General features: G+C 41.1%; 56 protein-coding genes, 1 other RNA gene and 1 other annotated feature (3 of these 58 only partly in view). Of the genes, 25 read left to right on the forward strand and 32 right to left on the reverse strand.

Features of this window, described 5'->3' with window-relative positions:
* Positions 1–23, reverse strand: the beginning of a protein-coding gene (locus F907_RS05845) for a MaoC family dehydratase (RefSeq protein ID WP_016652672.1). Its footprint begins 832 nt before the window's first position; 23 of the gene's 855 nt are visible here — the first part of the coding sequence; it begins with the start codon at positions 21–23; its stop codon lies off the left edge, out of view.
* A 143-nt stretch (positions 24–166) separates the two neighbouring features.
* Positions 167–1,558, reverse strand: a complete 1,392-nt coding sequence (locus F907_RS05840; protein WP_005271270.1) for a 3-oxoacyl-ACP reductase — start codon at positions 1,556–1,558, stop codon at positions 167–169.
* A gap of 223 nt (positions 1,559–1,781) precedes the next feature.
* Between F907_RS05840 and F907_RS05835 the strand changes: the two genes are divergently transcribed.
* A complete protein-coding gene (locus tag F907_RS05835; RefSeq protein ID WP_016652673.1) occupies positions 1,782–3,317 on the forward strand; it encodes an acetyl-CoA C-acetyltransferase in 1,536 nt (511 codons plus the stop codon).
* 85 nt (positions 3,318–3,402) lie between these two features.
* Here F907_RS05835 and F907_RS05830 read toward each other — a convergent pair whose 3' ends face one another.
* From F907_RS05830 to F907_RS05815, 4 genes are all read right to left on the reverse strand, one after another.
* Complete coding sequence (locus tag F907_RS05830) at positions 3,403–3,756, reverse strand: hypothetical protein (RefSeq protein WP_016652674.1); 354 nt, start codon at positions 3,754–3,756, stop codon at positions 3,403–3,405.
* A 114-nt stretch (positions 3,757–3,870) separates the two neighbouring features.
* Entirely contained in the window at positions 3,871–4,659 is a 789-nt protein-coding gene (locus F907_RS05825) for a glutathione S-transferase N-terminal domain-containing protein (RefSeq protein ID WP_016652675.1), read from the reverse strand.
* 12 nt (positions 4,660–4,671) lie between these two features.
* Positions 4,672–5,184 (reverse strand): ribonuclease E activity regulator RraA, encoded by a 513-nt coding sequence (gene rraA / locus F907_RS05820; RefSeq protein WP_016652676.1) that lies wholly within the window; start codon positions 5,182–5,184, stop codon positions 4,672–4,674.
* 12 nt (positions 5,185–5,196) lie between these two features.
* Entirely contained in the window at positions 5,197–5,862 is a 666-nt protein-coding gene (locus F907_RS05815; protein ID WP_016652677.1) for a Rossmann-fold NAD(P)-binding domain-containing protein, read from the reverse strand.
* A 213-nt stretch (positions 5,863–6,075) separates the two neighbouring features.
* Between F907_RS05815 and rpsT the strand changes: the two genes are divergently transcribed.
* On the forward strand, positions 6,076–6,342 hold the full coding sequence (rpsT, locus tag F907_RS05810) for a 30S ribosomal protein S20 (RefSeq protein WP_004652997.1): 267 nt from the start codon (positions 6,076–6,078) through the stop codon (positions 6,340–6,342).
* A gap of 47 nt (positions 6,343–6,389) precedes the next feature.
* Here rpsT and F907_RS05805 read toward each other — a convergent pair whose 3' ends face one another.
* The 4 genes from F907_RS05805 to F907_RS05790 form a co-directional block, all read right to left on the reverse strand.
* Complete coding sequence (locus tag F907_RS05805) at positions 6,390–7,658, reverse strand: hypothetical protein (protein ID WP_016652678.1); 1,269 nt, start codon at positions 7,656–7,658, stop codon at positions 6,390–6,392.
* 180 nt (positions 7,659–7,838) lie between these two features.
* Positions 7,839–10,841, reverse strand: coding sequence for a M66 family metalloprotease (locus F907_RS05800; protein ID WP_016652679.1), 3,003 nt, complete (start codon positions 10,839–10,841; stop codon positions 7,839–7,841).
* A 670-nt stretch (positions 10,842–11,511) separates the two neighbouring features.
* A complete protein-coding gene (locus F907_RS05795) occupies positions 11,512–12,243 on the reverse strand; it encodes a histidine phosphatase family protein (RefSeq protein ID WP_005271293.1) in 732 nt (243 codons plus the stop codon).
* Positions 12,244–12,294: 51 nt separating this feature from the next.
* Positions 12,295–13,152 (reverse strand): 3'(2'),5'-bisphosphate nucleotidase CysQ family protein, encoded by an 858-nt coding sequence (locus F907_RS05790; RefSeq protein ID WP_016652680.1) that lies wholly within the window; start codon positions 13,150–13,152, stop codon positions 12,295–12,297.
* Positions 13,153–13,163: 11 nt separating this feature from the next.
* On the opposite strand from F907_RS05790, the gene F907_RS05785 reads away from it, so the two are divergent.
* The 4 genes from F907_RS05785 (at position 13,164) to F907_RS05770 (ending at position 16,030) form a co-directional block, all read left to right on the forward strand.
* Positions 13,164–13,865: an HAD-IA family hydrolase gene (locus F907_RS05785; protein ID WP_016652681.1), complete on the forward strand. Its 702-nt coding sequence runs from the start codon at positions 13,164–13,166 to the stop codon at positions 13,863–13,865.
* Positions 13,849–14,277: an RNA-binding S4 domain-containing protein gene (locus tag F907_RS05780; protein ID WP_016652682.1), complete on the forward strand. Its 429-nt coding sequence runs from the start codon at positions 13,849–13,851 to the stop codon at positions 14,275–14,277. The genes F907_RS05785 and F907_RS05780 overlap by 17 nt, the downstream gene beginning before the upstream one ends.
* A gap of 170 nt (positions 14,278–14,447) precedes the next feature.
* Positions 14,448–15,494, forward strand: a complete 1,047-nt coding sequence (gene recA, locus F907_RS05775) for a recombinase RecA (RefSeq protein WP_005271305.1) — start codon at positions 14,448–14,450, stop codon at positions 15,492–15,494.
* Positions 15,495–15,541: 47 nt separating this feature from the next.
* Positions 15,542–16,030 carry a regulatory protein RecX gene (locus F907_RS05770; RefSeq protein ID WP_016652683.1) on the forward strand — a complete coding sequence of 163 codons (489 nt, stop codon included), beginning with the start codon at positions 15,542–15,544 and terminating at the stop codon, positions 16,028–16,030.
* Positions 16,031–16,040: 10 nt separating this feature from the next.
* Here F907_RS05770 and ffs read toward each other — a convergent pair.
* An RNA gene (gene ffs, locus F907_RS18535) (signal recognition particle sRNA small type) lies at positions 16,041–16,137 on the reverse strand.
* 323 nt (positions 16,138–16,460) lie between these two features.
* On the opposite strand from ffs, the gene F907_RS05765 reads away from it, so the two are divergent.
* The gene (locus F907_RS05765; RefSeq protein WP_016652684.1) at positions 16,461–17,318 is read left to right on the forward strand and encodes a YbgF trimerization domain-containing protein; all 858 of its coding nucleotides are present in this window, start codon (positions 16,461–16,463) and stop codon (positions 17,316–17,318) included.
* A gap of 63 nt (positions 17,319–17,381) precedes the next feature.
* On the opposite strand, the gene F907_RS05760 is transcribed toward F907_RS05765, so the two are convergent.
* The 3 genes from F907_RS05760 to F907_RS05750 all read right to left on the reverse strand — a co-directional run bounded on the left by F907_RS05760 (position 17,382) and on the right by F907_RS05750 (position 20,289).
* On the reverse strand, positions 17,382–19,253 hold the full coding sequence (locus F907_RS05760) for a SurA N-terminal domain-containing protein (RefSeq protein ID WP_016652685.1): 1,872 nt from the start codon (positions 19,251–19,253) through the stop codon (positions 17,382–17,384).
* 139 nt (positions 19,254–19,392) lie between these two features.
* Positions 19,393–19,665: an HU family DNA-binding protein gene (locus F907_RS05755; protein ID WP_004639426.1), complete on the reverse strand. Its 273-nt coding sequence runs from the start codon at positions 19,663–19,665 to the stop codon at positions 19,393–19,395.
* 168 nt (positions 19,666–19,833) lie between these two features.
* Positions 19,834–20,289, reverse strand: a complete 456-nt coding sequence (locus tag F907_RS05750) for a phasin family protein (protein ID WP_005240858.1) — start codon at positions 20,287–20,289, stop codon at positions 19,834–19,836.
* A 210-nt stretch (positions 20,290–20,499) separates the two neighbouring features.
* Here F907_RS05750 and F907_RS05745 point away from each other — a divergent pair, with 210 nt between their 5' ends.
* The 8 genes from F907_RS05745 (at position 20,500) to fdx (ending at position 26,632) form a co-directional block, all read left to right on the forward strand.
* Positions 20,500–21,147, forward strand: a complete 648-nt coding sequence (locus F907_RS05745) for a hypothetical protein (protein ID WP_005271315.1) — start codon at positions 20,500–20,502, stop codon at positions 21,145–21,147.
* Positions 21,148–21,254: 107 nt separating this feature from the next.
* Positions 21,255–21,728, forward strand: a complete 474-nt coding sequence (locus tag F907_RS05740; protein WP_004771673.1) for an Rrf2 family transcriptional regulator — start codon at positions 21,255–21,257, stop codon at positions 21,726–21,728.
* A 1-nt stretch (position 21,729) separates the two neighbouring features.
* The gene (locus F907_RS05735; protein WP_005240848.1) at positions 21,730–22,947 is read left to right on the forward strand and encodes an IscS subfamily cysteine desulfurase; all 1,218 of its coding nucleotides are present in this window, start codon (positions 21,730–21,732) and stop codon (positions 22,945–22,947) included.
* Between the two features lie 92 nt (positions 22,948–23,039).
* Positions 23,040–23,426, forward strand: a complete 387-nt coding sequence (gene iscU, locus F907_RS05730; RefSeq protein ID WP_004652980.1) for a Fe-S cluster assembly scaffold IscU — start codon at positions 23,040–23,042, stop codon at positions 23,424–23,426.
* Between the two features lie 29 nt (positions 23,427–23,455).
* Positions 23,456–23,776: an iron-sulfur cluster assembly protein IscA gene (gene iscA, locus F907_RS05725; RefSeq protein ID WP_004661460.1), complete on the forward strand. Its 321-nt coding sequence runs from the start codon at positions 23,456–23,458 to the stop codon at positions 23,774–23,776.
* Positions 23,777–23,859: 83 nt separating this feature from the next.
* Positions 23,860–24,378: a Fe-S protein assembly co-chaperone HscB gene (hscB, locus tag F907_RS05720; protein ID WP_005240844.1), complete on the forward strand. Its 519-nt coding sequence runs from the start codon at positions 23,860–23,862 to the stop codon at positions 24,376–24,378.
* A gap of 38 nt (positions 24,379–24,416) precedes the next feature.
* On the forward strand, positions 24,417–26,276 hold the full coding sequence (hscA, locus tag F907_RS05715) for a Fe-S protein assembly chaperone HscA (protein WP_016652686.1): 1,860 nt from the start codon (positions 24,417–24,419) through the stop codon (positions 26,274–26,276).
* Between the two features lie 17 nt (positions 26,277–26,293).
* Complete coding sequence (gene fdx / locus F907_RS05710; RefSeq protein WP_004652975.1) at positions 26,294–26,632, forward strand: ISC system 2Fe-2S type ferredoxin; 339 nt, start codon at positions 26,294–26,296, stop codon at positions 26,630–26,632.
* A 65-nt stretch (positions 26,633–26,697) separates the two neighbouring features.
* Here fdx and F907_RS05705 read toward each other — a convergent pair whose 3' ends face one another.
* Complete coding sequence (locus tag F907_RS05705; RefSeq protein WP_016652687.1) at positions 26,698–27,582, reverse strand: NAD(P)/FAD-dependent oxidoreductase; 885 nt, start codon at positions 27,580–27,582, stop codon at positions 26,698–26,700.
* Positions 27,583–27,690: 108 nt separating this feature from the next.
* On the opposite strand from F907_RS05705, the gene F907_RS05700 reads away from it, so the two are divergent.
* Complete coding sequence (locus F907_RS05700) at positions 27,691–28,131, forward strand: Rrf2 family transcriptional regulator (protein ID WP_016652688.1); 441 nt, start codon at positions 27,691–27,693, stop codon at positions 28,129–28,131.
* Between the two features lie 23 nt (positions 28,132–28,154).
* Here F907_RS05700 and F907_RS05695 read toward each other — a convergent pair whose 3' ends face one another.
* The 6 genes from F907_RS05695 to aceI form a co-directional block, all read right to left on the reverse strand.
* Positions 28,155–29,591: an adenylate/guanylate cyclase domain-containing protein gene (locus F907_RS05695; RefSeq protein WP_005271324.1), complete on the reverse strand. Its 1,437-nt coding sequence runs from the start codon at positions 29,589–29,591 to the stop codon at positions 28,155–28,157.
* A 52-nt stretch (positions 29,592–29,643) separates the two neighbouring features.
* Entirely contained in the window at positions 29,644–30,078 is a 435-nt protein-coding gene (locus tag F907_RS05690) for an HIT domain-containing protein (RefSeq protein WP_004652971.1), read from the reverse strand.
* A 198-nt stretch (positions 30,079–30,276) separates the two neighbouring features.
* Entirely contained in the window at positions 30,277–33,735 is a 3,459-nt protein-coding gene (gene mfd / locus F907_RS05685) for a transcription-repair coupling factor (RefSeq protein WP_032862140.1), read from the reverse strand.
* A gap of 138 nt (positions 33,736–33,873) precedes the next feature.
* Positions 33,874–34,377, reverse strand: a complete 504-nt coding sequence (locus F907_RS05680) for a hypothetical protein (RefSeq protein WP_016652690.1) — start codon at positions 34,375–34,377, stop codon at positions 33,874–33,876.
* 165 nt (positions 34,378–34,542) lie between these two features.
* Entirely contained in the window at positions 34,543–34,938 is a 396-nt protein-coding gene (locus F907_RS05675; RefSeq protein WP_016652691.1) for a tautomerase family protein, read from the reverse strand.
* A 192-nt stretch (positions 34,939–35,130) separates the two neighbouring features.
* On the reverse strand, positions 35,131–35,559 hold the full coding sequence (gene aceI, locus F907_RS05670) for a chlorhexidine efflux PACE transporter AceI (protein WP_005271335.1): 429 nt from the start codon (positions 35,557–35,559) through the stop codon (positions 35,131–35,133).
* 87 nt (positions 35,560–35,646) lie between these two features.
* On the opposite strand from aceI, the gene aceR reads away from it, so the two are divergent.
* The 4 genes from aceR to F907_RS05650 all read left to right on the forward strand — a co-directional run bounded on the left by aceR (position 35,647) and on the right by F907_RS05650 (position 39,642).
* A complete protein-coding gene (gene aceR / locus F907_RS05665; protein ID WP_016652692.1) occupies positions 35,647–36,540 on the forward strand; it encodes an HTH-type transcriptional regulator AceR in 894 nt (297 codons plus the stop codon).
* A 109-nt stretch (positions 36,541–36,649) separates the two neighbouring features.
* Positions 36,650–37,639: a transaldolase gene (gene tal, locus F907_RS05660; RefSeq protein ID WP_016652693.1), complete on the forward strand. Its 990-nt coding sequence runs from the start codon at positions 36,650–36,652 to the stop codon at positions 37,637–37,639.
* A 72-nt stretch (positions 37,640–37,711) separates the two neighbouring features.
* A complete protein-coding gene (gene leuE / locus F907_RS05655) occupies positions 37,712–38,362 on the forward strand; it encodes a leucine efflux protein LeuE (protein ID WP_016652694.1) in 651 nt (216 codons plus the stop codon).
* Between the two features lie 107 nt (positions 38,363–38,469).
* Positions 38,470–39,642, forward strand: a complete 1,173-nt coding sequence (locus F907_RS05650; protein ID WP_016652695.1) for a benzoate/H(+) symporter BenE family transporter — start codon at positions 38,470–38,472, stop codon at positions 39,640–39,642.
* A 248-nt stretch (positions 39,643–39,890) separates the two neighbouring features.
* Here F907_RS05650 and F907_RS05645 read toward each other — a convergent pair whose 3' ends face one another.
* From F907_RS05645 to pepN, 7 genes are all read right to left on the reverse strand, one after another.
* Entirely contained in the window at positions 39,891–41,723 is a 1,833-nt protein-coding gene (locus F907_RS05645) for a monovalent cation:proton antiporter-2 (CPA2) family protein (protein WP_016652696.1), read from the reverse strand.
* A 139-nt stretch (positions 41,724–41,862) separates the two neighbouring features.
* Entirely contained in the window at positions 41,863–42,582 is a 720-nt protein-coding gene (locus F907_RS05640; protein ID WP_005271345.1) for an MgtC/SapB family protein, read from the reverse strand.
* A 15-nt stretch (positions 42,583–42,597) separates the two neighbouring features.
* Entirely contained in the window at positions 42,598–45,354 is a 2,757-nt protein-coding gene (gene mgtA / locus F907_RS05635; RefSeq protein ID WP_032862144.1) for a magnesium-translocating P-type ATPase, read from the reverse strand.
* A 105-nt stretch (positions 45,355–45,459) separates the two neighbouring features.
* On the reverse strand, positions 45,460–46,164 hold the full coding sequence (locus F907_RS05630) for a hypothetical protein (RefSeq protein ID WP_016652698.1): 705 nt from the start codon (positions 46,162–46,164) through the stop codon (positions 45,460–45,462).
* Positions 46,165–46,496: 332 nt separating this feature from the next.
* A complete protein-coding gene (locus tag F907_RS05625; RefSeq protein ID WP_016652699.1) occupies positions 46,497–46,934 on the reverse strand; it encodes an RDD family protein in 438 nt (145 codons plus the stop codon).
* A gap of 63 nt (positions 46,935–46,997) precedes the next feature.
* Positions 46,998–47,684, reverse strand: a complete 687-nt coding sequence (locus F907_RS05620) for a dienelactone hydrolase family protein (RefSeq protein WP_016652700.1) — start codon at positions 47,682–47,684, stop codon at positions 46,998–47,000.
* Positions 47,685–47,795: 111 nt separating this feature from the next.
* Positions 47,796–50,402 carry an aminopeptidase N gene (gene pepN / locus F907_RS05615; protein WP_016652701.1) on the reverse strand — a complete coding sequence of 869 codons (2,607 nt, stop codon included), beginning with the start codon at positions 50,400–50,402 and terminating at the stop codon, positions 47,796–47,798.
* Between the two features lie 339 nt (positions 50,403–50,741).
* Here pepN and F907_RS05610 point away from each other — a divergent pair, with 339 nt between their 5' ends.
* Positions 50,742–50,999, forward strand: coding sequence for a hypothetical protein (locus F907_RS05610; RefSeq protein ID WP_005053401.1), 258 nt, complete (start codon positions 50,742–50,744; stop codon positions 50,997–50,999).
* Positions 51,000–51,058: 59 nt separating this feature from the next.
* On the opposite strand, the gene F907_RS05605 is transcribed toward F907_RS05610, so the two are convergent.
* A complete protein-coding gene (locus F907_RS05605; RefSeq protein WP_005240817.1) occupies positions 51,059–51,532 on the reverse strand; it encodes a DUF2147 domain-containing protein in 474 nt (157 codons plus the stop codon).
* 262 nt (positions 51,533–51,794) lie between these two features.
* Here F907_RS05605 and F907_RS05595 point away from each other — a divergent pair.
* Positions 51,795–53,014 (forward strand): IS3-like element ISAba19 family transposase gene (locus F907_RS05595; RefSeq protein ID WP_087486619.1). Its coding sequence is split into 2 segments (ribosomal slippage): positions 51,795–52,071 and positions 52,071–53,014, totalling 1,221 coding nucleotides; the frame shifts between segments, so codons are not numbered across the junction.
* Positions 52,070–52,186, forward strand: a sequence feature (AL1L pseudoknot). Its footprint overlaps the gene before it by 117 nt.
* A gap of 46 nt (positions 53,015–53,060) precedes the next feature.
* On the opposite strand, the gene F907_RS05590 is transcribed toward F907_RS05595, so the two are convergent.
* The gene (locus F907_RS05590; protein WP_005240816.1) at positions 53,061–53,537 is read right to left on the reverse strand and encodes a DUF2147 domain-containing protein; all 477 of its coding nucleotides are present in this window, start codon (positions 53,535–53,537) and stop codon (positions 53,061–53,063) included.
* A gap of 374 nt (positions 53,538–53,911) precedes the next feature.
* Here F907_RS05590 and F907_RS05585 point away from each other — a divergent pair, with 374 nt between their 5' ends.
* A complete protein-coding gene (locus F907_RS05585) occupies positions 53,912–55,072 on the forward strand; it encodes a hypothetical protein (protein ID WP_005271361.1) in 1,161 nt (386 codons plus the stop codon).
* A gap of 24 nt (positions 55,073–55,096) precedes the next feature.
* Positions 55,097–55,912, forward strand: a complete 816-nt coding sequence (thiM, locus tag F907_RS05580; protein WP_016652702.1) for a hydroxyethylthiazole kinase — start codon at positions 55,097–55,099, stop codon at positions 55,910–55,912.
* Between the two features lie 109 nt (positions 55,913–56,021).
* On the opposite strand, the gene F907_RS05575 is transcribed toward thiM, so the two are convergent.
* Both F907_RS05575 and F907_RS05570 read right to left on the reverse strand, forming a co-directional pair.
* Complete coding sequence (locus tag F907_RS05575) at positions 56,022–57,197, reverse strand: cyanate transporter (RefSeq protein ID WP_016652703.1); 1,176 nt, start codon at positions 57,195–57,197, stop codon at positions 56,022–56,024.
* Between the two features lie 18 nt (positions 57,198–57,215).
* On the reverse strand, positions 57,216–57,671 hold the 3' portion of the coding sequence (locus tag F907_RS05570) for a nucleoside deaminase (protein WP_016652704.1). 6 nt of this gene lie beyond the right edge of the window; the window shows 456 of its 462 coding nt (coding positions 7–462); the start codon falls outside the window, past its right edge; its stop codon occupies positions 57,216–57,218.
* Positions 57,593–57,671: the start of an indolepyruvate ferredoxin oxidoreductase family protein gene (locus F907_RS05565; protein WP_265596787.1), read on the forward strand. Its footprint extends 2,750 nt past the window's final position; the window shows 79 of its 2,829 coding nt (coding positions 1–79); its start codon is at positions 57,593–57,595; its stop codon lies beyond the right edge, outside the window. The genes F907_RS05570 and F907_RS05565 overlap by 85 nt on opposite strands.

Genomic DNA, 57,671 nt, shown 5'->3' on the forward strand with positions numbered 1-57,671 from the left:
TGACTAAAATGACGTGTATTCATAATAAACCTTTTATATTTTAGGAATCCTCCCCCAACCCTCCTTTCATAAAGGAGGGAGCTTCCACAAATTATACAGGTTTTAATTTTTAGGAATTCCCCTCTTTTTAAAGAGGGGTTAGGGAAGATTTTATAGCTTGAAGTTCTTAGGCACCTAACAAGCTTTGACCGCAGACACGAACAACGTTACCCGTCACGCCTGTTGAACCTGTTGATGCATACCAAGCAATCGCTTCAGCGACATCTACAGGTAAACCACCTTGGTTCATTGAGTTCATACGACGACCCGCTTCACGAATCGCGAATGGAATTGCAGCAGTCATTTGCGTTTCAATGAAACCAGGTGCAACAGCATTGATGGTAATCCCATTCTTTAATGTCGGTGCAGTAAATTTCACCAAACCAATTACGCCCGCTTTAGACACAGCGTAGTTGGTTTGACCGAGGTTACCCGCAATACCACTGATTGATGATACACAAACGATACGGCCATTTGCATTTAAACCATCATGAGAAAGTAAGTAATCGTTAACACGCTCAATGGCAGACAAGTTAATATTGATCACCAGATCCCAAAGCTCTGGCTTCATATTTGCCAAAGTCTTGTCACGAGTAATCCCCGCATTATGCACGATTACATCTAAACCGCCTTGTTTTGCAGCAGCAGTTTTGATTTTTTCACCTGCATCAGCAGCAGTAATGTCGATTGCCAATACTGAACCACCAATTGAACCCGCAACACGCTCAAGATCAGCTTGTTGTTGTGGTACATCCAAGCAAATCACATGTGCACCATCACGTGCCAAAACATGTGCAATCGCTTCACCAATACCACGGCTCGCGCCAGTCACTAATGCAGTTTTACCTGCAAGTGGTTTTGCCCAGTCCAAATCAACCACATCTGCTTTAGAAACACGAATCACTTGACCAGAGACATAAGCTGAACGTGGTGAAATCAAGAAACGTAAAGTTGATTCAAGGTTTGCTTCCGCACCTTGATCGACATAGACCACCTGTGCAGTAATCCCCTTTTTAAATTCTTTACCAACAGACTTGATAAAACCTTCAAGCGCACGTTGTGCAATCGCTTGTTTGACTGTTTTTGCAGTTTCTGGTGTGGTACCAATCACGATCACACGACCTGAACTTGAAATCTGGCGAGCAATAGGATTAAAGAAATCGTATAACGCTTTTAACTGCTCTGAATCTTGAATACCAGAAGCATCAAATACAACCGCTTTAAATTTAGACTCTTTATCATCTGAATTCAGTGGGCGAAGGTTTAAACCCACTTTCGCAGCTGTTTGTTGTAATTCAACATTATTACCCACATAGCTATCTGCATGAATATTACTCAAAACCTGAGCAATCGCAGCAGAAATCGTGCTTGATGGTGCTGCGCCAAGCAATACTGCACCATTTACAACTGGTTGAGCACTTTCAAAACGATCTAGCGCAACTGGCGATGGTAAACCTAGATTTTTTACGACAAACTTACCTAATGGTGATTGTGTAAATGCTTGGTACTGATCAGTCATGGTTATTATCTCTCATACAAATGAATTTGTTACAAACACATGAATCATGTTGGGATATGGCATGAAATCAATGTCTGATTGACTCATAGCAAATCATACTTGAGTTCAGGTCTGGATGTCTTGACCTGAATGTGGTCTCAAGCGTCATTCTAGTCAATTCAGCAGTATTGGAAATATGGTATGTTTGTAGCAAGAATATCGCAATTATGCTTGGAAAAGCCTTATGAGCAAAACAACTCAAGAAAATCCAGCAGTCGAGACTTCAGCTCAAGAGACTGTGTCAAATACATCAAAAGCAGCTTCAACTTCACGTAAAACTGCAAGCGCAACTCCGAAAGCCGCAACGACGACACCAAAAACAACGCGTACTCGCTCTACCTCACGTAGTGCGGCTACGACAAAAAGCACTGCTTCTTCGACAACGACGAAAGCAGCTGCAGCTAAAACCACCAAACCTTCTGTTCAACAGGATAAAACCATGAGCCAAAACACTGTGCGCCGTGTTGCCATTATCGGCGGTAACCGTATTCCTTTCGCTCGCTCTAACGGCGCTTATTTCACAGCTTCTAACATCGATATGTTTACAGCTGCGTTAAACGGTTTGGTTGAGCGCTTCAACCTGCAAGGTCAACGCCTAGGTGAAGTGGTTGCTGGTGCAGTACTAAAACACAGCCGTGATTTCAACATGACACGTGAGTGCGTATTAAACACTCAACTTGCACCAGAAACCCCTGCATATGACATTCAACAAGCATGTGGTACGGGCTTACAAGCAGCATTCCTTGTCGCAAACAAAATTGCTTTAGGCCAAATCGAAGTGGGTATCGCAGGTGGCGTTGATACTACTTCTGACGCACCAATCGCTTTCGGTGACGGCTTACGTAAAGCCCTTCTGGAACTTAACATTGCGAAAACAGGTAAAGACCGTTTAAAAGCTTTAGCGAAAATCAATGTTAAAGATCTTATGGACGCACCTAAAAATGGTGAACCACGTACAGGTTTATCGATGGGTGACCATCAAGCAATTACTGCACTTGAGTGGGGTATTCCACGTGAAGAGCAAGATATTCTAGCTGCTTCTTCTCACCAAAAAATGGCAAAAGCATATGAAGAAGGCTTCTTCGATGACTTGATCACGCCATTCTTGGGTTTAAGCCGTGACAACAACTTACGTGCTGACTCTACAGCTGAGAAATTAGCGAAATTAAAACCCGTCTTTGGTAAAGGCGAAGCTGCAACCATGACTGCGGGTAACTCAACACCATTAACTGACGGTGCGTCATGTGTACTTTTAGCTTCTGAAGAATGGGCGAAAGCCAATGGTCATGAAGTCCTTGCTTACCTGACTTTCTCGGAAACTGCAGCAGTTGACTTCGTTGGCAAGAAAGAAGGCTTATTGATGGCACCTGCTTATGCAGTTCCACGTATGCTTGAGCGTGCTGGTCTTAAACTTCAAGATTTCGACTACTATGAAATCCACGAAGCATTTGCATCACAAGTTCTTTCTACATTGAAAGCTTGGGAAGATGAGAAATTCTGTAAAGAGCGTTTAGGTTTAGATGCGCCTTTAGGTTCAATTGATCGTAGTAAGTTAAACATTAAAGGTTCTTCTTTAGCTGCGGGTCACCCATTTGCTGCTACAGGTGGTCGTATCATTGCAACTGCTGCGAAAATCTTAAATGAAAAAGGTTCAGGTCGTATCCTCGTTTCGATCTGTGCTGCTGGTGGTCAAGGTGTAACAGCGATTATTGAAAAATAATTGTTCACCTACCCATAAAAAAGCTGAATCACTTGATTCAGCTTTTTTATTTAGAGCACATCGTTGACTTACACAGTAGCTGCATTCATCTCGCCCGTTTAAACTTCACATAATAATCATTTAAAACTTTAATCGCTTGCTTAAGTTCTTTCAAATTTTCTTCGGTATTCCCCAACCGCTCAACAAAACGTTGCGAATGCAATTCCAAATCAATCTTTTCATTAATTTGCGGTGTAATCCGAAATAGCTTCTCCAGATCATCAAATCGCTCTAATTTTCGGTTTGAGAAATATTCTAAACGAAAGCCTAACTCATTTAAGACCCTACCATTCAGAATGGCGCCTTGCTCAGCATCAAATACCAAAGCATGTTCTTTTAAAAACAATTGCTCAGGTGTTTCTTTGGAACTTTTAAAGAGATTGGTGAGTTGACTTAACATGGAGGGTAATCACATAGCTATTTTCGAGCCTATTAAACCGTTAAATCTTCGATGGAAGCAACCGCTGACTACACAAATAAAAAAAGCATCTTCTAAAAGATGCTTTCTCGCAATTTATTGCCCGTACTGCTTCTTGAGGTATTCCACAATTTTAGCCGACTCAAACATTTTTACGCCTGTGTTCGGATCAACCAAATATGGGACCTGAATATCGCGTCCCATCACTTCAACAATTTTTTCACGTTTGCCATTGGGCAACGGAATATATTTTCCAGGCTTCAAACGAAAAATTGCTGGCCCCATATCCTGCCAACGTTCTTTAGGGACATTATGCAGAATATATGGCAACTCCAACTCAGTCAGGACTTCACGAACCAAACGTGTATAAGGACTCGCCTCAAAGCTCCATAATTCCAATAACTGTGCTGGCGCAGGACGATCAATAATCTGCTGATTAATCCATACACCACGCGCTGCATTGGCAACGGTAGCCAACGTAGAGACATAAGGAAGTTTTGGATAATGACTAAACTTTTTCGGTGTTTGACCCGTTTTCCCATAATGTCTAAACAAGTGATGAATAATTTGTTGTGACTCATATAACTGGTCACCGGTATTTTCATCAATCAAGAATGGAAATTGGCGTTTTCCACCCTTTGCTTTGACGATTTGGCGGTACTTTTGACCACCTTTAGGACATGGATAAATTTCTACATCCAAATTTAACAAGGTGATGACTTCGCGGACACGGCGGCAAAATGGCGAACCTTCAAACTCATAGAGCTTAAGTGCTTTTGCTGGTTGATTGGGAAATGGTGTACCAGAAACACCTCTTCCACCCTCAATTACAGTTGCACACACAGATTGTAAAACCTTGAATTGATGGCTCACCATTTTCAACATAATGTTATCCTTTTAGCAGTCGACTAATTTTTCTTCTGCAATCACAATGCCATTATTATCTGCATAGATATAATCGCCAGAGTTGATTGTCACGCCACCAAAATACAATGTGATGTCTACCTCACCTATGCCTTTGCGATTACTTTTTTGTGGAATAGCAGCCAATGCATGTACGCCTAAATCGAGTTCTGCAATCGCATCAACATCACGGACACAACCATAAATTACGACACCGTTCCAGTGATGCTTAACCGCTGACTCAGCAATCAAATCCCCCATTAGTGCACAACGCATCGACGCACCACCATCAACAACCAACACTTTACCCGTACCATCGGTTGCCAATAGTTCTTTTACACGGGAATTGTCTTCAAAACATTTAACGGTCACAGCTTGTCCACCAAATGTCTTACGCGCACCATAACTTTTAAAGAATTTACCATCCAGAGAAGGTGTTACGACTTGTAACTTTTTTTCAGGATTATCATCTAACAAATCGCATGTTACGAAAGGGATTGTGGTCACTGAAATGCTCCTTTATTTAGTTTGTTGTATGCTTAAATTGTCATAGCATTTGAATGCTGCAGTTTGAGTTTGTGCTGCAATCAACATAGTATGCGCCAATTGCTCAGCGGTAACAGGTTTTAGTTTAAACGGTCTGGTCCATGCTTTTTCGACCAGCTTAAATGCGGTTTGCGCCAAGTCCTCAAGCAAGCGAACATCACTACGCTTACCAATTAAAAGTGAGGGTTGGAAAATTGATAGCTTATAAATTGACAGGTTTTTTAGGTAATTTTCCAATTCGCCTTTGACTTTATTATAGAAAACTGGCGAATTAGCGTTCGCTCCTAATGCACTCACCACCAATAAATGAATATTTTTATCCTGAACTAAATCTGCAAAATGAGCATTGATTTCATAGTCAATCGCATAAAAAGCATCTTTAGATCCCGCTTGTTTGATCGTACTTCCCAAGCAACTGAATGCATGCGTATACGTACTGACATCTTCATCATTCAATAGCAGAAAATCGTCTAGTATCAATTGTGTTACTTTGCTATAAGATTTTAATATTTCTGAACTTTTCCTAACTACCACTGTAATTGAACTAAAATCATCTGCTTGTTGCAACTCATCTACAAGGGCTTGACCCACCAAACCTGTTGCACCAATAACAATTGCATTTTTATCACCTATTTTCATTTTTATTTGTTCCAATCAATGACTAAGGCTAATGTAACGTTTTCTTGCACGTTTTTCACCTGTTAAATGTACTTAAAAGTATCACAAGACTTGACTTCGCGGCTTAGTTTCCTCAAAATATGGCACTTGTTTACGGGCTGGTGAATGTTGCTAATGTTTTATTGGTTTTAACTTCAGCCCGCCCAGACCAACTTATTTTCAAGGAGTGCACGAGTGGCAAACTCTGCTCAAGCTAAAAAACGTGCTCGTCAAAACGTTAAAGCACGTAAACACAACGCAAGCTTACGTTCTATGGTTCGTACTTACATCAAACGTACTGTAAATGCGATCGCTGCTGGTGATTATGCTACTGCTACAGAAGCTTATAAAACTGCTGTTCCAGTTATCGACCGTATGGCTGATAAAGGCATTATCCACAAAAACAAAGCTGCTCGTCATAAGAGCCGCTTGAACGCTCAAGTTAAAGCATTAGCTAACTAATTTGATGCATATAAAAAAGCCCGAAAATTCGGGCTTTTTTATTGTCTTTAATTTTTAATGTAAGGCTGCATCCCTGTTCCTGCCTCTGCCACGATCTTGAGCAACTTCTGACAAAACTTATAACTTTCCTCAAGTAAACCTAAATCACTAGCTCGTGCATGATTCTGTGTCAGCAAAGCCTTATGATGTTGATAACGCTCTTGCAAACATAGTCCGTCTTGGCTTAACGCAAACATCATTAATTCAAAACGAAAATCCAGATCAATTTTAATTCCTTCAGGCATATCTCCATACACCCAAGCCTGCAATACCTCTAATCGGCTTTGTCCCAAATTAGAAAAGATAAAATTGATATAATCATCCAGATTTTTAAAGAAATTCTGAATATCAGCCTGTGTCTCCCATCGACCTGTTAAGGCAAAACAAGATTCTGCATGATACTTCTGCCCTGTATTTTTATGCACATCCATTGAACGCAGCCTAAAAATTAGACGCTCTGGTAATTGTTCTTGCAACTGCTGAGGAATAAAGCGGTCGGTCAAGTCCATCGCAAAAGATAGCATCGGACTAACCGTTAATTTTCTAAGCACCATTTTCAGCTGATAAAAAACACCCATTTGTTTTTGCGTCAATAAAAAACAGCGATAGCCTGTATCCAAGGCCAATTCAGGACGACCGATATTCCCCCAATTTGAAATAAAATCATGAGCAACATTAAAAACATTAAGACTTAACTGTTGAGTATAGGATTGCTGTTCAAACCACTGACTAATCAATTGCTCAGCTTCAGGCATATTCTGTGGAGCTTGTAACTCACTGACAACCATGACTGGCTCAATTTCAACCAAAGGTTCAATTTGCTTAATGTACAAAGGCTCTAATAAATACGGTTGCAACATATTGGACACCGCATTTTCAGGAGATTGCAGCTCCCCTATGGCCCAAACATTATAATTCGGCTCATAGAAGCCGATGCCTGTTTCATGAACCGCCTCATAGAAAACCCGATATACCGCATCATTTTGAGCTTCACTTGCCAAAGTCTCCAACTGGATACTGGCACACAGCCCTTGAGCGAACTTATTCTTAATCTCTTGTACCCACTGCAGGGTCTGTTCAGAAAAATAGGATTGATATTGTGGATCACCAATCTTGTTGCTAAATAACTCTAACCACGCCTGCAAAGTTCTGCCATGGCTAGAGATATTGCGATATTGCTGATGCAACTCAAAAGCAACTTGATATGAATCATCTTCTGCGGGAACTTTACCTGTAAAAATTTCAGGCTCCCATAAATAAATTGTGTTTGATAACATCTTTTTATCCAATTATGTGTCAAGTTTCTCTTTTTATAGCCTTATCATGACGAAAAAAGACAGATTTTAAAAGTGCACTTTTATTATTTTTTTAACTTTATAAGAAATATATTCTGGATAAAAAAATATGAAGCTCCGAAGAACTTCATACTATTCATTTATGACACACAAATAAAAATATTAAGGGGCAACAGCCAAAATCTTGCTCGCAACGGGTAAATTCTTGGCAGACAAACCTGCAAGGATCAAACTGTTATTTGCTACAGGAATTGTCCATTTTTGATTCGCACCACTGGTACAACGATAGCGAATTAAGCGTGCACGGTTATTGGTTAAATAACCACCCTCCAAATCAAAGCACTGATTTGACTGCTTAATCGCTTGTGCAGTCACATCAATTTCCCAAACCTGACTACTCATGCCACTACAAGGCATAAGATTAATCACATTGCCCGTAGTTGTCGTTAAACATTGATCGATATATTGCTTGTTATGGATTTTGCCCAAGGCATCATAGACCCACTTTTCCGAATCATTACCAACACAACCCGTAGAACCGCTGATAAATGCATTGAGTTGTCCATTGGCCAAAGTTTCAGCTTTTAGGCAGTTGGTACGGTTCATTAGATTAGTACTCGAAGCAAAGTTCAAATCACCTTTAAGCGCTAGCTTTTCGACAAAGGCCTGAAATGCCGTTACTGCATCAGCATTTAAATGATCTAAATCTGAACGATACACATTGATCCAGCGATTTAAACGATACAGCTTAATTTGCTGTTGGGTATAACGCACCATTTCATTCTGAGCATCTGGAGATAGCTGATCTTTAAAACCTCGATATGAATCAAACAACAATTTAGATTCAGGCGAAAGGTTTACAACAGGCTTATCTTTATTATCAAGCAAAACCTGCTCTAGTTGAGGTAGCTCTATCGCTCTGAGTGCTGAGTATCCTGCTTCTTTACCAATTTCAACTGCAGGTGCTAAAGCAGTTGTGTTGACAGGAATCGACATGCTCGACAGTAATACCGCCGCTTGATTGGCTTTTTTACAATACAGATTAACTTGCTGTGGTGCCTCACTTTGTGCAAGGTTGACATGGAATTTATTGGCATTGCTATTGTTGTTCATTCGCTGTGGAGCCAAAGCAATATTTTGACTCGCACCTGCAAACTGCACATTCAACCAACAACTTGCCGTGACTGCATTCGGATTGGCTTGCGGCAGGTCAAATACATTACCCCAGTTGCCTTTGGCAGCAGGATAGACCAAGCCTGTTTGTGTTTCTGGATCATAGCCACCCAGAATGGTATATACAGGCACACCAAACATTCTTGGTTTCAAGTAATTACCATCGGCACGATTATACCAGACATTGCTTGAATTTGGCGTTTTAGGCTGAGCCACTTCCATACTACGGGTTGTTGCATTCCATTTTTTATAGCCTGTTGGCGAACTCGCATCCCAGACATAACGATCAAATGCTGGCTGAATTTTCAAATAGGTACTATAACCAGTGTAATGGGTATATTTAGAAATACTGCTTGCGGTTGCACCACCAGACATCGCATCCCAACCATAGGCATATTTATTCAGGAAGTTAGGGACTCCATTGGCACCATCGCCTAGATTGGTGGTAGTCCAATTAAGGTTACCACGCATTTTATTTCTAAACGCAATGTAACCCCACCCACTATCTGCATGATGCGCAGCCCAGAACATATTGTCACCCACAGCACCAGGATAATGCCCAAGCCCATAGTGATGCCCAATCTCATGGCTAAACTCATTACCCACAGAGTCAATCAAGGTCAGCATACCATTACCACCACTTAAGCCATGGGTTGCCTCACCATTGCTATATTTACCACGGGCATAATGCGCCACGACACTTTGGGTAATTTGTGGTTGTTCCTGACTGGCCATTGAAGCACTGGTAATACCCCAATTGGCTAGGTTAATCCCAACACCAAAGGTCGATTTAGCGGTGTTCTCACGCATATCACCACTATAGACATCACCCGTAGTTGCACTGACTGAATCATAAATGACACCACTTGCTACCATGACTTTATTCAGTTTCAAGTCATCATATTTAGCGACAATCATGCGTGCTGCAGGAATCGTTTGAAAATAATCCGTACCCGCCTTTGCAGGCTCGAGCAGCATATAATGACCTGTAGATTTCGGTGGGTCGGTCAATAGGCCTAGACGGATATTTTGCAACACCAATTCCCCCGGTGCGGCTAAATCAATATTGTCCGCAGTGAGGTCACCACTACGATTATTGACTGGATCAATCACCCGAAGATGCAGGCCTGGACGAATTTCATTCCATTTTAATGCAACCGTCCATGCTCGCTTTGAATAGCTCACTGGTGGGCGTCCATCAGTATTGGACTGATCAGAAGCTGCAATTCGTGATGGCTCTTTTAATTTAACCGTTCTGAGCAACTGATTATCCTGATAAATTTCAACTTGTAGTTTTTGCAGATCACCCATTTCTGCCAGAGGTGTCACCAACAACAAAGCATCTTTTTCTGTGGTTAAACGCGGCATTGAATCTTTTTCATTATTTTTAGGGTTCACTACATGGCTTTGTGCAAACTGCAACATTGCAGCAAAACTGCCATTTAAATCATTGCGTAGTAACCGTGGTAATCCAAGTTTATCGTAATCATAAAAACCTAATACCGCTTCATCGATAAGATCTTTACGAGGCTCAGGATACTTTTCTGCAACGGGTGGGACTGAAGGCGTCTCAGTATTTCCACTCCCGCCCTGATTGGGTATTTCGGTCGTGGTATTTCCTGAACCATTATTTGGCGTTTCTGGCGTGTTAGTACCAGAGCCATTATTTGGCGTCTCCGGTGTAATATTCCCCGAGCCATTATTACCTGTATTTGGTACTTCAGGCATGGTTGTACCTGCACCACTACTTCCACCACTCGGTAGCTCTGGAAGCGTATTTCCCGAGCCATTATTCGGTGTCTCAGATGTTCCGTCACCTGGTAGCTCATTGGTTCCATCACCTGGAATGAGGTTGCCATTTCCCGCAGTGGTTTGATCATTCTTTGGTGGTTCATTATGATTTGTCCCACTTGTACTATCAGCCCCACCACCACAAGCGACCATCATGATCGACAGCAAACAGACCGTTAAATGCTTAAGTTGTAATTGCATCACATTTCCCCAAGAAAAATTTGATAGATTATCGTTAATGATAAATTACGTTAAATAGTTAAAATTAATATAAATCATATAGTTATATATACTAACAATTTTATTACCATCAAGGGAAATTAATTTATAGTTAAAAACAAGAAATGCTAAGTTTATGGCACACGCAAATCCCCCCAGTTTATTCACACCTCTAAATTAAATATAAACCATCCAGCAAGCTTACCATCCCCTCATGAGCAAACTGCACGCTAAACAATTCATCAATTAAAGAGGATATTGATATTCAAAAAGGCGGCCGTTTAATTTTAAACAGTTCCTCTGTGCAAGGCATACAGGCCAATCAAGCAAAAGCGATTAGATCAATTCATTCAAGTGTGAGTGATGATGTACATATTGCAGATTCAGCGACCACATTCAGCTTAGATAAATCGATTATTTCTGGTGATATATACGGCTCAATCGCAATCACGCTGCAAGCTAACCTCAACAGTATCGAAGGACAGAAATTGGTAAAATTCGTTAATCAGGTTATTTTTAAATCAGCTATAGATTAAATCCAAATATAGCATTTGGATTCAAATTAACAGCGATTCAATGCTTTTTACTATTCGGGATCAAACTTGAGTTGTTTTTTATACTTAAAATAAAGTTGCCCGTCGTTTATTAACAGTTATCGATGCAAAAACTGTTTAACATCTAATATATTGAGTTCGCCACGCCAGATCCATTTCAACTGGCTTTCAACAAAATCCTCACCCTCAAACCAGACAAACAATCCTTCCATCATTGCGGGCCAATCTGTTTGCTCAATTTGATTTTTACCTGAAATCACAGCAAGGATTGCCGCAATAATCGTGTCATGGCTAACAGCCAAACTCAGACCATTCTGTTGTGTGGGATGCGTATGGTAAAGCAATTCAAGTACATCAAACACACCTGTAATCGGATGCTTCATGCCCGGTAATGCATTATTCACAAAACTATTAATAAACCCCAAAGCTCCCTGCTTGCGAAAATACGGGGCCGCTTGCTGTATGTCCAACACAAAACTACCAGGCTCAACCAATAAACGCTGTTCCACAATTTCAATACGATGGGTATTCACGGCTTTACGGGTCTGGTCAGCCCCTTCAATCATTAAGGCTGCAGTATCCACACAACGCTGAATTGGGCTTGAAATACAATGCTGGATTGCACGATCACTATGCTGGCTTAAATATTCACCCCAAGCATAGGCCAACTCTCGCCCCTGTTCAGTCAACTGTAGATCATAACCCGCCAAGCCCTGTCCATTCACCAACTCACGTAGGGAATGACGAGTAAATAACGTCACAGGTGTTGAAGCATCGGGTAATAAATCAATTGCTTCAAACATGCTTTTAGGCAATAAATGCAGGGCCATATTCACACACAAAATCAAATTTAATCCACTATACCATGTGCAAGATGACTCTCAATCTAAAATGCCAGAATGAGCCAAGGCCTGGTAAGCAATTTTTTTGCAATGTTGATCTCGATAAGCGATAAAGCCGCCATTCAAGACTGTTTCACGCTGGTTATACATAAAAGGTTTTTCGTCCAAGGTCATCAACCCACCACCGATACTTTCCAGTAAAGCCTGTCCTGAGCTGGTATCCCATTCAGAGGTCGGATGGAAACGAGGATAAATATCAATTTCCCCTTCCAGCATCATACAAAATTTATAAGCACTGCCCGCCTCACGCCGCTCTACCTGACGACTCTGTAAGATTGGCTCAATAAAATTTTTATACTTTGGATTTTTGCTGTTGTGACTCAAGCCAATTTGCAGTGGTGCTGCCAAGTCATGTTCTTCTAACTGATATTGCGCCCATTCTTGTCGGCTAAAGCTATATTTATAAGGTCGTTGCGAGGTGTAACCGATATACATCACCTGTTCGCACGGCACTGCAATAATCGCAAAAGTGGTTTTATGTTCTTCAATCAAACTGAGATTAATGGTGAATTCATCACGCTCATGGATAAATTCCTTAGTACCATCTAGCGGGTCCAACATCCAGCAGCGCTGCCATGCCGCACGTGCAGAATAATCGCTTTCTTCTGACAACACGGGTAATTGTGGTGTCACTGTTGCTAAATGCTTCAATAAAAAGTGATTTACTTTTAAATCGGCTTGCGTAACTGGGGAATCATCACTTTTTTCCTGAATATTAAATTCGCAACCCGCACAATAACTTTGGTATTCTTCCAGCAATATTTGACTAGCCTGCACCATAATTGGAACAAGTTGTGTAATTAACTGATCTTGTGGGGCAAGCGTTTTTATAAACATAGACCAACCTTATGTCATATTCAGATTTACAGCAGCCGATTGCCATGTTTGACATGGACGGCACATTACTCGATTTAGCCTTTGATGATTTGATTTGGAATCATTGTTTGCCTGAACGACATGCTCAAGTGCATCAATGCACACTTGCACAAAGCCAACAGACCTTATTTCAATTTTACCAACAACATAAGCATACACTATCTTGGTACTCTTCGGCGTACTGGACGGCTAAAGTAGGTGTTGATGTGTTGCAACTGCAATACGAGCATCGTGAAAAAATCCGTGCAAGAACTGGGTGCCATCAACTGTTACAACAGTTAAATGCGCAAGGCTATCGCTGTTGGCTACTCACCAATGCCGATCGTGCCAGCCTAAAACTCAAACTTGAAAATGTCGAACTAAGCCCTTACTTTGAACTTATGATCAGTAGCGAAGAACTTGGGCACGCCAAAGAAGAAATCGCATTTTGGCAAAAGTTACAACAACTTCATCCATTTGACCCAGCACAAGCGGTCTTTATTGACGATACAGTTGCTGTGCTCAAAAGTGCTGAAGATTTTGGGATCACTCAACTCTTTAGCATTTTACAGCCATCTAGCGGAAAATCCGCCAGAATGGCAACAGAGCTACCCTATCCCGCACTTGATCAATTAACCGAACTCGTTGATTATCTTGAAACCAATTTACAGGTAACAGATGCCAAAACAGCATGAACCAGACAGCATGGATGCCATGCGCATTGATAAATGGCTTTGGGCAGCACGTTTTTTTAAAACACGCTCGATTGCCAAGGCCGCCATTGAAGGTGGTAAAGTTCACCACAACAATGATCGGGTGAAAGTTTCCAGAGATGTCCGGATTGGAATGGAACTGACCATTCAACAAGGTTTCGAGAAAAAAACTGTAGTGGTCAAGGCACTTTCTGCCGTCCGGGGTGGTGCTCCGGCAGCCCAGTTACTTTATGAAGAAACAACAGAAAGTATTGAGCGCAGAGAGTTGCATGCATCTCAGCGAAAATTGCATAATCTAGCCCGACCAGATCACCGGCCAAGTAAAAAAGATCGTCGTGATATCAATCGTTTTAAACAGGAAAATGTCCAATCATGGTCTTATCATGATGAGTAGATTTTGATGGATATTTTTCAATTTTGGATGCGTCATTTTGTGTCGCATAGACACAGATCAGATGTAGAATAAACAACGAGAATCTGCCACTATACTCAAGTCCCAACAAGTTGAGATTCAATACATCCACTTGGGTTAGTCGTTAAGAAATAAAGTTTTGAGGTTTTGAGATGGATGATAATAAAAGTAAGGCGTTACAAGCTGCGTTAAGCCAGATTGAAAAACAATTTGGTAAAAATACAGTGATGCGCTTAGGTGATAACACAGTACAAGCCGTTGAAGCGGTTTCTACAGGTTCTTTAACACTTGATATTGCATTAGGGATTGGCGGATTACCAAAAGGCCGTATCATTGAAATCTACGGTCCTGAATCATCGGGTAAAACGACCATGACATTACAGGCGATTGCTCAATGTCAAAAGAATGGCGGTACTTGTGCCTTTATCGATGCGGAACATGCATTAGATCCAGAATATGCACGCAAGCTTGGTGTCGATATTGATAATCTTTTGGTTTCACAACCAGACCACGGTGAGCAAGCACTTGAAATTGCAGATATGCTGGTGCGTTCTGGTGCAATCGATTTAATCGTTGTCGACTCTGTTGCAGCATTGACCCCAAAAGCTGAAATCGAAGGCGAAATGGGTGACTCACATATGGGCTTACAAGCACGTTTAATGAGTCAGGCTTTACGTAAAATCACAGGTAATGCAAAGCGCTCGAACTGTATGGTGATCTTCATTAACCAAATCCGTATGAAGATTGGTGTGATGTTTGGTAGCCCAGAAACCACAACAGGTGGTAACGCACTTAAATTCTATGCCTCTGTACGTTTAGACATTCGCCGTATCGGTCAAGTCAAAGAAGGCGACGAGATTACGGGTAACGAAACACGCGTTAAAGTTGTAAAAAATAAAATGGCACCTCCTTTCAAAGAAGCCGTGTTCCAGATTATGTACGGTAAAGGGACTAATCAACTCGGTGAATTGGTTGATCTTGCAGTTCAACAAGACATCGTACAAAAAGCGGGTGCTTGGTATTCTTATCAAGGCAATAAAATTGGCCAAGGTAAGAACAATGTGATTCGTCATTTTGAAGAAAACTCAGCAATGGCTCAAGAAATTGAAAAGCTGATTCGCGAACAACTACTCACCAAGAACAAACCAACTGAAAATACAGAAATTGAAGAAGAAGAACCAGATTTCTTAGAAAGCTAAACTGAAACGCCCTTCGGGGCGTTTTTCTTTAATGAAGGAAATAAATTTTGTTTAACTCTAACAATGAAAAAACTGAAAAGCCTAAAACACTCACTGGTTCGAGATTACGCTCATATGCCTTTGCTCTACTCACGCGTCGCGATTATTCCCAAGCTGAATTAATTGCCAAGCTGAATCAATATGCGATCAACCCAGAAGAAGTCGCAACACTGGTCGAAGAGTTAGCACAACAAAATTATCAAAGTGATCAACGAGTCGCCGAACTCACCCTAGCGAGCCAACTCAGAAAAGGCAAAGGTTTGCAACGCATTAAACAAGCGCTGAAAGCCAAACAACTCGATGCTGAGCTAATTACTGAAGAACTTGAAGAGGTCGATTGGCTTGATCAAGCCTATCAGCTTAAAGTTAAAAAGTTTGGAGAAGAAGTGGCAACTGATCCAAAAATCAAGGCGAGACAAATTCGGTTTTTACAATACCGTGGCTTTGATATGGGAGTTATTATGAAAACGGTTGCTCGAACGAGCGGAGAAGAATAAATGGTGGCAGCCCTACCAGCATGACTTCGGCACATCATAGTTCTACTACCGTTGCTACCTTCCGGTCCTGGCGGGGTTCGTAGAGTACAATTGCGAAGCTACCAGCAGGGCTACCATTGCCTGACAAAGTATAGAGATTTTTACCTGAGTTGCAAGACTTCTCGCTGTTTTTCCGCAAGTTTTGCATTCAACTGCCTAATTCCTCGTCAACTGCTATATATTTGTTATCTATTCACTTTCAACACGAACAAACATTAAACAACAACCTCGTAATTTCCCGCAAAAGTGCTTGAAGATTGTAAATGCTTATTGCATTTAAATGAGTTGCTGTTTTAATGGCTTAATCAAAAATCTATATCTAGTGTGTTGCAAGTAAAAAGTGAAGACTTTTCGACCACAGCTTTATTTTTCAACTTATGGATGAATTTTTATGCTAAAAAAGCATTCCGTACTTTTTATTGCCCTGCTCAGTAGTGCGCATTTATATGCCAATGTTCCAATTGAATCGCGCTCTTTGAGTCAACAACAAGCCAATAATGTTGTTGCTGGTACTCCTAGCCTAAACTGGGAAATCATGCAAAAGAACCAGAAGCTTGAAGAAGAAATTCGTAAGCTCCGTGGTCAGCTTGAAGAACATGACAATGCCATTGAGCAATTAAAAAAAGAACTGAGCAATCGCTACACTGACCTAGATCAACGCTTAGAGCTGCTTTCGCAAAAAATTGATCCACCAGAAGATCATCCAGAAGCCCAAGATGGAACTGCTCCTGCGGCAACCGCCAATGCCGAGGCAGCAGCGCCCGTGATTGCACCAACAGCTCCAGCGCAACAGCAACAGGCTGCCCCATCGAAAGCAGAACCTGCTGCAGATCAACCACCAGCCAATACAGCGACAACAAACAATACCACCAATCAAATCGAGCTCGAAAAAGCAGCCTATACCGTTGCACTCGACGCTTATAAACAAGGCGGTGCAAAAAAAGCCATTCAACCAATGCAGAACTTCATCAAAAACCATCCCAATGGAATTTATGTTGGTAATGCATACTTTTGGCTAGCTGAGTTTTATTTAGCCGTTGAGCCTGTAGATTATAAAGCTGCAAAGCAAAACTATAATATTGTTGCGACTCGCTATCCAAACTCAGCAAAAGCATCTCGTGCTGTCTATCAACTCTATAGTATTGCCAAAGAAGTGGATAAGAATACCGCCTTAGCCAATCAATACAGAAGTAAACTCTTAAGCCAATATCCGCAATCAGAAGAAGCGAAATTCATTCAGAAAAAGTAGTTTTCTTTTTGCAATAAAAAAGCCAGTCGATCAGAACTGGCTTTTTTATTGCTTAGAACAAACTTATTTGATCTTTGCCTGTGATTTTAAGTATTCAGTATAGTCTTCTAAGATTTGCTGGCCACGGAACTGTTGATAAAGCTTATTCAGCTCTTGTAACTGCTCAGCAGGCAAGGTACTTGCAACACTACTATTCACATTTGAAACCGCAACAATCACCAACTCATTTGGTAATTTCGCTGTGGTTGCAGACCATAAACCCTCTTTAGCTGGCGCTGGAATGCTGAATGCAGCACGTTCAATCGCACGTTTTAAACCTTGTGAACGCGCAAAGGTACCCGCATTTTCAAAAGTCACCTGTGATTTTGCAACCACTTGTGCTGCAGGTTGAGTTTTAAAGTCAGCAAGAATCGTTGCAATTTTCGCTTGAGCAGCTTTATACGCCTTCGCCTCAATGACTTTAGCTTTCACTTCTGCAGTTGCCTGATCTAGAGGCTTAACTCCTGCTGCATGATAATTACGAACCTTAATCCAGATCGTATCACCATTCGCCAATTGAATATTTGAAGATGCATTACGGTCACCGTTTTTCACATCATCATTAAACAATTTTGCTTTAACGCTTAAATCACCTAAATATGGATTATTCGTTGTAAGGGTCACACCATTTGCAGATTCAATACGCGCGCCTTTCACTTCTTGTGCAACCACATCTAATGAATCACCACCAACAACCATTTCATTGAGATTGTTAACTGTATCACTGAATAAATTCGCTGCTTTCGACTTTTCAACTTCAGCCGTCAAACGAGCTTTTTCAGCTTCAAACGATGGTAATTTCACCATTGGTGATTCAGCTTCAATGATGTGATAACCATATTGGGTTTTTACTGGTTTTGAAATCTCACCATTTTTTAATGCATTCACGGCATTGTCAAAATCAGCCGAGAAGACACCTGGTGCATATGACTCAACCAAACCACCATTCGCTTTAGAGCTCGGATCTTCAGAGAACTGAGCAGCAGCCTGTGCAAATGATTCACCTGCCTGAATTTTTGCATACACCTCATTGGCAAGCTTTTGAGCAGCAGCATCATCACGTGCATCAGTGGTAATTAAAATATGCTTAACCTGACGCTTAACTGCTTTTTTCTGCTCATCAACAAATGCCGTATAAGCCTGCTGTAAATCTGCTTCTGTTACTGCAAGATTTGTTTTAGGAAGTAATGCTGGCGTCAATACCACATAATCAACATCAACACTTGCAACTTGCTTAAACTCATTTTTATGCTTGTTGTAGTAGTCGGTAATTTCCTGATTTGATGCAGTTACACCCTTTTTATAATCATCCAGCTTAATACTCGCCAAATGCAAAGTCCGCTGTTCAGTTTGTAGATTTGCCAATTGTTGCACATCTGACTTGCTGACCAAGGCATAATCCATCAAGGACGTTGAAATCATTTTCAATGCATGATCCTGACGTAAGCTTGCAATTAAAGCTTGATTGGTCATACCCACTGAACGTAAATAATTTTCATATAAAGTCTGTGAGAATTGACCATTTTCTTGAAAGCTTGGTTGCTGTGCCAACATTTGTTCAAGTTGCACATCACTTAACGTCATACCCAGCTTTTCAGCTTGTTGCTGTAATAAGCTACGTGCAACTAATGCATCTAAAGCTTTTTCCTGAATAACAGGTAAATTTAAAAGTGATTCATCACCTTTCACCAAAGAGAGATATTGGTCTTTATAGTTTTTGGTGGCACTTTCTAATTCTTTATTAGAAATATCTTGACCGTTTACCGATTTCGCAACGTCTGCTTTATTGCTGCCACTAAAATATCCTTCAATACCTACAAGTGCTAAAGGGGTCAAAAACAAAACTAACAGGACTTTGCCAAGCCAACCCTTAATGAGAGTACGAAACGATTCCATAAGAATTCCAATATTTTATTTCGGGGCAATTTTAACTGAAAAACAAAGGCGAATGAATGCAGAATAAGAATCAAATTAACTTTTTCATTCAATAAATAAAAAACGCACCCTAAATGGTGCGTTTATTGATTTAAAAAGATTACGCAACCGAATCTTTTAAACCCTTACCAGCTTTGAAACTAGGTACTTTACTTGCTTTGATTTGCAGCTCTTCACCAGTTTTAGGGTTACGACCTGTGCGAGCAGCACGTTCTTTCACGCTAAAAGTACCGAAACCAACTAAAGTAACAGTGTCACCTTTCTTAAGTGCTTCAGTGATTGACGCAATTGTCGCATCGAGTGCCTTACCAGCATCCGATTTAGACACTCCCCCTTTTTCAGCAATCGCATCAATTAATTCTGATTTATTCATGATAAAAAATATCCTCTTAATATCGTTTGTTAAGATCCAAGGCTATAGTTTAAAAGGCCATGACGCCTTTATAGCAATGCTTTGGGGGAGAACGCAATACTAGAAGGACCTTTTAATTAAAATAAATACTGAAATACGACATAAACGGACGAGTTACCTGCCATTTTTTTACTTTTTATTCAATTTAGCCTTCAATTGATCATTTTCTTCGATCAACGCATCGACCTTAATATGGAGTTGCACAAGCAACTGTTCGATATGCTGTAGATCCTTTGGCGTGACTAAGCCAATACGATTCAACGAGTGGTTGACGCTGGTATCTAAAATCTTCTCAACCTTGTCTTTGGTGTCAGTTACAGACTCTTTAGCTTTTTCTGTCACCTTGCCCACAGTGTTGTCGGCAAAATCGACGGTTTTAGATTCCAGCTCCTCACCCACCTTGACCAATGAGTCAAACAATTTATTTCCTTCTTCTTCAGCACGTGAAAAAGCACCTAAGCCAGCCAGCCAAATTTGTTGTGTATATTTTTTGAAATCAAGTGCAGATTTTTTAGAACTCTTTGATTTTGGCTTAGTTTTTACTTCAGCTTCTTCATTAGGATTTTCTATATTTGAGTTATCCATTGACCATTACTCCTAAGCACTTTACAAACAGTATGTCGTATTTAACCATAAAAATGTTTTTATAATATCAAAGTTAAGACTTGATCGTTTTAAAAAACTGTTCTACAAAGCAATAAAGTCATGTAAATTATTTTTAATAATTTGAGTACGGATGCTCAGGTTTACAGATTTTATTGTTTTACAACGTTATTGGTAAGGAAAAAGAGATCTATGAGTGATACGCAACAAAGACATAAACACCCCCATTTGTTGCTAAACATTGTCATCATTGTTTTAGAAACTTTTTTCTCCTTCATCTTGACGCATGATGCTGGCTTACGCCTGCAAGCAAAAAAGTTGATTGATAAAAAAATTACCATTCGAATCAATAGCTACATTCCTTTCTTTGACTTTTATATCCAATTTACCGAAAAAGGCCTGTTATTTGATATGAAAGCGCTGGATCGAAACATCGATTTGGAAATTAATAGCACACTCATCGATTTAATTAAGATATTTGTGTTAAACAATCAGCGTAGCATTACAAATATGCGCATTTTAGGTGATGCAGCCCTTGCAGAAGAATTTCTAGATTTAGTTCCACATTTGACTCTCTCCAGTATTTTAGCAAACTGGAAACAATGGTTTAACCTGTTTAATGATGAAGCAGAAGCCATTGCAACCCAACAGCGTATTGCTCCGCTATTAGAAAAAATCGATCAACAACGTTCTGAAATCAATACATTGCTGGTAGAAGTTAAGCAATATCAGAACCGCATTCATCGCCTGCAAAAACGTCAACGCTTGATCAACATTAGCTTTGCTGTATTCGGCTTTATTTTCATTGCCTTTTTTGTTTATAATACGTGGATACAATAATTCCAACATATTTCACTTTTCACACTGATTATGGCAATTTAAAACTTGACTATTTTAGTCGGAATTCATAAAATTTAAGCATCTAGTCTAACCATGTGTACCGAATCATGCGTCTTACAACTCGCGGTCGTTACGCAGTGACTGCTCTACTTGATTTAGCTTTGCAGCCAACTGAACAAACGATCACGCTTGCGGAAATAGCAGCACGCCAATCCATCTCAGTCGCTTATTTAGAACAGTTATTTGCGAAACTCAAACGTCATGGGTTAGTTTCAAGCGTTCGTGGTGCAAATGGTGGCTATCACCTTGCACGCAATGCAAGTGAAATTACTGTGCTAGAAATTATTGAAGCTGTAAATGAAACCGTTGATGCAACACGTTGTGACCACAAAGGCAACTGCCAGAATGGTGCGATGTGCTTAACGCACGACTTATGGCAAGAACTCTCCCACCATATTGCCGATTATCTCGCAAAAATCACGCTTGCTGATTTAATTGCGCGTGACAACGTTCAAACTGTTGCTTTACGCCAAAACTCTCCAAGTTTAGATTCAGCCCTTCTATCGGTTACAGGTATTTGACATGAAACGTCCAATTTATCTTGATTACGCAGCAACCACTCCTGTACTGCCTGAAGTTGCAGAACGTATGATGGAATGTTTAACGTTCGAGGGAACTTTTGGTAACCCTGCGTCACGTTCACATGCATATGGTTGGCAAGCCGAAGAAAAAGCTGAATATGCACGCGAGCAAGTTGCAAATCTTATCAAAGCAGACCCACGTGAAATCGTGTGGACTTCAGGTGCGACTGAGTCAGACAACCTTGCATTAAAAGGGATTGCTCAGTTCTACGGTTCAAAAGGCAAACACATCATTACAAGTAAAATCGAACACAAAGCTGTGCTAGATCCTTGCCGTGAGCTTGAAGAACAAGGTTTTGAAATTACTTATTTAGAGCCAGAACCACGTACCGGTTTAATTACCCCTGAAATGGTTCAAGCAGCCCTACGTCCAGATACAATTCTTGTTTCCCTCATGATGGTAAACAATGAAATCGGTACCGTAACAGACGTTGCTGCGATTGGTGAATTAACTCGTGCCAACAAAACATTCTTCCACGTCGATGCGGCCCAAGCTGTTGGCAAGGTAGAGATTGATCTTTCAACCATGAAAGTTGATTTGATGAGTTTCTCTGGTCATAAAGTTTATGGTCCTAAAGGCATTGGTGCACTTTTCGTTCGCCGTAGCCCACGTGTTCGCTTAAAAGCACAAATGCACGGTGGTGGTCATGAGCGTGGTATGCGTTCTGGTACTTTAGCGACACATCAAATTGTTGGTATGGGTGAGGCTTTTGAAATTGCGGGCAAAACCATGCAAGCAGAACAAGAGCGCATCCGTAAATTACGCGACAAACTTTGGAATGGTTTACAAGATCTTGAACAAGTATTTTTGAACGGCCACCCAACACAAAACGTTGCAAACTATCTAAATGTCAGCTTCAACTTTGTTGAAGGTGAATCACTGATGATGGCACTGAAAGATGTTGCTGTTTCAAGTGGTTCAGCATGTACATCTGCAACTTTAGAACCTTCATACGTTTTACGTGCTTTAGGTTTATCTGATGAGTTGGCACATAGTTCAATTCGTTTCAGTTTTGGTAAATACACAACTGAAGCTGATATTGACCATGTGTTAACAATTACCAAAGCTGCGGTTGAGAAATTGCGTGAACTTTCTCCGCTTTGGGATATGTACAAAGAAGGTATCGACCTTTCAACAGTTGAATGGGCGGAACACTAATTCATTGTACGCTCAATTGAGCAGTTCATTGAAAAACGTGTTTTTAACCCTCATATTAATATTAGGCTGACCCCGAGGTTTGGAGAAGCGACATGGCTTATAGCGAAAAAGTAATTGATCATTACGAAAACCCTCGTAATGTAGGTGTTTTAGACAAAAATGCAGAAAACGTAGGTACAGGTATGGTCGGTGCACCAGCGTGTGGCGACGTAATGCGTTTGCAAATTCAAGTCGATGACAATGGCGTAATTGAAGAAGCTCGCTTCAAAACTTATGGCTGTGGTTCTGCAATTGCATCAAGCTCACTGGTAACCGAATGGTTAAAAGGTAAGACGCTTGATGAAGCTCAATCAATCAAGAATATTGATATTGCGACTGAACTTGCACTGCCACCAGTAAAAGTACACTGCTCTGTCTTAGCTGAAGATGCAATTAAAGCTGCGATCGAAGATTATCGTGGTAAAAAAGCGAAAGCTTAATTGATGACCGAAATAACATTGGAGTTTTCATGATCCATTTAACTGAAAATGCTGCGACTCACATCAGCAATTACCTGCAAAACCGCGGTAAGGGTGAAGGCATTCGTATTGGTGTGAAAACTTCGGGTTGTTCTGGGTTGGCCTATGTACTTGAATTTGTCGATGATATCGATACACATGATCAAGTATTTGAACAGCTCGGTGTTAAAGTTTTTGTTGACCCTAAAAGCCTAGTTTATCTCAATGGTTTAGAGATGGATTACGTGAAAAATGGTCTGAATGAAGGCTTTGAGTTTAACAACCCAAATCAAAAAGGTGAATGTGGTTGCGGTGAATCATTTACTGTTTAACCTCAATCACCCTCTTTCTTTTCGTCAAAACAGTGTGTTCCGCACTGTTTTAACGTATTTATCAATAGCGGAATTCATCTCCCATGAATCATTTTGAGTTGTTCCAATTACCCGAAGCACTCGATATAGATTTAGCTGCTTTAAAAAAACAGTTTTTAAGTTTGCAACAGCAATATCATCCAGATAAAGCCGCTGACAAAGATCAGGCCTTGATCAAGTCAAGTGAAATCAACCAAGCGTATAAAGTACTCTCACAGGTTGATAGTCGTGCAGCATATTTACTTGCGTTAAAAAAACAAGATCACCATCTGGATCAATCCATTAGCGATTTTGAATTTCTTCAATCTGCGCTCGAAATGCGCGAGCAACTTGATGAAGCAACCTCAACAGAGCAACTTCGCACGTTAAAGCTTGAAATTCAGCAATGGATTGACGGTCTCATTCGTGAATTTAAACTCGATTTTGCCGACGAAGACTGGGCTGAAGCACGTGATACTGTTCGTAAGTTACGTTTTTTCCAACGTGTTATGAATGATATTGATAAAGCTGAAGATCGCATGTTGGACGAAGAAGATAGCTTCGACCTCGATGATGATTTCTAATCCGCTGTTACCAATTATTTTCAAGGGATACCGTACGCATGGCACTTTTGCAAATTGCTGAACCTGGTCAATCTACTGCCCCGCATCAACATCGTATTGCGATTGGCATTGACTTGGGGACAACCCACTCTTTAGTGGCGACAGTGCTATCGGGAAAACCGAAAGTTCTACAAGATGACAAAGACCGAGTTTTACTTCCGTCGATTGTTCATTATGCAAAGGATGCAACCACGTTTGGTTATGAAGCCAAACCATTTATGCTGACTGACCCAAAAAATACAGTGGTTTCGGTCAAACGCTTTATGGGTCGCTCACAAGCAGATATCAAATTCCAGCATCCATATACACTTGTTGGCGCAGAAAATGAAATGCCAGCATTTGAAACTGCTGCGGGCCGAAAAACACCCGTCGAAATTTCTGCGGAAATTCTAAAACAGTTAAAAGACCGTGCTGAAGCAAGCCTGAATAATCCTGTGAATGGTGCGGTGATCACTGTTCCAGCTTATTTTGATGAAGCACAACGCCAAGCAACACGTGATGCTGCACAACTCGCAGGCTTGAACGTTTTACGTTTACTGAACGAACCGACAGCCGCGGCTGTTGCTTATGGTCTTGATCAAGATACCAACCTCAGCACAGATCGTAACTATGTCATTTACGATCTAGGTGGTGGTACCTTTGATGTGTCAATCTTACGTTTTTCGCAAGGTGTCTTTGAAGTTCTTGCAACTGGTGGCCACACTGCTCTCGGTGGTGATGACCTCGACCGGCTAATCGTAAAATGGGCCAAAAAACAGCTCAACATCGAGACTTTAAGCGATGAAGAGTATGCCGTTTTTGTGATTGCAGCTCGTCAAGCCAAAGAATATTTAACAGATCACGAATCTGCTGAATTAAAATTACTGGATGATCGTTTAACGCTAGATCGACCTACTTTTGAGTCAATTATTCAAGTTGCGCTCGACAAAAGTATGAGTGTGTGCAAACGCGTATTACGCGATGCCAAACTTGAACTTGATGAAATTGAACATGTGGTCCTCGTCGGTGGTTCAACCCGCTCATATGCCGTACAGAAAGCGGTACGCGAATTATTTGAACGTGAGCCATTATGCACCATCAACCCTGATGAAGTGGTTGCGATTGGCGCATCAATTACAGCAAATCAGCTGATTTGTAATAGTCAGGATGGCTCGTTATTGCTTGATGTCACACCACTTTCACTTGGTCTAGAAACCATGGGGGGTTTGGTTGAGCGCTTGATTTCACGTAACACAGCTATTCCTGTCGCACGCCGTCAAGAATTTACCACCTATCAAGATGGTCAAACCGCCATGTTAATTCATGTGGTGCAAGGTGAGCGTGATTTAGTCGAGCATTGTCGTTCATTGGGCCGTTTCGTATTACACGGTATTCCGCCAATGACTGCGGGTCAAGCACGTATTGAAGTGACGTTCCAAGTCGATGCCGATGGTTTACTGACCGTATCAGCCAAAGAAACCACTTCTGGTGTTCAAGCGCAAATCGATATTAAACCATCTTACGGTTTATCTTCAGCAGATACTGAGCGTTTATTGGTTGAAGGCTTCCAATATGCCGAAGAAGACAAACATCTTCGTCATTTGCAAGAAACCAAAGTCGAAGCACAACGCGAGCTAGAAGCACTCGAACAAGCGTTAAAAGCAGATACGGATTTACTTTCTCAGCAACAAGCCCGTGATTTAATTCTTGCCGCTGAAGCATTAAAAGCCCGTCTGAAAACCGATGAGCTTGCAGCGATTGAACATGCTGTTCAGCAACTTAAAATTCATAGCGATGCCTTTGCTGCATTGCGTATGAACCGACATATTGACCATGCCTTAAAAGGTACAAAACTTGAAGATTGGTCAAACTCAAACTAAAGGTATAGGTGATCAATATGCCACGTATTAAAGTTCTTCCTCATGCACAAATTTGCCCTGAAGGTGCAGAATTTGAAGTCGAACATAACGCCAATTTATGCCAAAGTTTATTAAAAAATGGTATTAAAATTGAACATGCTTGTGACATGTCTGCAGCCTGCACCACCTGTCACGTGGTTGTGCGTAAAGGTTTTGACAGCCTTGAGGAAATGAATGACGTTGAAGCAGATTTGCTTGACCGCGCGTGGGGCTTAGAGCCTGACTCTCGCCTCTCTTGCCAAGTTGAAATTGTGGATGAGGATTTAGAAATCGAGATTCCTAAATACACCATCAACCACGCTTCAGAAAATCATTAAGCTTAAATGATAGTTTAAAATAAAAAAGCTAGAGTTAATCTCTGGCTTTTTTATTTGCCGCTGAATCATGCCGTAAAAATTAAAGATCGATGTGCAGCAGCACCTGCCATGGTGCCATCTCCAACAGCCAAAGGTACTGAACTCCCCAAGCGCGCCACATCACCACAGGCAAAAATACCCGCAACCGAAGTTTCCTTCATGGCATTGGTTTTAATCGCCTCACCCATGGCATTCTGTTCTATCTCGCAACCCAACTTAAAAATCCAGTCCTGTGCAATGCTGCATTGGGTGGTCGCAAAAATACCATCCAGCTGAATAACTGAACCGTCTGCGAGTAATACATCACTATATCCCGTGATTTCCCGAATCAGCCGCTTTTCTATACGCACACCTCGAACGGCCAATTGCTCAAGCAATTCCCCCTCAATCGGATAATCATTCAAGAACAACGTGGTATCCCCCCAATCTGGCAACATCATTGCCAGATGCGCAGCATGTTCAGAACTTGTAATAATGCCAATCTTGCCTTGATTCAGTTCATAGCCATGACAATAAGGACAATGAAAAATGCTCTTCCCCCAGCGCTCAGCTAAACCCGAAATTTCAGGAAGCAGATCTGTAATCCCTGCTGCAATGATCAATCGTTTAGCCGTGATAGATCGAGTTGCATCAATACAGATCGCAAAGCCGCCCTCAACCTTTTCAACACGTTTTACATAACCATTTTCCCAATCGACCGTCTGATAAGCTAAAAGCTGCTGCTTGGCAATATCCACAATCTCACTGGCTTTACTCCCATCCTGCGTTAAAAAACCATGAGAATGTTCTGCAAAGCGATTCCTTCTCTGTCCAGCATCGATTACCGCCACCTTTCTACGTGCTCTTGCCAGAGGCATCGCGGCTGACAAACCAGCATAACTGCCACCGATAATCGCAACATCGTACTGCATAAGTTTAATCCAAAATGTAACTTTAAAAGTTACATTAATACTTTTTATTTGAATTTGCAACTTTTGATGTTACATTAACTCAACTCTCCTTTTTCGTTTATTAATTTGATGCGTACTGACAGTAAACTCTCTCGGATGCTGCATGTGCTACTTCACATGGCTAGACAAAATAAGACTTTTACCTCTGATGAAATTGCACAAATGCTTTCCACCAATCCAGTTGTGGTCAGACGAACCATGTCAGGTCTAAAAAAAGCAGGTTTTGTGCACTCAGAAAAAGGGGCTGGCGGCGGCTGGCAGCTAACAGGAGATTTAGAAAAAATTACACTTTGGGATATTTATCAGGCCGTAGGTGAACCGACCATTTTTGCCATTGGTAATGAAAGAGAAAATCCAGAATGCTTAGTCGAACGTGTCGTGAATGCCGCTTTAGATCATGCGATTCAAGATGCACAAAAGATTCTGACACAACAACTCAAAGCCACGACACTGGCCTCATTAGCTGGTGAATTTGATCATTTATATGAAATTCATGCACATTCACAATGAACGTAAAAATAGAATGCTAATTATTATCTAACTTCATCATCTAAAGTCAGTTTAGGAATACCTTGTGCATTGGTAATTTTTTGCTGGGTCTTGATTCTCTGAACCATGTTTTCCAAGATTTCTACCAGTTCAGGATATTCATAGTTCTGCACCTCTTCCAGATTCAGAACCAAATGGAAGCCTTTATAATCGAAATCAAACCATTTTTGCGTATCTGATTTCTTGCCTGTGAATTTCTCCATCACTTGCCATGTTTTAACCGGGCCTTGAATGCCTTTTAAATAAATAGGCACTTTCGGCACACACAAAAACTCATTTTTAATCAATTGATGAGTGTCATCAGCAATTAAAATTTCATCGACTTCAGCTGCAGATTGCAAGCGTGCTGCCAAGTTTACATCACGACCGACAATGGTATAAGCCATACGATGTGAAGCGCCGTAATTGCCTACGTGACAATAACCTGTACTGATGCCCATACGAATATGTAAAGCGGGATAGCCCATTTTCTTCCAACGTTCACGCAGCAGCTTCATTTGTTGGCGCATCGCAATTGCCATTTCCACACAAGACTTGGCATCTTGCTCAACGCCTTGCGAGTTTGGATCGCCGAAGAAAATAAGAATCGCATCACCCATAAACTTATCGACTGTCGCTTCGTACTGCTTGGCAATTTCAGTCATATGACTCAAATAATCATTGAGCAAGAAAGCCAAATCATCAGGAATCAAAGTTTCTGAAAGTTCGGTAAAACCCTGAATATCGGAGAAAAAAACCGTTAATTTTTTGCGTTTGTATTCAATTTTTGCTTCTGCTTCACCACGCATAATCGATTGCCACAATTGCAGTGGCGCATAACGACTCAACTGATTTGCAAATGCAATATAGCGTGTCATCTGATTATGATAATGCTGACGTTGCTGCCCGAGGATATTTAAACGACGGTGTTGGTAATAATTACCAATCACAATAAACATCATTAATCCAAGCAGACTGACCACGGTCAATTCAGGATTCGTTGGCTCAAAATATTGCTCTGCGCCAAAAATCACAAACATACTAAAATAGAAAATAATAACGCCAATCAACCCGATTAGGCATGCAACAGGTAGAGAAATTCTGTTATTCAATCCGACGTAAAGCAATCCAAATAAAATAGTAAAGGTAGGAACTAAACTTAGATGGATTGCAGCAAGCACAAGCGCTACAACAATTGCTTCATTCGCAAAAAGAACATTTTTTTCTATTTTTTTATCAAATTTATATTGCAACCATTTTTCTAAACGGGGACAAAGCAAAAAATAGATAAGTAACAGAGGAAGGAGATAGAGTTGATAGCTAGCACTGGTTGAGGTAAATGTATAAATTACCAAGATCAGCGACAGAATCGAATATCCCATCAAGCGATGAAAATAAGCAAACTGTCTAGGTTCTTTATCAATCAACCTATCTAGTGGCACCCTATCCTCCTTTTGTTATTATAGAATACTGTATTTATTCTATTTTTCTGGATCAGTCCATACGCCAATCAAATGGCATATCACCCTGTCCACGCAATGCCAACATCAATGTTTGACGCATATGCGCAAGTACATCATTGCTATAAGGCACAGCTGGCGTTCCCCATACTGGTTTCGGCCATGCAACATCATTTTGATAACGCACGACATGATGAAAATGAAGTTGCGGAACAACGTTGCCTAAAGCTGCAACATTCATTTTGTCAGCGCGGAACACACGTGATAGCTGGCTTGATAACCAACTTGATTCACGTAAAAACTGTTCTTGGTCTGCTTGGCTTAATTCATATAATTCTGTTACACCTGGAACACGTGGAATCAGGATTAACCAAGGAAATTGCATATCATTCATTAAACGACATGTTGAAAGCGGAAAGTCGCCTACAAAAAATGTATCTTGAGCAAGTTGTGGATGCAAACTAAACATATCTTTATAAATGATGCAGAATAATGATGATCAATACTATCACATCAGTTTTGATGTGAATATTATTAGTAACCCGTTTGATTACAAATAACAATGATTTTCCTCATTTATTGCATGAACTTCGGATCAAAAACATGATCACATCCACTAAAAAACAGAACTTGCTCAATTAACCATCAAATCAAGCGCTTAAAAACCTCAATTTAACTCACTCAATAACTTATTTAATAGCTCAACAATGAACTGAATCCGCTTATCGTATTCTGCCAATTGCACCATGACTTTTAAGCGTTGCCCGCCTTCCATCCGGTAATAGGTCGGATTTTTTTGCATCAACTGAATAATGCTCATCGCCTGTACAGGTGTATCAGGAGCAAACTCGATATAACCACCATTACTATTGATATCAATTTTAGTAATCCCCAACTGCTCTGCACGCAAACGCAGTTGATGGACACTAAACAATTGCTTCACGGGTTGTGGCGGAATACCAAAGCGGTCGATCAATTCCATACGGATATTATCAAGCTTCTCCTGACTATCTGTATTACTAATACGCTTATAGAACAACAGGCGCTGATGCACATCTCCCAAATAGTCATCCGGGATCAAGGCTGGCATATGTAAGTTGATTTCAGCAGTTAAGGAAAGCGGTGCATCAAAGTTTGGTGTCTTGCCCTTTTGAATCGCTTTGGTCGCTTTTTCTAGCATTTCCATATACAGGCTATAACCAATCGCCTGCATTGAACCACTTTGTTGCTCACCCAATAACTCACCCGCACCTCGAATCTCCAAATCTTCCGTCGCCAGCATAAAACCAGCCCCCAAAGTTGAAGCGCGTTGAATGGCATCTAAACGTTTTTCGGCATCACCTTTGAGGTGCTTGATCGATGGAACCAATAAATAAGCATAGGCTTGATGATGCGAACGTCCAACACGACCACGCAATTGATGCAGTTGTGCCAGACCCAACTTATCTGCACGCTCGATGATGATGGTATTGGCATTGGGTACATCAATACCTGTTTCAATGATAGTTGAGCAGACTAGCACGTTATATTCTTTGTGATAGAACTGCTGCATCACCTGCTCAAGTTCACGTTCTCGCATTTGACCATGTGCCACAGCCACGCGTGCTTCGGGAACTAAATTGCGAATGGTTTCAGCAGCGCGCTCAATAGTATCCACCTCATTGTGTAACAAATACACCTGACCACCCCGTAATAACTCACGCAGAATTGCTTCCTTGACCGAATCATCAGTATGTTCTTGTACAAAGGTTTTCACAGCTAAACGGCGTGCTGGTGGTGTTGCAATAATCGACAGATCTCGCATCCCAGAGAATGCCATATTCAAAGTCCGTGGAATCGGGGTCGCGGTTAAGGTCAACATATCCACATCGGCACGCAGGGCTTTAATCCGTTCTTTATCGCGAACACCAAAACGATGCTCCTCATCGACAATCATGAGTCCAAGATTCTTGAATTGGATATTTTCTTGCAGGATTTTATGGGTTCCCACCACGATATCAACTTTGCCTTCGGCTAAGTCTTCAATGGTTTTCAAATGGGTCTTATTGCTGCCAAAACGAGACAATACTTCAATGCGTACTGCCGTATCAGCAAAACGATCTTTAAAAGATTCATAATGTTGCTGGGCTAACAGTGTCGTTGGGACTAATACTGCAACTTGTTTATTATTCTGCGCTGCGACAAAAGCCGCTCGCATCGCCACTTCTGTTTTACCAAAGCCCACATCACCACAAACCAAACGATCCATCGGCTTGGCAAGTTGCATATCATGCAGAGTTGCTTCAATAGCATTGGCTTGATCTAAAGTCTCTTCGTAGGCAAAACCACTGGAGAATTGCATATAACCAGTATGATCCAGTTCAAAAGCAAAACCCGGTTTGGATTGACGACGTGCCTGAATATGTAATAACTCAGCAGCCACGTCATGAATTTGCTCCAAAGCTTTGCGCTTTGCCTTACTCCACGTATCTGTACCTAATTTATGCAATGGTGCAAGATCTGGATCACCACCACTATAACGGCTAATCAGATGTAAATTAGTCACAGGTACATAGACTTTCGCACCATCAGCGTAATCAAGCTGCAAGAATTCATGATCCTGCTCGTCGATTTCTAAGGTAACCAGACCAGCATAACGCCCTACACCATGATCAATATGCACCACAGGTGCACCAATACTCAGTTCGGTTAAACTACGAATCAAGAACTCTTCAGATACTTCTTGCTGACGCTTACGGCGACGCTGTACCACACGATGTTCATAAAGCTGATTTTCAGAAATGACCGATAATTGATGACTCAGCAACAAACCTCGATCCAACGGTGCACTGGTAATCGCAACCTGTAACTGGTCTTTTTGAAATTGAACAAAACTGTCTACGTTCTGGATTTCACCCAACACCCCACGCAGTGCATCTTTTAAAGTCTCTCGACGACCCGCGCTCTCAGCCACCAATAAAACAGGATGCTTGGCTTGGTCGATATAATGTTTTACTGCTTCAAAAGGTTGTTCTTTTTTCGGATCAACTGCCAGTTTAGGCGGTTGTTCAGCGGCGATATTGAGTACGCCGGCTTTGGTCTCAAAAACTTCTGCTGAAGCCAAAATTCGAGGAAATTGATTTAATGCCTGTAAAACATGGTTGGGCATTAAAAATAATTCTTCTGGCGGTAGAATCGGTTGATCAATGTTATGACGTCGATCTTCATAACGACGCATTACTTCTTTCCAGAAGCTGATTAAATCATCTTCAATTTCACTATTTGTAATGACAACGCAATTATTTGGTAAGTATGTCGTCAACATACTTTGTGCTTCCATCACCTTCTTCTCAAAGAATAATGGCAAGTAAAACTCTAAACCTGGCGTTGCAATTCCCTCTAATACATCCTGATAAATCGGATTTTTCTTGGGATTTGCAGTTGGGAAGCTTTCTGCATAACGATCTCTAAAGGTAGAACGCCCTTCTTTGAGTGGAAATTCTTTTGCAGGTAAAACAGTAAAGTTTTTTAAGGATTCTGTGGTTCTTTGTGTTTCTGGGTCAAAGAATTTTAGGCTTTCAATTTCATCATCAAATAAATCGATTCGAATCGGTTGATCTTGTCCAGATGCAAAAATATCCATGATGCTACCGCGAACTGCAAATTCACCGTGATCATAAACCGTGTCAACTAAGCGATAGCCTGCTTGAACCAATTGCTTCTTTTGCGCTTCAAGGTCGAGTTTCTGCCCTACTTTAATATCAAAGTGTTCGCCCACGACCCACGAATAAGGTGCAACGCGTTGCGCTAGAGTACTGGCTGAAACCAGCAAAATCCCTTTTTGTGGCATATTCGATAAAATTGCCAAACGCTCAGAAACAATATCTTGATGCGGAGATAAACGGTCATAAGGTAAGATTTCCCAATCAGGAAATATTATCGGCTTGATACCATAAAATTCGAGTTCGCTCTCGAGCTGAGCAAGATGTTGATTATTCCTTGCAACAATGACATATAGGTTTGAACTTTGGGTGGCAATTTCTTTGAATAATAGTGCTGCGGATGACCCTAACAAGGAACCAATCCAGCGTTTTTCGCCCGCTTTGAATTGTTGTAAGTTTAATTGAGAAATTTCTTGTTGAAACATAGAGAAAATCATGCAATCTAAAAAGATAAGTGCCCTATTTTAGCATGATGTTTTTTGTGAATAACAATTTTTTGCCTCATCCTGAATGCAAAATTGTCTTTATAAAAGATTACATCAAGGTTCTACAAAGTAGCAGTGTTACTTAAAAGAAGGATTTGCCAACCAGTCTTTGATGATACGAATTTGCTTTTTTACTTCGATGCCAAGATGAGGACTGTTTTCAAGTGTCCACGTTTCATCACACCAATCACACGCATGATATAAATTCCCCGTCCATAACGGATAATATGCGATGTTTAGGGGGAGGTTTCTCTGGGCCCCCATAAAACCGATTTCGATATTGTTAAAAATTCGGCATAAATCAAAAGGTCTTATCTGACCATTTTCATAATGCTCTAAAATATTTAGAAAATAACGAGCCGTTAAAATTTCAGCCTCAACTGAGTCTGCTGAAAAACTAGAATCGGTGGTTTGAATCAATTGAAGCAGTAAAGATTCCTGATCTACTGCGCTCTCCAGTAGCTCAAAAAATTCAACCTCTATAATTTCATTATTTTCTATATACTCATTAATTCTTTTTAAGACCCTTTCCTTAGAATAATCACCATAATAAATTTCGACAAAGAGTTCTTTAAAAGTCATGAAAATCCCTGTGCTTTAATTCTAAAAACTAAGTATATATTTCTTTTAACAATGTAGATCTTAGTTTTCATATGAAGCTGAATTTTAAGTTTTACTCTACTTAGGCTATTTTCATATTCAAATAAAAGAAAGCCCTGATCGAGCTTTTCTCTTTAAAACCTTGTCCTAAACATCAATTTTAAAGCCTAAATTAACATCACAGGCTGCCTGCCCTCCACGAACACCAAAATTTTCTGAAGGCAACTCACGAAGCATAATTTTCACATGGTCTTTGGGTATGCCAATCGGCTCAAGATTATGCACAATCATTTTATACAGGTTTCGCTTTGCATCTAAAGAGCGCCCAAGAAATGCATCAATACTGATCAAGGTATAGCATTCAGGTTTGGTCTTTTCTGGCGGACATTGAAACCGATGCGCTTCATGAACAATTAAACGGACATTTCGATCACTGTGCATAATTTTAAACGCATCTCTAAGTGCTGAATGAACGGCTTCCATAATCTCAAGTTCTACATCTATTGCATATTGCTGCCTTACCTCAATAAGTACGCTGGGCATATTGTTGTTCTCCGACGATCTAGCGTGATGAAATTTATTTATTTTTACTATTTTCAGTACTTTCTTTCACGATATTAAATAAACTTTATTGTTCTGACTTTATCAATACTGTAATCAGATCATTTTCTAAGCCAATAAAAAAGCATTCTTCAGAAAATTCCGAAAAATGCTTTTGCTCATCATTCATCATTATTAAGATGCGAATTTTGCATTTGGGAAGAAACGGCCTTCAATAAGGTCATAACACCACTGAAAAATGAATGTATAAACCAAAATACACATCGTCAATCCAAAGTCCAGGATCAGCGCTTCAAGAAAACTCATCTTCATCATATAAGCGATGATTGGAATTGTTGCCAACATCAACCCGCCTTCAAAACCTATCGCATGAAGAATACGGACAGGAATCGTTCTTTTCCACTGATATTTATATTCTACTTTTTCAAAGTAATGATTAAAGATCATATTCCAGAACACGGAAATGACTGCCATGATCGTGCCGAGAATACCCGTCACTTCAAGTGGCATACTAAAAATAAAACTTAACGCAATTGCGATGATGACCAATAAAATCACTTCATAGCTAATTGCATGAATGAGTCTTCTTTTGGAAATCAACATTTAATAACACTCTTTTATTTGGATAGTCGCTATTTTATTTTTATAATTTTGATTAATCCAATCAGGTTCTTTCAGATTTTTTGACAGATGAATATTAATCAAGAACAACTCATCATGTTTCAAGCCGTTATTGAAACAGGCTCTTTCTCTGCTGCAGCACGTAAATTAGGCAAGGTTCCGTCAGCAGTAAGCATGTCCATTGCCAATTTGGAAATTGATCTCAATCTTAATCTGTTTGAACGAGTGGGACGTGAGCCAATACCAACGGCCGAGGCAATTGTGCTGTATGAGAAAACCCAGCAATTATTGATTGAAATGAATCAATGGAAGCAGCATGCCCATGCATTGAGTACAGGCTTGGAGTCAACCCTGAATATCGTGGTGGTATCTGAACTGCTCTATACCAACTGGACCGATTACATAACCCTGCTTGAACAGCGCTTTCCCAGTCTTGCCCTTAATATCTTCTCTGCTCCACAAGAAGATGCTTTGCAAATGTTATTGGATCAATCAGCACAGCTTGCCCTGATGTTCGAACGAGAGCAACTGGATAGCCGCGAACAATTCGTGGAATTGAAAAGAGAGGCGCTTGTCCCTGTCATTGCTAAAAATCACTCTTTGGCACAACTCAATCATGTATCTTTTGAGCAAATTGTACAAACACGTCAGATTGTTGTAGCAAGTCGTGATCACAGCATCAAGCCAGAGCTGCTCTATTCAAAAGACTATTGGCGTACCGACAATCACCATTCAGCCTGTATGATGATTATTCGTAACTTAGGTTGGGGCGTTCTGCCTTTACAGATGTTTAATGAAAACCCAGAACTTAAAAAGAAACTTAAGATTTTGGATATATATGATTTCACACCAAAATTTGAATATTATGTCGATCTGGTATGGAGCCGTGAAAGCGAATTGGGTCTGGCTGCAAAATATTTGATTGACCATATTCGCTTACAACGTCAGCAGAATGGCCCCTAAGACTTGCTCAGATGAACAATACAACCAACAAAAGCGGGGCTTTGCTTTCATGCAGATTGTGTTATAACAGAAGTTACCAATAATATTGTTTATTAAGAATGCGATATCAATGACTCAGACTGCATTACACCAATTAAAAAATTTAACCACCGTTGTTGCTGATAGTAGTGATCTCGAAGCAATTGAAAAGTTTCGTCCTTTAGATGCAACAACCAATCCATCACTCATCACAGCAGCGGCAGAACAACCAGAAAGCCGAACACTGATTGAAGATGCCTATACCCAAGCAAAGCAAGAAGGCTATCAAAGTGATGAACTGATTGAACGTACCATTGATATTTTGACGGTCAAATTTGGGGTCGAAATTTTAAAATTGATCGATGGTCGTGTCTCTACTGAAGTCGATGCATCTCTGTCATATAATACTGAAGCAACGATTAACAAAGCACGTGAGTTGTCTCAACTCTATCAAGGTTATGGAATCGAACAATCGCGCATCCTGATTAAAATTGCTTCCACTTGGGAAGGGATTCAGGCAGCCAAAGTTCTAGAAGCAGAAGGAATTCCTTGTAACCTGACTTTATTGTTTGGTTTACATCAAGCTCAAGCCTGTGCTGATGCCAAGGTCACACTGATCTCGCCTTTTGTGGGACGTATTTTGGATTGGTATAAAAAAGCCGAAGGGGTTGAGCAATATCCAATTGCCAAAGATCCGGGCGTATTGTCGGTGAAGAAAATTTATAACTATTACAAACAACATGGTATCCCAACCCAAGTCATGGGTGCGAGCTTCCGTAGTACTGCACAAGTACTGGGTTTAGCCGGTTGTGACTTACTCACGATTGCCCCTAATCTATTGTCACAGTTGGAGCAAGACCAACAGCTTGTCGAAGCTCAGCTCAGCACCGAGTTTGCCCGACAAGCAGAAAAAATCGAGCGTCCTGCACAAACAAAAGAAAGTTTTAAAGCTGAGCTTGAGCAAGATCTAATGGCTTTCCAATTACTGCAAGGCGGTATTGATGGCTTTATCAAAGCGCGTGACCAGTTGAGTTTATTGCTACGTCAATCTTTTGGAATTGATGCTGAAATCCAACCCTAATTAGTCGATTTTTCACCAATAAAAACCGATTTTTGCTATATTAGCGAAAATCGGTTTTTTAATGAGTTCATTGTGTTCGGTATAACAGATTTAACCACTTATATTATTGGTACAATCTTAATTGTGTTATTACCTGGTCCAAATTCACTCTATGTCATGTCCGTGGCATCCCGTTATGGCATTCGCACTGGTTATGCCGCTGCATGTGGTGTATTTACTGGCGATTTTATTTTAATTCTGTGTACCGTATTGGGCGCGGCCTCTTTACTCAAAGCCTTCCCGATCTTGTTTATTATTCTCAAATTGACAGGTGCATGTTACCTCGCTTACTTGGGCTTTAAATTGCTGCAAGGCGCTTATCAAACATGGAATAAACCACCACATCATGTGGAAATGGCCGAACTGCCGAATCTTGATCAGGTTCATCCCTATCGTACCGCACTGAGCATTAGCTTACTGAATCCCAAAGCGATTCTATTCTTCCTCTCCTTCTTTGTTCAGTTTGTTGAACCAAGTTATGCTTACCCAGCATTAAGCTTTTTAATCTTGGCAGTTATTCTACAAATCGTGAGTTTCAGTTATCTAACAGCCCTCATTTTTTCAGGAATAAAACTTGCTGGCTTTTTCAAACATAATTATAAGCTCGCAGCTGCAGGTATCTGTCTGGTCGGCATTTTATTCTTTGGTTTCGGGTTAAGATTGGCTACCTCAACCTTAACTTAATCTAGATTTAACCGAATGATCAATTTATTCAATCATTTTATAACTACGATTTAATACTCATTAACGATATACTTTTCAACAAATTTTAAACAAGTATAGATGCATAGATGCAACGTCTCCTTCAGGATTTTTCCATTCCAGCAGTTTTCGCTGGCTTTATTACATTCTTAATCGGGATTAGTGTTTCCGCCGTCCTCGTTATTCAAGGTGCACAGTCTTTAGGTGCCAATACCGCCCAAATCAGTTCATGGTTCTGGGCTCTAGGGCTTGCCATCGGCCTCTCTGGCTTAATCTTGTCTTGGAAATATAAATATCCTGTTGCCACGGCATGGTCTACACCCGGTATTGCACTGATTATTGCATCGACTGGACATTACGATCTTTATGAAGCCATTGGGGCATTTTTGGTCTGTGGTATTGCCATTGCTGTGGTCGGCTTTTCAGGGATTTTTCAAAAGCTTTTGGCGCATATCCCACAAAGCTTAACTTGCGCGATGCTTGCTGGGATTCTATTAAAGTTCGGTATTCAGATTTTTAGCAGCTTAGAAAGTCATCTCGGCTTTATCTTAAGTATGCTCGTGATTTACTTGGTGTCAAAACGCTTATTCCCACGTTATAGCATTGTACTGACCGTCATTTTAGGTGCGGCCATATGTCCCCTGTTTATTGATTTTCAACTCCAAGCCATCACATGGTCTCTAACTCAACCTGTATGGATGCAACCTTCATTTTCGTGGTCTGCGATCTTGGGTTTGGCTTTGCCTCTGTTTGTGATCAACATGACCTCACAAAACTTACCAGGCATCGCCATGATTAAAAGTTATGGCTATCATCCGCATGTCAATCAATTGGTGGGTTGGACAGGTGTTGCACATACTGTTTTTGCGCCTTTTGGCTGCTTTTCAATAAATTTAGCAGCAATTAGTGCAGCAGTGAGCTTAGATGATCAAGTGCATCCTGATCCAAGCAAACGTTATATTGCAGGTATCAGTTGTGGTCTGTTCTATATTTTGATGGGACTTTTTGCGGCGACCTTAGTCAGTTTATTAATGTCATTTCCGCAGATTTTTATTGTGGCACTTGCAGGAATTGCGCTATTTGCAACGATTAGTCATAACATTGCAGTGGCTTTTTCAAATGTAGAAGAGCGTGAAGCAGCATTATTAACTTTTTTATGTAGCGCTTCTGGTGTTCAATTCTGGGGCATTGGCTCTGCATTTTGGGGCCTGTTATTGGGTATCTTGGTACTGCTGCTCTTTAGATTTAAAGCAAAAAAATAAGCCTTAGTTGACTAGGATCTGTTGACATTTCAGCCATGTCTTGCGTTATCAGCTAAAACAACATAAACAAGGCATGAAACGCAGGTAATGGTAGTCCCCTTGCCAAGTTTCATAACGCAGTTTAGGGAAGTTTTAGCTATAACCCTACGGGACAGAGACATTTTTTGTCGCAATGAGAGCTATAGCTCGTAAGGTGAAATATCAACAGACCCTAAGGCTTATTCAACACTAGAGAGGCAAATTGTGGATTACTTTTCCTCTAAATCTTTCTGCGCTTCTTCATCATTGAGGATTCGGGCAGCCTGTTGAGGGCGAATTAATGGCGCCGTTGGTCGTGGATGCGTATGGGTATACTGTAAGCCGACGCCTGCATAGACATCATCCGCTGCAATTTCAGTTTCAAAACGCTCTTCATCACGATCTCGAATTTCATCGGTAATCCGTTGTACTTCGTCTTCGTCAACACCCAATTCTTGTAAAATCACACCACCGAACTTGATTGCTGATTCAAAGGTTTCACGGATCATATAATCGACTTTCTGTTTCACTAAGTAGAGTGAATGCTCACGGTCATACGAACGCACCAACAGCTTTGCCAATGGAAATTCGTGTGTTACCAACTCCACAATCCGATTCGTCGTTTCTTTACTATCCACACAGACGACGATGGCTTGCGCCGAAGATGCACCAGAGGCATGCAAAATATCTAAACGGCAGCCATCGCCATAATAGATTTTAAAACCAAACTTTTCCGCGTTTTGAATCATATCAATGTCATTATCAATAATAGTGACATCGACCCCACGTGCCAATAAGAGTTGACTGGTTACTTGGCCAAAACGCCCAAAACCGATCATCAAAATACTACCGCTCAAGCCCTCGGCAACACTGACATTGTCCAAATTGACTTGATCTTTGGTTTCCGTGAAGCGTTTGAAAATGATGCCTAAAATAGGTGTCAATACCATCGATAACACCACAATTGCAGTCAAATTCGACTTCACCGAATTATCAATCACTTGGGCACTTAGCGCAGCAGCAAAGAGTACAAAGGCAAACTCCCCTCCTTGTGCCATTAACAGTGCACGATCCAGTGCTTCCGTATGCGAACTTTTGGTGACTCGCGCTACGATATAAATCATTAGGGCTTTAGCAAACATCATCGCCAATACGCCACTGATAATCAGCTGCCAGTTTTGCGCAACCACGGAAAGATCTAAAGACATGCCTACACCAAGGAAGAACAAGCCCAGTAGCAGACCACGGAAAGGTTCAATATCCGCTTCAATTTGATGTCTAAAGGTCGATTCAGATAACAGCACGCCTGCCAAGAATGCACCCATCGCCATAGATAGACCACTGACTTGCATCAACAATGCGGCACCTAAAACCACAAGAAGTGCTGCAGCAGTCATGACTTCACGTGCCTTAGCAGCGGCCAACAATCTGAATAATGGATTGAGTAACCAATAACCGGCTGCAATTAAACCCGCTATTGCAATAAGCCCAAGGCCGATACTTTCTAAACGTGTTGACGTTGTTTCGACCACATGGTTGGGTGCCATAAAAGCAACAATTGCCAGTAAAGGAACAATCAATAAATCTTCAAATAATAAAATGGCAACGATCTTTTGACCTTGGGGCTGGGCAATATCACCCCGATCGCCCAATAGTTGCATCACAATGGCCGTCGAGGTCAAAACAAAACCTGCAGCACCAATGAATGCAACTTGCCAGCTAAAACCAAATAGCAAACCAACGCCTGTGAGAGCTAAGGCACAAGCAACAATTTGCAAAGTTCCTAAACCAAAAATTTCACGCCTTAAGCTCCATAAATGCGAAGGCTGCATCTCCAGACCAATGACAAATAAGTACATCACAATGCCTAATTCGGCGATATGCAGAATCGAGGCAGAATCATGGAAAAATGCAAAGCCGAACGGCCCAATAATCAGACCCGCAATTAAATAACCTAATACTGAACCTAAGCCAATCCGCTTAAAAATAGGAACGGCAACAACCGCTGCCGCGAGGAGCACCACTGGTGCAATTAAACTAATAGAATGTGCTTCTGAACTCATACAGTTCTCATTGTTATCTAGCTGCTTTCATTTTATGTGAAACATTACACGTTTTATATATCATTTATGAGACAATGTATCTCAACTCATTCATTTAACAGCTTTTAAATCACCGCTTTTTCAAGAATAAAACAATGGCTTAATTGATTGCATTTTTATCCCAAAAAGCCTGTCTGATTTGTGGCATTGCATTGAGGTGATTAATAATATGCTGAGCTTCTTCAGCATCGATTGAGGTTGCAATTAGCGTCACTTCAATCTCAACCTCTTTTTCCCCAAATGGCGTGACATCAATATCTTTCGCAGGATAATTATGATGCTTTAAGGTGAGATTCAATTCATCCATCACTGCCTTACTATGGCTACGATCACAAATGATATAAATCACATGCAAAACCTCAGTGTCATCGTCTAACGGGCGACGATCAATCACATGCACGATCGGACGCAATAAGGTGTTGGCCGCCAGAATAAATAAAGTGGCAATAATGGCCTCAACAATCAGGTCTGCACCAGCAGCGGCTCCTACAGCTGCCGAGCACCACAGTGTAGCAGCTGTATTTAGACCATGAATATTGCCTTCCTGACGCATAATCACACCTGCACCCAAGAAACCAATCCCTGAAACCACATAGGCAATCACACGGACAGCCCCATCTGCCCCTGTGAGATTAATTGCAATATCTACAAAAATCGCAGCTCCCACGGCAACCAGTACATTGGTTCTCAATCCCGCCGTCCGCTGTCGATACTGACGCTCTATACCAATTAATGCACCTAAAGCGAATGCCGCGACAAGGCTAATTAATGTATCAACGATATTAGATAAATCAATATGTTGTAGAAATTTCAATTGCATTATGCACCTATTGTTTTATTGCCAGCCGTAACGGCGGATGTACATTGTTTTGACCCATTGTGTCAGACACATATAGGCAATCAAGATAAAAGGTAAATAGAAAAAATAGCTCAGTGGTAAAGCTTCCAATTTCAAATAACTTGCTAAAGGCCCCATTGGTAAGAATATACCAATACACATAATGATGGCAGTCATGACTAACAATGGTGCTGCTGCACGGCTTTGAATAAATGGAATTTTAGCCGTACGAATCATGTGCACAATCAAGGTCTGCGTCAACAAGCCCACAACAAACCATCCAGATTGGAACAAAGTTTGCTGTTCTGGCGTATTTGCAGAAAATACAAACCACATTAATGCAAAAGTAAGGATGTCAAAAATTGAACTAATCGGCCCAAAAACAATCATGAAACGCCCCACTTCCTCAGGTTGCCAACGTTGTGGTTGAGCAATCAATTCTTCATCGACATGGTCAAATGGAATCGCAATTTGAGAGATATCATAAAGCAGGTTCTGGATCAGTAAGTGAATGGGTAACATCGGTAAAAATGGAATGAAAGCACTGGCTATTAATACCGAAAAAACATTACCAAAATTTGAACTTGCTGTCATTTTGATATATTTCAGCATATTGGCAAATGTTCTACGTCCTTCAATCACACCTTGCTCAAGTACCATCAGACTTTTTTCAAGCAAAATTAAATCTGCTGATTCTTTTGCAATATCAACCGCCGTATCAACAGAAATACCAATATCCGCAGCACGAATGGCAGCAGCATCATTGATACCATCTCCCAAGAAACCAACTACATGCCCATTGGCTTTAAGTTGTTCAACAATTCGTTCTTTATGCACGGGACTAAGTTTGGCAAAAATATGATACTGTTCTACTGCTCTTTGAAGCTGTTTGTCGGTCAGTGTTTCAATCGTACTCCCCAATAAAACCTGTTTAAAATCGATCCCAATCTCACGGCATACTTTTTGAGTGACGAATTCATTATCACCTGTCAGTACTTTCACCGTTACACCGTGTGCATGTAAGCTTTTTACTGCTGCCATGGCTGACTCTTTTGGTGGATCAAGAAAAGCAACATAGCCAATTAAAATAAGATCACTTTCATCGGCGACCGAAAAGTTTTCCTGTGCATTTGAAAACTCGCGATATGCAACCGCTACAACACGCAAACCGTCCTTATTATAACGCTGTGTTAATGCTTCAATGGCCACTTGTCGTTGCTGAGTCAATGCTTCAATTTTTCCGTTAACCTCAACATAACGGCAAACTTTCAGCATTTCTTCTACAGCCCCTTTGGTAATCATTCTGACGCGATCTTGCGGTGTCTTTACGACCACAGACATGCGACGACGATCAAAATCAAATGGCACTTCATCTACTTTTTTAAAGTGTAACTTTTGCGTTTTAATGTCTTGGCCAACTGCTTCCAGCACCGCCACATCAAGCAGGTTTTTGAGTCCAGTTTGATAATAACTGTTTAAGAACGCCTGCATTAAAACATAATGTGAAGTTTGCCCATGTACATCAACATGCTGAGATAAAAAGATTTTGTCTTGTGTCAATGTTCCTGTTTTATCTGTGCAGAGTACATCCATCGCACCAAAGTTTTGAATTGCATCCAGCCGTTTAACAATCACTTTCTTTTTAGAGAGAAAGACCGCACCTTTGGCCAAGGTTGAGGTCACAATCATCGGTAACATTTCTGGTGTTAACCCAACCGCAACCGAAAGTGCAAATAAAAATGCCTCGGTCCAATCACCTTTGGTAAAACCATTAATAAATAAAACAATTGGGGCCATGACCAGCATAAAGCGAATCAGTAACCAACTTACTTTATTGACCCCCATCTGAAACGATGTGGTTCCCCGATCTGTCGCTGTCACTCGATGTGCCAAAGCACCAAAATAAGTTTGAATACCTGTACTGACCACCACAGCGTGGGCTGAACCAGACACGACATTGGTTCCCATAAATACAATATTTTCCAGCTCAAGTGCACTCTGCTCTTGCAGGTTTTTTTGCACGGGAAACTTTTCTACCGGCATGGATTCACCTGTCATTGCTGCTTGGGAAACAAACAAATCTTTGGCTGTTAGAATTCGGCAGTCTGCGGGAATCATGTCTCCGGCTGACAACAAGATGACATCACCAGGAACCAAATACTGAATCGGCATCTCAAATTGAGTATTTTTTTGGTTTTTTACATCAATCCCATAACGTTGTTGCATCAATGTCAGATCGTCATAACTCACTTGATGACGTAACACTGTTGCCGTATTACTGACCATGGCTTTTAATGCATCGGCCGCCTGATTAGACTTGGACTCTTGCCAATAGCGCAACAAGGTTGAAAGTATCACCATCACACTAATAATACTGGCACCGGTTAGGTCATCTGTCAGAAAGGCAACCAAAGCGAGCAGGCTCAATAAAATATTGAATGGATTGCGATAGCAGTACCAAAGATGTTGCCACCAGGTCAGTGGCTTTTCATGTGCAATTTCATTTAACCCAACGCGTTTCTGTTGTGTATTTGCCTGTTGCTCAGTTAAACCCGAATTTGAACTATTTAATTGTTGTAATAATTGTGCTGGATCAAGCTGTGCAGCATCCACTAACCGAGCGGATAATGTTTTACCAATTTCTTGGGCATAGCTTGATTGATGTAATTCTTTAAAGGATTGACTCCGTCCAAAAAAACGCATGAGATGGAATCTTTTGAGAAATGCAGTAAAAAGTCGTTGCCAGAGTTTCATGTCGAAATCCTCTTTTTTAGGCATGCAAAGGCCTTGACCTTATTTTCATCAATAAAGTCGATTGAAAAATATAATAAATTTAGGAAATAACGAAGTTGAGCATTCTTAGAATGAAGGGGTAAAACTTAACCCAAGCCCAAACCATCTCTGTCGAAAGGCATGTAGACGCTCGCCGATTGCGGCTTCTAATACAAGGGTATTTGGAATGAGGCTGTAATTCACAGCAGCTTGAATAAAGGGGGCTTGACGGTCTTGATTATAGGTTTCTGCGCTCACGCCGAAACGGTCAGATAAAGAATAATTGGTCGCAATCCCCCAACGGATTAAACTGGCATGATCCGGACCATCCTGATAACCAATATTGGTATTGAGTCCCAAGCGTTGATCAATCAGATTAAAACTCATTGGTACATTGAAAAACCAATCTAGATCAGAGCGCTGCTGGGATTGTTCATCACGTGACAACATCAGGCTGGTGGCAACGCCCCAGCGGTTGTCCATCGGCTTTAACACGGTTTTCGCTTGAACAGAAAAACCATGCACATTATCCACATCTTGGGTCGCGTGATAGCCAAGCGAGACTTCAAAATTTTGCCCTAGATTACAGGCTGGCGTGATCTGATAGGAACTGACCCCACCCTTTAGAAATAGATATGACGATTCTAATTGACAATGATGTGCTGCGGTAATTGAAGCATCATCGGTATTTAACAGTGGATCTGCCTTGCTCTTTTGAGCGAGCAGCAATACCCCACAGAGTAAAAATACGCTGAGCGCATAATACCATTGAATGGAAGCGTGTAAAAACATAGGCTTCTCCCCATTTTTTAGGTGGGAAACTAAACGGGCTGTAGTCAATACAATAAATTTTTGCTGATATGTAAAAATTTTATAAGTGAGGGAATAAATATATAAATTTTATCAAAGCTATCTCATTGCAAGATAGCCGACCTAAAAGGCTAACTTGCTCAGTATTCGCTTTGGTTTAAAAGATAATTAAACCCGAACCTCGAACAACTTCCCATTTAGGATCTCCGTTGAATAAACTCATCGGCATTATAGGGGAAGTTATTAGATTAACAAGCCCCTTTTTATGAATTTTTTATTGCAACACGACATTCGGTGCTACAACGTTTTATCGCTTAAAGCTCTCTCACCACCACTGTTTTGGCCATTTTGTCATGCCAACCCTGTTTCTTAGGATCAAATGCCACCCAAATCAAACCAATAAAAAACACCAAAGTTGCTGGGAAATAGCCAATATAACGGATGACCCCTTGACCTACAGCAATATGTTTACCTGTTTTTTCATCCAAGACTTTTAAACGCAATAAACGTTTTCCTGGTGTCCCTGCGAATTTAATCCAGCAAAAGATGTAAAAAGCTGCTGTGATGATTTGCCATACCCAATCCCATGTCGACATAAACTGGAATGATGAGAAACCATCTGAGGCAACAGTAGTATCACCACCACCAAAGATCATGGTTAAAGGAATTAACGCGACAATGATAATGATCGAATCAATAATTGCTGCGCCAACACGTATCCAGAAACCCGCATACTCATATTGTTGAGACATGTTTCCCCTCTCTGCATTATTTCTATAAAATATTAATAAATAATAACCTGTTGCAGTATTTATTTATATTATCTTTTGTTGTAATTCTCGCTCAAAAAAATCAATGGTTCGTTGCCAAACCACTTGTGCTTCCGGCATACCGCGACTCACGCTACGAAAACCATGCGGCATATTATAGGTATAGGCTTCCACACGATCACCCAATTGTTGAATGAGTTGATTGCGCTTGGCCGCAGGACAAAATGGATCAACGTTTGACCAGTGTCCTTGTAATATACGGACGTCATCTAAAGATTCTTTTTTCGGTACGCCTGCCCCTTCGATTCCTAATGAGTGGTGATACACCACAGGCGCCAACATATCGTCTCGTTTGGCCATCTGAATCACATAGCCCCCTGTGAGACACTGCCCCAACATCCCCAAACGCCCATTTGATCGTGGATCTGCTTTTAATGCATCCAGTAATACATGAATTTCCTGATTCACCCCACTATCCGCAGCATTGCTACGGCCTGCCTTACTCACCATGGCACGAATACAATATTTGACTGCACCACCACTAAATAAATTAGGCACATAGACCAAATAGCCCCGATCAGCCAAGTCTTGAGCATCTTCACGATAGACATCCAAAATACCGAATAATTCATGCAGCAATAATATGGCAGGTGCTTTTTCTGAGGTTTGAGCAGGTGCATACACTTCAACTTCAATTTGACGTGTCGGTAATGTGATTGTTTTTATTTCCATTGCAGTCATCCGTTGCGTTCGAATGATTTTTATACTATTTCTGACAATACCAATTGTCAAATAAAAAAGGATGTCTGACGACACCCTTTTGGCATTCATTCAATCAGCTGGTTAAATACTTAATAAACTGTTCAAAGTCTCTGCCACATTTTTCGATTTTACTTTAGGCTGTAGGCCTTTAAGTGCCTGTTGCACTTGGCTACGTTGTGGTTCAGCCAAGGTGTACCAACGTGACAACACTTGCAATAATCGAGAACCCAAAATTGGATTTTTCTCATCCAGATAAGCGGCAAGCTCGATGAAATGATCGACACCAAAGCTCCAAGTATTGACTGGGTTGGCAGCCAAACCACCACTCACTGCACGGATACGATTCGGTGTTCCCAAATCATAATCAGCATGTTTGGTCAGATACTCAATGGTTTCTGCTGTTGCACACGGGTTCGATGCCTGGATACTAAACCATTGGTCTAAAGATAAGGCTTCATCTTTAAAACGGTTATAGAAATCAGCGAGCGCTGCTTGCGCTTGTGGTGCATCGTTCCACACCAAAACACGTAAGGCACCTAAACGCTCAGACATATTACCTGTTTGTTGATATTGCGCATAAGCCAACTCAAAGACCGATTCATCACCTTGACGTGCCAGCATGTTGAGCATGATATTTTTCAATGCTCGCACGCCCATTGCCAAAGAAAACTCTTTCTGTTGCGCTGGATCGAGGGCTAAATAGGTGTCTTTCCAGAATGAGCCCAACTCACGCGCTAAACGATCCAGTACCGCTTCACGTTTTTCACGAATCAGTTCGGGTTCATAATCCTGATCAATACGGCTGCCCAAGTAATTTTCACTTGGTACATCTAATAAACGCGATGCCAATAACGGATCTTGATTCACTAATTCTGGCAAGGTATTTTTAATCGCCTGAATATAAATATCTGCCTTATGATCGTCTAATAAAATCCGTTCCAATAAGGTTTGTGTAGCTTGCCATTGGTTAAAACCATTGGTTTCATGCTGAATCAGAAAGGCAAGATCGTCATCGGAATAGTCAAATACCAAATTCACAGGTGCCGAGAAATTACGCAATAACGAAACGACAGGTTGCTCAGTCACTCCTGTAAATTCTATTGTTGCCTCGTCTTGATCGAATAAATACACCCCATCTTTGACCTCATTCACAAACAAGTCTGTGCCGTGCAAAGTATATTGCTCACCCGTATTGGCATTAAATAATGCCAAAGCCACTGGAATTGGTACTGCTTTAAGGTTTGGATATTTTGGATGCGCTTTCAAGCTTTGTTTGAAGCTTAGACGATAAGTCTGTGCTGCAGCATTATATTCACCTTTGGCTTCTAACTTTGGCGTCCCTGGCTGGTTATACCAAGTCAGGAAATTAGAGAGATCAACACCCGAACCTGCACTTAATGCAGCCACCCAGTCTTCAACCGTAACCGCTTGCCCATCATGGCGTAGGAAATATTCATCAGTCCCTTGACGGTATTTTTCTTTGCCCAATAAAGTGGCCATCATGCGGTTGATTTCAGCACCCTTCTCATACACCGTAGCAGTATAAAAGTTGTTGATTTCAACAAAATGATCTGGGCGTGGTGGATGCGACAATGGGCCTGCATCTTCTGGGAATTGATGCGACTTTAACACAGCCACATCGTCAATGCGTTGAACAGCGGCTGATTGTAAGTCTTCAGAGAAAGACTGATCACGGAAAACCGTTAAACCTTCTTTTAAGCACAATTGGAACCAGTCACGACAGGTAATCCGGTTGCCTGTCCAATTGTGAAAGTATTCATGTGCAATCACCGACTGGACTCGCATAATCGCAGCATCGGTGGTGTATTCTTCATCGGCAAGTACACAAGAAGTATTAAAGATATTTAAACCTTTATTCTCCATTGCCCCCATATTGAACTGACTCACTGCCACGATCATATAGTTATCGAGATCGTAAGGACGCCCATAATGTTCTTCATCCCAGCGCATTGAATGCTTTAAGGCTTCCATCGCGATGTGACATTTTGGAATATCTTTTTCAATCGCATAAATCTCCAAAGCAACATCACGGCCTTCGGAGGTTGTATAACGATCTTTCAATACTGCTAAATCACCAATCACACAGGCAAATAAATAACTCGGTTTTTTGGTTGGATCTTGCCAGATCGCAAAATGACGGCCTTCTCCAGCCTCACCCGTTTCCAATAAGTTCCCGTTTGCAAGCAACACAGGATATTTCTTGTCTGCTTCTACCCGTGTGGTAAATTCAGCAAGCACATCTGGGCGATCTGGATAGAAGGTAATTTTACGGAAACCTTCAGGTTCATTTTGAGTGACAAATAAATCCCCTGCCTTGTATAGACCTTCAAGCTGAGTGTTCGACTCAGGATGAATGATCACTTGCGTTTGTAGAATGACCTGATCTGGTGCATCAGTGATCACCAATTGTTCACTGTCCAGATCATATTGCTCGGCACTCAGCGTCTGACCATTAAGTTGAATTGATTTGAGTTCCAGATCACGACCTAACAGAACCAATGCACCTGCGGTCTGACGTTTCATCACCAGTGTAGAATCAACAACGGTATGATCATCATAAACCTGAATATCCAGATTGATGGATTCAACCAAGAATGAAGGCTTTTGATAGTCTTTTAAATAAATGGTTTGATCTGCCTGTACAGGGGGCTGCGCCGCAATATTCATCAGTATTCCTTATCTTTCATCATGTCGGATGGTCTTGTTGGCAAGACTCTTGATGAGTCGATCATACGCCAACTTACAAAAGCTGTCTTTAGAGCCACGTACCAGTTTTAAGAATTTTATTGGGTTTACTTTTCATCTTTTCAAATTTATTGAGCAAATCGCGTGCCGTTTAGACAAAATTACAACATGGTTTTCCATTCTTAAATAAATGCTACAGAATCGAATGGGTTTTATCGCTCAACTTACATTTTTTTCTGGCGTTTTACATTTTGTGCACGGTTATTGCTTAAGTTTATATGCCAATGTAGGTAATACAATAAAACATGTGAGGGTATGACGATGGAATTAAAAGCACACTTATATCGTTTAGAAAATATCAAGGCGATTCACGATCTAGCGAAAGCAGGCGTGGATCATCATGTTATTTCCGTTTTTTTAACTGCAGAAGGAATTGAATTGACCGCATTAGAAGTGACCAATATCGTGAACACCTATGACGCGCTTGGTAAAGAAAAATTACCGAGTAAAAAAGTACAAGCACTCATTGCTGCAAAAAAAATCGGTCAGGAGGACGAAAACTTACCATGCCCAGTTTAATCATTCACTTTAACCAAAAAACCTCGAAGCGATTTCGAGGTTTTTTTATAACTATTTGATTATGGTGTTGCGTTATCAGTACGCAACCAGACGACTGTACGACCCAATGCTGAAACGCCCATATAACCACGCATACGTAAACGTTTACCTTCGCCTGTTACCACGCCTTTGCCTTTATAGATACGGCCAGATGTCGGCTCCAATACTCGACCATCAATATAAGAATCAGGTTTATCTGGATCTTCCCTAAAGCCCGATAGAATTTCTAGGCCTAGAATCGGTTTATTGGTATTCGGTGCTGCGCATTTAGTGCAATTGGTCAGTGCAATGCCATGTGAGTTTGGATAACGATAAACAATCTTCCCATGATAACGGCCGTCATTTCCTTTACGGATTTCTACGATTGAGAGTTGTTCACCTGTCCGTTCTTCGATACTTTTCCAGTAGCCCTCAATTGAAGCTGCAAAAGTCGTTGCGCTTGCACAAGCAACAGTGAGTCCCATGATTCCGTTCATGAGCATACGATTTAGCATATTAACCCCGTCTAAAAAAAGAAACCTATTCATCTTTATAGGTTTAATGCACGGAAATTATCACACTTTTTAATAAGTTACACTGTACGCTAGCGTTCATTTGTATAAGAAATGAGTTATCTATTTGCTGAACTTTAAACAATAATCGTTATTGTTTAGTACAAATAAAAAAGCCCAAACAGGTCGTTTAGGCTTTCTAAAGAACGACAGAATGAACCGTACCGGGTTTGTCGGAGAGTCAATATTCTGAGAGACTATCCCGATGACAAAACCAAACTATACCCCCGAAATTAGAGAAAGAGCGGTTCAATTACTAATTGAATCTGAAAAAGATTATCCTTCTACTTGGGCAGCAATCACAGCTATTGCTCCTAAAATCGGTTGTACTCCTGAAACATTGCGTGTTTGGTATTTAAAGCATCTGGATCAACTAAATCCTGCCAAAGTACAACAGATATCTGACCAAGAAAAAATGAAGCAAATGGAACGTGAAATTAAAGAATTAAAACGTGCCAATGAAATTCTACGTAAAGCAGCCGCTTTTTTCGCCCAGGCGGAGCTCGACCGCCCACACAAATAATGGTGGATTTTATCCATAACAATAAAGATCGATATGGTGTTGAAGCGATTTGTAGAATTTTACCGATTGCACCTTCAACCTATTACCGAACTTTAGATCTCACTGACAATCCAGAACATCGAGCGAAACGAGATCTACATGATGAGTATCATGCTGAACAAATTAAACGAATTTGGAAAGAAAGTTCAGGTCGATATGGTGTACGTAAAGTTTGGCAAAAATTGAAACGTGAGGGTTATGTTATTGCACGTTGTACAGTTGCTCGATTGATGCAAAAGCTAGGTATACAAGGTGTTTGGCGTGGTAAGAATAAACAAACCACCCGTAACCGAGATGACCAAAAACGGGCAGATGATTTAGTGAAACGTAATTTTAATGCTGATCATCCAAACCAACTATGGGTGGGTGACTTTACGTATATTCAAACTCATTCAGGCTGGGTATATACCGCATTTGTTATTGATGTGTTCTCACGAGCAATTGTTGGATGGAAAGTATCTACACGGATGAATACAGATATGGTGCTTGATGCATTAGAGCAAGCATTGCATGATCGAGGCATGCCAAAGAATGTGATTCATCATTCCGACAGAGGTGTGCAATATCTTTCCATTCGCTATACCAATCGTTTAGAAGCAGCAAATTTACGAGCATCAGTCGGTACAACGGGTGATTCATACGATAATGCTCTGGCTGAAACGGTGAATGGCTTATACAAAACAGAGGTGATTGAATATTTAAAAGCAGATTGGCAAGGTTTAGCAGATGTACAACTTGCGACACTAAACTGGGTAGATTGGTTCAATAAAAAGCGTGTACACAGTGCACTGGGTTATGTATCGCCTTTTGAGTTTGAAGCAATGTACTATGATAAGATTAACCCGTTAGGTCAGGTGGCTTAACTTAAATAAAAAAGTCTCCGACAAACCCGGTACGGTTCAGAATCCGTTAAGGATTCGCGCTGTCGGTTCGAATCCAAACTTGAGTGCGCCCAAGTGCAGAAATCCCCATATATCCTCGCATACGCAGACGCTTTCCATCAGCACTCAATTGCGCCTTACCTTTATAAATATTACCTGTTTTAGGCTCAAGAACTCGACCATCAATATATTGATTCGGATTTTTCGGATCTTCTTTTAGCCCCCATGCAATTTGCAGTCCCAAAATGGGCTTATTTTTAAATGGTTCAGGACATTTAACACAGTGGGTCAATACTGTAGCACCGCCAGGAACGGGATAACGATAGACAATCGTTCCTGTATAAGTATTATCGGGTTTCTTTTTAATTTCCACGATTGAAAGCTGCTCCCCTGTACGATCATCAATACTTTTCCAAAACCCTTCTGGGGTTGAAGCAAAACTAAGTGTCGTGAATACAGTGAAAGAGATGCCCATGATTCCTTTCATGAGGGTGTTTTTTTGCATAATGAACTCCGTAATGCAAAACCGATCCGTCTATGGCTTCATTTTTATACGAATGTTCAGAAACAATCAACATAGCAAAAGATCATTTAACTATTTAAAATTGAACAAAGTTTTAAGTAATTCTCAGAATTTTCAATTAATGGTTATGGCTTGGCACTACGCACACAAATCCACTTTAAGATTTGACTTAAAGTAGAAACTCAAATAGTGCTCTACATCTCAGCAACAATTAGGTCGCCTTGATGTGATGAAGACTCCACCTATTTGAGTGTCCACAATCTCGTCTATAATTTTTATCTATCTATAAACTTTGCATCACTCTACGGATACAGCATGTATAATTCTCTTTTTTAATGGTCGCAGGTTTAAAATCAATGGATTTACAGACTCTACAAAAACAGTTAGATGAAAGTAGCCATTGCCCGCTGTGCCACGCGTCAATGTTCTGGATTGAAGCAGAACAGTACAACCAAGAATTTCAATTCCACGAATGCAGCCACTGTCAACATCGTGTCTTTAAAAGTGACAGCAAACTGAATTGCCATTGTGCTCAATGCACCGCTCAACGGAAAAAACAAACCCAGCAGACCATTTTACAAGAACAGCGAAAGAACAAAGTTAAAGACGAAGTCATTTATAGTCTGAATCAACTGAGTTTTTTACATAAATTATTTTTGCTCAGCCTGCTAGATAACTATGCACGCGAAGACATACAGCATGATGAGCTGATTCATTGGCAGAATATTAAATATCGAGAATTTACACCCAACTATTTGTTCCAGAATCATTTAGTTCAAGAATTACTGAAACTCGGAGTATTTAAGTCACAAGATAGTAACTTGGAAACTGAACATTTTTATTTGAATGTTCGACTGGATGGCTATTCTGACCCTAGCTTGTTTAGTGTCACTCAACAATTGCGGCACTGGTTTTATGAAAATCTGAGTCTAGGAATTCCCTTTAAAAACACCGATGAGGTCAAGGATGCTCTCTACCTCGTGCTTTACCAAGAAATTGTACAATTCATGCAGTTCTATTGTCGAACTTGGGGCATCCAGATTGCAGGTAGCCGTCCTTTCCAAGCTTTTTGTTACCGTTTAATGGAAGGTCTCGCTGTCGGCCAAATTTTTTATTTGATTCAAACCGCATTAGAATATCTGCATAAACAGAATGCTTTGCAGCCAAGAAATGATAAATTCATTAATACCAATTTATTAAAAAAGACCTTGGAACAATATCGTGAGCGTGCCTTAACTGAACGTTGGGAAACCACGACCTTACCAAGACCCTATACCATTCCATTTAGTAAAATGAGTGAAGTGCTGCTGTTTAAATTTTTGGGTTACGACGAGAGCATTTTTATTCAGCCGGTCTGGAAATCTTGGCGAAAAATCGAACCTCGCCTAAGTTTCTACTCGGTCAAACGGTGCATGTATTGTGGTTCAAATGACTTAATTGTGGATTATGATGCCGAAGATTATGTGTCATTAATTTGTCGTCAATGTAAGCATCAAGATCATTATTTCACTCGCTAATAAAGACCTTATTCAGGATATGTCATGTCACACAAACAACAACTGATTGATCAAGTCATCGAAGCTTGGCGTGCCTTACAACAACAAACGCCTTTAGTGCAATGCATGACCAATAGCGTTGCCAACAATTATGTGGCAAATATCTTACTGGCAGCAGGTGCATCTCCTGCCATGATTGATAATCCATTTGAAGCCGAAGATTTCACCAAAATCAGTGCCGCCTTAAGTATCAACCTGGGTACACCCACCACCGAACAGACCCAAGCCATGTTGATTTCAGCTCAAACGGCTCAGCAGCAGCAAGTGCCTTGGGTACTTGACCCTGTCGGTTATGGTGCAGTGTTAAAATGGCGCAGTGCAACGGTCGATCAACTGTTAACATTCCAACCTAGTATTATTCGCGGCAATGCTTCGGAGATCAGTACCTTAGCGGGCAGCCAAATCCAATCTAAAGGTGTCGATAGCACTTTAAATAGTCATGAGGTTTATGCACAAGCCAAAAGCCTGTTGCAGCACACTGAATGTATTGCAATTTCAGGTGAATCAGACTTCATCATCTCTAAACAATTCGATGCTGTAATTCAAGTCAATGGTGGCTGTCATTTACAACCTAAAATTACGGCAACAGGGTGTGCCTTAGGCGCATTAACCGCAGCCTATCATGCAGTCAGTCATCCAACCATTGCTGCACTTGCCTCACATGTTCATTTTGCCATTGCAGGTAAACTGGCTTATGAGCATGCACAAACCGTTGGCAGCTTTAATGTAGCCTTTTTGGATTATGTGCATATGCTGGATGACAACCTGATTCAGCAATATGTCGATATTAAAATCCTTTAAAACGGTTTGATTCCGTAAAAATTCATTGCTACGGCTAAAAAAACACATCAACTGATGTGTTTTTTTATTCTGGGCTTGAATGAACAATCTGCTGATTTAGCTTTCTAATCTAAAAACGGATAACGTTTTCATAATGCCGAGGATCAAGACGAATCATCAGCCCTGCAACAATCACGACCATCGTTAAATGCCAGATCCATCCTGCGGCATAAGTTCCCGTCATACCATGCAATACCGCAACCCACCACGGCGCAAGTGCCGCCAGTAGAAAGCCACCACCTTGCATCAAGGCTGAAAGTTGACCCGCATGCATTGGATCAGCCAAATGGTCGAGCACCACAATCATCAGCAAGGCAAAACATCCGCCTAAGCCCGCTCCCACGGTAATCGCCCAGAGATAAGGCAAAGCATCTGCAAAAAAGGCCAAGCCTGAAAAGCCAATCAACTGCAAGATCAAGGTGATCGCAATCCAAATACGGCGATCTTGATTGTTACGGGATAAATAAGGCAATAGCAATGCGGCTGCCGCTTGGCTGAGCGTTAACACAGCCATCAATTTGCCACTTGCGGTTGCAGTCCAACCCTGCGCTTGAAAAGCAGGTGCCAGCCAAGCCACAATCGAGCTATAGCCACCGTTGATCAAACCAAAACAACTGATCAACAACCATGTCCTCGGTTGTTTTAACAGTGCCGATACCGAAGGCTTTTTTTTCTGCTGCTGTGCCGCTTTGGTCAAAAAGCAACTTGCAAATGCGAAAGCCAGTAATGCCGGCAAGGCAAAAATAGCCAGCCCGATTTTCCAGTCAGCACTCGTGTTTGTGACTACAGGCGCAATGACAGCACCAAGCGCCCCACCGCCCATCAGCATCGCAGAATAAAGCCCCATCATCGGACTGAGATGAGCATGGAACTCTCTTTTTATTAGACTGGGAAAAGCGGCTTGAACCACAGCCACGCCAAAACCAATAATAGCTGCTGTTCCAATTAAAGCCCATCCATTGGGTACAATGAAACGCAAGCCGCATCCTAAGCAAATCAGCCCTAAGGCCCCGAGAATGGCACGGCGTTCACCGATCGCGCTTTGTATCGCAGGACCAATAAATGCAATTAACCCCATCAGTAACATTGGCACCAGGGTTAATAGTGCAATGCCTTGTAAACTCAATCCAGTCGTTGTTCGAATCTGATTGGCAACAGGCCCAATACTGGTCATAAAGGGTCGGAGGTTCAATCCCACCAAAGCAACGGTTAAGATCAAAAAAGATCGCTGATTTATCCTATTCATGTTTTAGCTGCACATCAATCATGTGATGGATTTCCAATAGCGGTACAAATCGGGCTTTGTTTCAATGCGTACAGGCACATAACGGATTATCATCGACTGCTCTGCAAAAGGTTTGGCTAAGTCAGCATAGATCGCTGCCGTTGATAAACCATAGGCTTCAGCATCCTCATTGGAGTGTGCATAAGTCACGCTAGTAATTCCCGCCATACGCATCGCTGCCATACACATTGGACAAGGCTGCCCACTGGCAAAGACAACACAACCGTACAAATTGGCTGTCCCCAATTGCTGGCTTGCGGCACGTATTGCCAAGAGTTCTGCGTGTGCGGTGGGGTCATTACTTTTCAGTATTTCATTGACAGCTGACGCAATCACTTGGCCATCTTTCACCAAGATTGCACCAAACGGCCGTCCACCTTGCTCGCAATTTTGATAAGCCAGTTCAACGGCCTGACGTAGAAAATCGGTATTCTG

Origin of the sequence: Acinetobacter colistiniresistens, from assembly GCF_000413935.1 — a bacterium.
Classification (GTDB): Bacteria; Pseudomonadota; Gammaproteobacteria; order Pseudomonadales; family Moraxellaceae; genus Acinetobacter; species Acinetobacter colistiniresistens.

Bases quoted from the DNA above. Each gene is read 5' to 3' on its own strand.
- F907_RS05840 (WP_005271270.1), bottom strand. From the start codon at position 1,558: ATGACTGATCAGTACCAAGCATTTACACAATCACCATTAGGTAAGTTT.
- F907_RS05835 (WP_016652673.1), top strand. From the start codon at position 1,782: ATGAGCAAAACAACTCAAGAAAATCCAGCAGTCGAGACTTCAGCTCAA.
- F907_RS05830 (WP_016652674.1), bottom strand. From the start codon at position 3,756: ATGTTAAGTCAACTCACCAATCTCTTTAAAAGTTCCAAAGAAACACCT.
- F907_RS05825 (WP_016652675.1), bottom strand. From the start codon at position 4,659: ATGTTGAAAATGGTGAGCCATCAATTCAAGGTTTTACAATCTGTGTGT.
- F907_RS05815 (WP_016652677.1), bottom strand. From the start codon at position 5,862: ATGAAAATAGGTGATAAAAATGCAATTGTTATTGGTGCAACAGGTTTG.
- F907_RS05805 (WP_016652678.1), bottom strand. From the start codon at position 7,658: ATGTTATCAAACACAATTTATTTATGGGAGCCTGAAATTTTTACAGGT.
- F907_RS05800 (WP_016652679.1), bottom strand. From the start codon at position 10,841: ATGCAATTACAACTTAAGCATTTAACGGTCTGTTTGCTGTCGATCATG.
- F907_RS05795 (WP_005271293.1), bottom strand. From the start codon at position 12,243: ATGGCCCTGCATTTATTGCCTAAAAGCATGTTTGAAGCAATTGATTTA.
- F907_RS05790 (WP_016652680.1), bottom strand. From the start codon at position 13,152: ATGTTTATAAAAACGCTTGCCCCACAAGATCAGTTAATTACACAACTT.
- F907_RS05785 (WP_016652681.1), top strand. From the start codon at position 13,164: ATGTCATATTCAGATTTACAGCAGCCGATTGCCATGTTTGACATGGAC.
- F907_RS05780 (WP_016652682.1), top strand. From the start codon at position 13,849: ATGCCAAAACAGCATGAACCAGACAGCATGGATGCCATGCGCATTGAT.
- recA (WP_005271305.1), top strand. From the start codon at position 14,448: ATGGATGATAATAAAAGTAAGGCGTTACAAGCTGCGTTAAGCCAGATT.
- F907_RS05765 (WP_016652684.1), top strand. From the start codon at position 16,461: ATGCTAAAAAAGCATTCCGTACTTTTTATTGCCCTGCTCAGTAGTGCG.
- F907_RS05760 (WP_016652685.1), bottom strand. From the start codon at position 19,253: ATGGAATCGTTTCGTACTCTCATTAAGGGTTGGCTTGGCAAAGTCCTG.
- F907_RS05755 (WP_004639426.1), bottom strand. From the start codon at position 19,665: ATGAATAAATCAGAATTAATTGATGCGATTGCTGAAAAAGGGGGAGTG.
- F907_RS05750 (WP_005240858.1), bottom strand. From the start codon at position 20,289: ATGGATAACTCAAATATAGAAAATCCTAATGAAGAAGCTGAAGTAAAA.
- F907_RS05745 (WP_005271315.1), top strand. From the start codon at position 20,500: ATGAGTGATACGCAACAAAGACATAAACACCCCCATTTGTTGCTAAAC.
- F907_RS05740 (WP_004771673.1), top strand. From the start codon at position 21,255: ATGCGTCTTACAACTCGCGGTCGTTACGCAGTGACTGCTCTACTTGAT.
- F907_RS05735 (WP_005240848.1), top strand. From the start codon at position 21,730: ATGAAACGTCCAATTTATCTTGATTACGCAGCAACCACTCCTGTACTG.
- iscU (WP_004652980.1), top strand. From the start codon at position 23,040: ATGGCTTATAGCGAAAAAGTAATTGATCATTACGAAAACCCTCGTAAT.
- iscA (WP_004661460.1), top strand. From the start codon at position 23,456: ATGATCCATTTAACTGAAAATGCTGCGACTCACATCAGCAATTACCTG.
- hscB (WP_005240844.1), top strand. From the start codon at position 23,860: ATGAATCATTTTGAGTTGTTCCAATTACCCGAAGCACTCGATATAGAT.
- hscA (WP_016652686.1), top strand. From the start codon at position 24,417: ATGGCACTTTTGCAAATTGCTGAACCTGGTCAATCTACTGCCCCGCAT.
- fdx (WP_004652975.1), top strand. From the start codon at position 26,294: ATGCCACGTATTAAAGTTCTTCCTCATGCACAAATTTGCCCTGAAGGT.
- F907_RS05705 (WP_016652687.1), bottom strand. From the start codon at position 27,582: ATGCAGTACGATGTTGCGATTATCGGTGGCAGTTATGCTGGTTTGTCA.
- F907_RS05700 (WP_016652688.1), top strand. From the start codon at position 27,691: ATGCGTACTGACAGTAAACTCTCTCGGATGCTGCATGTGCTACTTCAC.
- F907_RS05690 (WP_004652971.1), bottom strand. From the start codon at position 30,078: ATGTTTAGTTTGCATCCACAACTTGCTCAAGATACATTTTTTGTAGGC.
- mfd (WP_032862140.1), bottom strand. From the start codon at position 33,735: ATGTTTCAACAAGAAATTTCTCAATTAAACTTACAACAATTCAAAGCG.
- F907_RS05680 (WP_016652690.1), bottom strand. From the start codon at position 34,377: ATGACTTTTAAAGAACTCTTTGTCGAAATTTATTATGGTGATTATTCT.
- F907_RS05675 (WP_016652691.1), bottom strand. From the start codon at position 34,938: ATGCCCAGCGTACTTATTGAGGTAAGGCAGCAATATGCAATAGATGTA.
- aceI (WP_005271335.1), bottom strand. From the start codon at position 35,559: ATGTTGATTTCCAAAAGAAGACTCATTCATGCAATTAGCTATGAAGTG.
- aceR (WP_016652692.1), top strand. From the start codon at position 35,647: ATGAATATTAATCAAGAACAACTCATCATGTTTCAAGCCGTTATTGAA.
- tal (WP_016652693.1), top strand. From the start codon at position 36,650: ATGACTCAGACTGCATTACACCAATTAAAAAATTTAACCACCGTTGTT.
- F907_RS05650 (WP_016652695.1), top strand. From the start codon at position 38,470: ATGCAACGTCTCCTTCAGGATTTTTCCATTCCAGCAGTTTTCGCTGGC.
- F907_RS05645 (WP_016652696.1), bottom strand. From the start codon at position 41,723: ATGAGTTCAGAAGCACATTCTATTAGTTTAATTGCACCAGTGGTGCTC.
- F907_RS05640 (WP_005271345.1), bottom strand. From the start codon at position 42,582: ATGCAATTGAAATTTCTACAACATATTGATTTATCTAATATCGTTGAT.
- mgtA (WP_032862144.1), bottom strand. From the start codon at position 45,354: ATGAAACTCTGGCAACGACTTTTTACTGCATTTCTCAAAAGATTCCAT.
- F907_RS05630 (WP_016652698.1), bottom strand. From the start codon at position 46,164: ATGTTTTTACACGCTTCCATTCAATGGTATTATGCGCTCAGCGTATTT.
- F907_RS05625 (WP_016652699.1), bottom strand. From the start codon at position 46,934: ATGTCTCAACAATATGAGTATGCGGGTTTCTGGATACGTGTTGGCGCA.
- F907_RS05620 (WP_016652700.1), bottom strand. From the start codon at position 47,684: ATGGAAATAAAAACAATCACATTACCGACACGTCAAATTGAAGTTGAA.
- pepN (WP_016652701.1), bottom strand. From the start codon at position 50,402: ATGAATATTGCGGCGCAGCCCCCTGTACAGGCAGATCAAACCATTTAT.
- F907_RS05610 (WP_005053401.1), top strand. From the start codon at position 50,742: ATGGAATTAAAAGCACACTTATATCGTTTAGAAAATATCAAGGCGATT.
- F907_RS05605 (WP_005240817.1), bottom strand. From the start codon at position 51,532: ATGCTAAATCGTATGCTCATGAACGGAATCATGGGACTCACTGTTGCT.
- F907_RS05590 (WP_005240816.1), bottom strand. From the start codon at position 53,537: ATGCAAAAAAACACCCTCATGAAAGGAATCATGGGCATCTCTTTCACT.
- F907_RS05585 (WP_005271361.1), top strand. From the start codon at position 53,912: ATGGATTTACAGACTCTACAAAAACAGTTAGATGAAAGTAGCCATTGC.
- thiM (WP_016652702.1), top strand. From the start codon at position 55,097: ATGTCACACAAACAACAACTGATTGATCAAGTCATCGAAGCTTGGCGT.
- F907_RS05575 (WP_016652703.1), bottom strand. From the start codon at position 57,197: ATGAATAGGATAAATCAGCGATCTTTTTTGATCTTAACCGTTGCTTTG.